48 protein-coding genes, 24 pseudogenes and 1 other annotated feature are annotated in these 57671 nt (G+C 40.2%); of the genes and pseudogenes, 31 read left to right on the forward strand and 41 right to left on the reverse strand.

Annotation, left to right across the window (positions count from 1 at the left end):
* Positions 1–438, forward strand: a pseudogene (locus tag HGD77_RS17275) (IS5 family transposase); the annotation flags it as partial.
* Between the two features lie 27 nt (positions 439–465).
* Here HGD77_RS17275 and HGD77_RS15430 read toward each other — a convergent pair.
* From HGD77_RS15430 to tnpA (HGD77_RS15440), 3 genes are all read right to left on the reverse strand, one after another.
* Positions 466–2049 carry an IS66-like element ISAba25 family transposase gene (locus HGD77_RS15430; protein ID WP_168730562.1) on the reverse strand — a complete coding sequence of 528 codons (1584 nt, stop codon included), beginning with the start codon at positions 2047–2049 and terminating at the stop codon, positions 466–468.
* A gap of 74 nt (positions 2050–2123) precedes the next feature.
* Positions 2124–2459: an IS66 family insertion sequence element accessory protein TnpB gene (gene tnpB / locus HGD77_RS15435; protein WP_005265675.1), complete on the reverse strand. Its 336-nt coding sequence runs from the start codon at positions 2457–2459 to the stop codon at positions 2124–2126.
* A complete protein-coding gene (gene tnpA, locus HGD77_RS15440; protein WP_004733109.1) occupies positions 2456–2839 on the reverse strand; it encodes an IS66-like element accessory protein TnpA in 384 nt (127 codons plus the stop codon). The genes tnpB (HGD77_RS15435) and tnpA (HGD77_RS15440) overlap by 4 nt, the downstream gene beginning before the upstream one ends.
* Positions 2840–2925: 86 nt before the next feature.
* Between tnpA (HGD77_RS15440) and HGD77_RS15445 the strand changes: the two are divergent.
* Positions 2926–3075: pseudogene (locus HGD77_RS15445) on the forward strand (IS5/IS1182 family transposase); the annotation flags it as partial.
* Positions 3076–3127: 52 nt separating this feature from the next.
* Here HGD77_RS15445 and HGD77_RS15450 read toward each other — a convergent pair.
* From HGD77_RS15450 to HGD77_RS15470, 5 genes and pseudogenes are all read right to left on the reverse strand, one after another.
* Positions 3128–3688, reverse strand: a pseudogene (locus HGD77_RS15450) (helix-turn-helix domain-containing protein); the annotation flags it as partial.
* Between the two features lie 222 nt (positions 3689–3910).
* Positions 3911–4939, reverse strand: a complete 1029-nt coding sequence (locus HGD77_RS15455) for a transposase (protein ID WP_079255106.1) — start codon at positions 4937–4939, stop codon at positions 3911–3913.
* Positions 4940–5233: 294 nt separating this feature from the next.
* Positions 5234–6173, reverse strand: a pseudogene (locus HGD77_RS15460) (IS5 family transposase).
* Between the two features lie 11 nt (positions 6174–6184).
* Positions 6185–6805, reverse strand: a pseudogene (locus HGD77_RS15465) (helix-turn-helix domain-containing protein); the annotation flags it as partial.
* Between the two features lie 80 nt (positions 6806–6885).
* Positions 6886–7587: an IS1 family transposase gene (locus HGD77_RS15470; protein WP_004282341.1), complete on the reverse strand. Its 702-nt coding sequence runs from the start codon at positions 7585–7587 to the stop codon at positions 6886–6888.
* A 137-nt stretch (positions 7588–7724) separates the two neighbouring features.
* Between HGD77_RS15470 and HGD77_RS17085 the strand changes: the two genes are divergently transcribed.
* The 5 genes from HGD77_RS17085 (at position 7725) to HGD77_RS15490 (ending at position 12089) form a co-directional block, all read left to right on the forward strand.
* On the forward strand, positions 7725–8330 hold the full coding sequence (locus HGD77_RS17085; RefSeq protein WP_228761482.1) for an AI-2E family transporter: 606 nt from the start codon (positions 7725–7727) through the stop codon (positions 8328–8330).
* The gene (locus tag HGD77_RS15475) at positions 8312–9691 is read left to right on the forward strand and encodes a GAF domain-containing protein (protein WP_228761483.1); all 1380 of its coding nucleotides are present in this window, start codon (positions 8312–8314) and stop codon (positions 9689–9691) included. Before HGD77_RS17085 ends, HGD77_RS15475 begins: the two co-directional genes overlap by 19 nt.
* Before the next feature lie 281 nt (positions 9692–9972).
* Positions 9973–11070, forward strand: coding sequence for a catalase family protein (locus tag HGD77_RS15480; protein ID WP_005100728.1), 1098 nt, complete (start codon positions 9973–9975; stop codon positions 11068–11070).
* A gap of 213 nt (positions 11071–11283) precedes the next feature.
* Positions 11284–11730, forward strand: coding sequence for an SRPBCC family protein (locus HGD77_RS15485; protein ID WP_004281784.1), 447 nt, complete (start codon positions 11284–11286; stop codon positions 11728–11730).
* An 11-nt stretch (positions 11731–11741) separates the two neighbouring features.
* On the forward strand, positions 11742–12089 hold the full coding sequence (locus tag HGD77_RS15490; RefSeq protein ID WP_004281785.1) for a DUF488 domain-containing protein: 348 nt from the start codon (positions 11742–11744) through the stop codon (positions 12087–12089).
* Between the two features lie 112 nt (positions 12090–12201).
* On the opposite strand, the gene HGD77_RS15495 is transcribed toward HGD77_RS15490, so the two are convergent.
* From HGD77_RS15495 to HGD77_RS15505, 3 genes are all read right to left on the reverse strand, one after another.
* Complete coding sequence (locus tag HGD77_RS15495) at positions 12202–12903, reverse strand: IS1 family transposase (RefSeq protein WP_004282344.1); 702 nt, start codon at positions 12901–12903, stop codon at positions 12202–12204.
* Between the two features lie 173 nt (positions 12904–13076).
* Complete coding sequence (locus HGD77_RS15500; RefSeq protein ID WP_004281786.1) at positions 13077–13391, reverse strand: putative quinol monooxygenase; 315 nt, start codon at positions 13389–13391, stop codon at positions 13077–13079.
* 9 nt (positions 13392–13400) lie between these two features.
* Positions 13401–13994: an NAD(P)H-dependent oxidoreductase gene (locus HGD77_RS15505; RefSeq protein WP_005100727.1), complete on the reverse strand. Its 594-nt coding sequence runs from the start codon at positions 13992–13994 to the stop codon at positions 13401–13403.
* 149 nt (positions 13995–14143) lie between these two features.
* On the opposite strand from HGD77_RS15505, the gene HGD77_RS15510 reads away from it, so the two are divergent.
* The 4 genes and pseudogenes from HGD77_RS15510 (at position 14144) to HGD77_RS15525 (ending at position 16557) form a co-directional block, all read left to right on the forward strand.
* On the forward strand, positions 14144–15034 hold the full coding sequence (locus HGD77_RS15510; protein WP_004281790.1) for a LysR family transcriptional regulator: 891 nt from the start codon (positions 14144–14146) through the stop codon (positions 15032–15034).
* 225 nt (positions 15035–15259) lie between these two features.
* A pseudogene (locus tag HGD77_RS15515) lies at positions 15260–15541 on the forward strand (helix-turn-helix domain-containing protein); the annotation flags it as partial.
* Positions 15535–15899 (forward strand): annotated as a pseudogene (locus HGD77_RS15520) (IS3 family transposase); the annotation flags it as partial. The pseudogenes HGD77_RS15515 and HGD77_RS15520, both read left to right, overlap by 7 nt.
* A gap of 196 nt (positions 15900–16095) precedes the next feature.
* Positions 16096–16557 (forward strand): DIP1984 family protein, encoded by a 462-nt coding sequence (locus tag HGD77_RS15525; protein WP_004281794.1) that lies wholly within the window; start codon positions 16096–16098, stop codon positions 16555–16557.
* 386 nt (positions 16558–16943) lie between these two features.
* Here the strand turns inward: HGD77_RS15525 and HGD77_RS15530 are convergent.
* From HGD77_RS15530 to HGD77_RS15555, 6 genes and pseudogenes are all read right to left on the reverse strand, one after another.
* A pseudogene (locus HGD77_RS15530) lies at positions 16944–18193 on the reverse strand (IS3 family transposase).
* Positions 17788–17904, reverse strand: a sequence feature (AL1L pseudoknot). (Overlaps the previous pseudogene by 117 nt.)
* Positions 18194–18276: 83 nt before the next feature.
* A pseudogene (locus HGD77_RS15535) lies at positions 18277–18807 on the reverse strand (sulfite exporter TauE/SafE family protein); the annotation flags it as partial.
* Positions 18808–18848: 41 nt separating this feature from the next.
* The gene (locus tag HGD77_RS15540; protein WP_005100646.1) at positions 18849–19343 is read right to left on the reverse strand and encodes a flavin reductase family protein; all 495 of its coding nucleotides are present in this window, start codon (positions 19341–19343) and stop codon (positions 18849–18851) included.
* A 97-nt stretch (positions 19344–19440) separates the two neighbouring features.
* Entirely contained in the window at positions 19441–20484 is a 1044-nt protein-coding gene (locus HGD77_RS15545) for a methionine synthase (RefSeq protein ID WP_004281804.1), read from the reverse strand.
* Positions 20485–20535: 51 nt separating this feature from the next.
* The gene (locus HGD77_RS15550; RefSeq protein ID WP_004281805.1) at positions 20536–21519 is read right to left on the reverse strand and encodes a putative oxygenase MesX; all 984 of its coding nucleotides are present in this window, start codon (positions 21517–21519) and stop codon (positions 20536–20538) included.
* Positions 21520–21825: 306 nt separating this feature from the next.
* Positions 21826–22496: pseudogene (locus HGD77_RS15555) on the reverse strand (IS5 family transposase); the annotation flags it as partial.
* 524 nt (positions 22497–23020) lie between these two features.
* On the opposite strand from HGD77_RS15555, the pseudogene ltrA reads away from it, so the two are divergent.
* Positions 23021–24261 (forward strand): annotated as a pseudogene (ltrA, locus tag HGD77_RS15560) (group II intron reverse transcriptase/maturase).
* Positions 24262–24358: 97 nt separating this feature from the next.
* Here the strand turns inward: ltrA and HGD77_RS15565 are convergent.
* Positions 24359–24615, reverse strand: a pseudogene (locus tag HGD77_RS15565) (transposase); the annotation flags it as partial.
* A gap of 177 nt (positions 24616–24792) precedes the next feature.
* On the opposite strand from HGD77_RS15565, the pseudogene HGD77_RS15570 reads away from it, so the two are divergent.
* Positions 24793–25460 (forward strand): annotated as a pseudogene (locus tag HGD77_RS15570) (epoxyqueuosine reductase QueH).
* Here HGD77_RS15570 and HGD77_RS15575 read toward each other — a convergent pair.
* The 4 genes and pseudogenes from HGD77_RS15575 to HGD77_RS15590 all read right to left on the reverse strand — a co-directional run bounded on the left by HGD77_RS15575 (position 25457) and on the right by HGD77_RS15590 (position 28534).
* Positions 25457–26847 (reverse strand): annotated as a pseudogene (locus tag HGD77_RS15575) (methylenetetrahydrofolate reductase C-terminal domain-containing protein). The pseudogenes HGD77_RS15570 and HGD77_RS15575 sit on opposite strands and share 4 nt — an antisense overlap.
* Before the next feature lie 188 nt (positions 26848–27035).
* Positions 27036–27137, reverse strand: a pseudogene (locus HGD77_RS15580) (putative oxygenase MesX); the annotation flags it as partial.
* 24 nt (positions 27138–27161) lie between these two features.
* Positions 27162–27278: pseudogene (locus tag HGD77_RS15585) on the reverse strand (transposase); the annotation flags it as partial.
* A gap of 50 nt (positions 27279–27328) precedes the next feature.
* A complete protein-coding gene (locus tag HGD77_RS15590) occupies positions 27329–28534 on the reverse strand; it encodes a tyrosine-type recombinase/integrase (RefSeq protein ID WP_004281814.1) in 1206 nt (401 codons plus the stop codon).
* A gap of 302 nt (positions 28535–28836) precedes the next feature.
* Between HGD77_RS15590 and HGD77_RS15595 the strand changes: the two genes are divergently transcribed.
* On the forward strand, positions 28837–29268 hold the full coding sequence (locus HGD77_RS15595; RefSeq protein ID WP_004281816.1) for a PPC domain-containing protein: 432 nt from the start codon (positions 28837–28839) through the stop codon (positions 29266–29268).
* Between the two features lie 118 nt (positions 29269–29386).
* On the opposite strand, the pseudogene HGD77_RS15600 reads toward HGD77_RS15595, so the two are convergent.
* The 10 genes and pseudogenes from HGD77_RS15600 to HGD77_RS15645 all read right to left on the reverse strand — a co-directional run.
* Positions 29387–30286: pseudogene (locus HGD77_RS15600) on the reverse strand (IS481 family transposase); the annotation flags it as partial.
* A gap of 53 nt (positions 30287–30339) precedes the next feature.
* A complete protein-coding gene (locus HGD77_RS15605; RefSeq protein ID WP_080631276.1) occupies positions 30340–31272 on the reverse strand; it encodes an IS5-like element IS17 family transposase in 933 nt (310 codons plus the stop codon).
* Positions 31273–31611: 339 nt separating this feature from the next.
* Positions 31612–31962, reverse strand: a complete 351-nt coding sequence (locus HGD77_RS15610) for a hypothetical protein (protein WP_004281821.1) — start codon at positions 31960–31962, stop codon at positions 31612–31614.
* Positions 31963–32111: 149 nt separating this feature from the next.
* Positions 32112–32237: pseudogene (locus HGD77_RS16925) on the reverse strand (IS3 family transposase); the annotation flags it as partial.
* 57 nt (positions 32238–32294) lie between these two features.
* Positions 32295–33017 carry an IS5-like element ISAba31 family transposase gene (locus tag HGD77_RS15620; protein WP_005264353.1) on the reverse strand — a complete coding sequence of 241 codons (723 nt, stop codon included), beginning with the start codon at positions 33015–33017 and terminating at the stop codon, positions 32295–32297.
* A 398-nt stretch (positions 33018–33415) separates the two neighbouring features.
* Complete coding sequence (locus HGD77_RS15625) at positions 33416–34999, reverse strand: IS66-like element ISAba25 family transposase (RefSeq protein ID WP_168730562.1); 1584 nt, start codon at positions 34997–34999, stop codon at positions 33416–33418.
* A 74-nt stretch (positions 35000–35073) separates the two neighbouring features.
* Positions 35074–35409, reverse strand: coding sequence for an IS66 family insertion sequence element accessory protein TnpB (gene tnpB / locus HGD77_RS15630; RefSeq protein ID WP_005265675.1), 336 nt, complete (start codon positions 35407–35409; stop codon positions 35074–35076).
* Complete coding sequence (gene tnpA / locus HGD77_RS15635) at positions 35406–35789, reverse strand: IS66-like element accessory protein TnpA (protein ID WP_004733109.1); 384 nt, start codon at positions 35787–35789, stop codon at positions 35406–35408. Before tnpA (HGD77_RS15635) ends, tnpB (HGD77_RS15630) begins: the two co-directional genes overlap by 4 nt.
* Positions 35790–35898: 109 nt before the next feature.
* The gene (locus tag HGD77_RS15640) at positions 35899–36537 is read right to left on the reverse strand and encodes a glutathione S-transferase family protein (protein WP_004281825.1); all 639 of its coding nucleotides are present in this window, start codon (positions 36535–36537) and stop codon (positions 35899–35901) included.
* A 16-nt stretch (positions 36538–36553) separates the two neighbouring features.
* Positions 36554–37572: pseudogene (locus HGD77_RS15645) on the reverse strand (NADP-dependent oxidoreductase).
* 143 nt (positions 37573–37715) lie between these two features.
* Here HGD77_RS15645 and HGD77_RS15650 point away from each other — a divergent pair.
* Together HGD77_RS15650 and HGD77_RS15655 are read left to right on the forward strand one after the other, a co-directional pair.
* Positions 37716–38324, forward strand: a complete 609-nt coding sequence (locus tag HGD77_RS15650; protein WP_004281836.1) for a TetR/AcrR family transcriptional regulator — start codon at positions 37716–37718, stop codon at positions 38322–38324.
* Between the two features lie 111 nt (positions 38325–38435).
* Positions 38436–38666, forward strand: coding sequence for a hypothetical protein (locus HGD77_RS15655; RefSeq protein ID WP_004281837.1), 231 nt, complete (start codon positions 38436–38438; stop codon positions 38664–38666).
* An 83-nt stretch (positions 38667–38749) separates the two neighbouring features.
* Here the strand turns inward: HGD77_RS15655 and HGD77_RS15660 are convergent, their stop codons facing one another.
* Positions 38750–39877, reverse strand: a complete 1128-nt coding sequence (locus tag HGD77_RS15660; protein WP_004281838.1) for an alkene reductase — start codon at positions 39875–39877, stop codon at positions 38750–38752.
* Between the two features lie 201 nt (positions 39878–40078).
* Between HGD77_RS15660 and tnpA (HGD77_RS15665) the strand changes: the two genes are divergently transcribed.
* From tnpA (HGD77_RS15665) to HGD77_RS15675, 3 genes and pseudogenes are all read left to right on the forward strand, one after another.
* On the forward strand, positions 40079–40462 hold the full coding sequence (gene tnpA / locus HGD77_RS15665; protein WP_004733109.1) for an IS66-like element accessory protein TnpA: 384 nt from the start codon (positions 40079–40081) through the stop codon (positions 40460–40462).
* A complete protein-coding gene (tnpB, locus tag HGD77_RS15670; RefSeq protein ID WP_005265675.1) occupies positions 40459–40794 on the forward strand; it encodes an IS66 family insertion sequence element accessory protein TnpB in 336 nt (111 codons plus the stop codon). Before tnpA (HGD77_RS15665) ends, tnpB (HGD77_RS15670) begins: the two co-directional genes overlap by 4 nt.
* A 74-nt stretch (positions 40795–40868) precedes the next feature.
* Positions 40869–42451: pseudogene (locus HGD77_RS15675) on the forward strand (IS66-like element ISAba25 family transposase).
* Positions 42452–42574: 123 nt separating this feature from the next.
* Here the strand turns inward: HGD77_RS15675 and HGD77_RS15680 are convergent.
* A complete protein-coding gene (locus HGD77_RS15680) occupies positions 42575–43252 on the reverse strand; it encodes a type 1 glutamine amidotransferase domain-containing protein (RefSeq protein WP_004647734.1) in 678 nt (225 codons plus the stop codon).
* A 75-nt stretch (positions 43253–43327) separates the two neighbouring features.
* Positions 43328–44485: an iron-containing alcohol dehydrogenase gene (locus HGD77_RS15685; RefSeq protein ID WP_004281840.1), complete on the reverse strand. Its 1158-nt coding sequence runs from the start codon at positions 44483–44485 to the stop codon at positions 43328–43330.
* A gap of 183 nt (positions 44486–44668) precedes the next feature.
* On the opposite strand from HGD77_RS15685, the pseudogene HGD77_RS17280 reads away from it, so the two are divergent.
* Positions 44669–44998 (forward strand): annotated as a pseudogene (locus tag HGD77_RS17280) (IS3 family transposase); the annotation flags it as partial.
* Between the two features lie 85 nt (positions 44999–45083).
* Here the strand turns inward: HGD77_RS17280 and HGD77_RS15695 are convergent.
* The 4 genes and pseudogenes from HGD77_RS15695 to HGD77_RS15710 all read right to left on the reverse strand — a co-directional run bounded on the left by HGD77_RS15695 (position 45084) and on the right by HGD77_RS15710 (position 48188).
* Positions 45084–45386 carry a putative quinol monooxygenase gene (locus tag HGD77_RS15695; RefSeq protein ID WP_000920558.1) on the reverse strand — a complete coding sequence of 101 codons (303 nt, stop codon included), beginning with the start codon at positions 45384–45386 and terminating at the stop codon, positions 45084–45086.
* A 334-nt stretch (positions 45387–45720) separates the two neighbouring features.
* Positions 45721–46551, reverse strand: coding sequence for an S-formylglutathione hydrolase (fghA, locus tag HGD77_RS15700; RefSeq protein ID WP_004281841.1), 831 nt, complete (start codon positions 46549–46551; stop codon positions 45721–45723).
* Between the two features lie 228 nt (positions 46552–46779).
* Positions 46780–47892: an S-(hydroxymethyl)glutathione dehydrogenase/class III alcohol dehydrogenase gene (locus HGD77_RS15705; protein WP_004281842.1), complete on the reverse strand. Its 1113-nt coding sequence runs from the start codon at positions 47890–47892 to the stop codon at positions 46780–46782.
* A 21-nt stretch (positions 47893–47913) separates the two neighbouring features.
* Positions 47914–48188, reverse strand: a pseudogene (locus HGD77_RS15710) (metal/formaldehyde-sensitive transcriptional repressor).
* A gap of 466 nt (positions 48189–48654) precedes the next feature.
* Here HGD77_RS15710 and HGD77_RS15715 point away from each other — a divergent pair.
* The gene (locus HGD77_RS15715; RefSeq protein WP_004281843.1) at positions 48655–49650 is read left to right on the forward strand and encodes a zinc-dependent alcohol dehydrogenase family protein; all 996 of its coding nucleotides are present in this window, start codon (positions 48655–48657) and stop codon (positions 49648–49650) included.
* Positions 49640–50656, forward strand: coding sequence for a zinc-dependent alcohol dehydrogenase family protein (locus tag HGD77_RS15720; RefSeq protein WP_004281844.1), 1017 nt, complete (start codon positions 49640–49642; stop codon positions 50654–50656). The genes HGD77_RS15715 and HGD77_RS15720 overlap by 11 nt, the downstream gene beginning before the upstream one ends.
* 14 nt (positions 50657–50670) lie before the next feature.
* On the opposite strand, the gene HGD77_RS15725 is transcribed toward HGD77_RS15720, so the two are convergent.
* Complete coding sequence (locus tag HGD77_RS15725; protein ID WP_004733180.1) at positions 50671–51570, reverse strand: LysR family transcriptional regulator; 900 nt, start codon at positions 51568–51570, stop codon at positions 50671–50673.
* A 135-nt stretch (positions 51571–51705) separates the two neighbouring features.
* On the opposite strand from HGD77_RS15725, the gene HGD77_RS15730 reads away from it, so the two are divergent.
* The 4 genes and pseudogenes from HGD77_RS15730 to HGD77_RS15745 all read left to right on the forward strand — a co-directional run.
* Complete coding sequence (locus tag HGD77_RS15730) at positions 51706–52446, forward strand: SDR family oxidoreductase (RefSeq protein ID WP_001059480.1); 741 nt, start codon at positions 51706–51708, stop codon at positions 52444–52446.
* Between the two features lie 73 nt (positions 52447–52519).
* The gene (locus HGD77_RS15735) at positions 52520–53518 is read left to right on the forward strand and encodes a zinc-binding alcohol dehydrogenase family protein (protein ID WP_004281847.1); all 999 of its coding nucleotides are present in this window, start codon (positions 52520–52522) and stop codon (positions 53516–53518) included.
* A gap of 20 nt (positions 53519–53538) precedes the next feature.
* The gene (locus HGD77_RS15740) at positions 53539–53823 is read left to right on the forward strand and encodes a putative quinol monooxygenase (protein ID WP_004281848.1); all 285 of its coding nucleotides are present in this window, start codon (positions 53539–53541) and stop codon (positions 53821–53823) included.
* A 174-nt stretch (positions 53824–53997) separates the two neighbouring features.
* Positions 53998–54126 (forward strand): annotated as a pseudogene (locus HGD77_RS15745) (IS3 family transposase); the annotation flags it as partial.
* 117 nt (positions 54127–54243) lie between these two features.
* Here HGD77_RS15745 and HGD77_RS15750 read toward each other — a convergent pair.
* On the reverse strand, positions 54244–54663 hold the full coding sequence (locus tag HGD77_RS15750) for a hypothetical protein (RefSeq protein WP_004281849.1): 420 nt from the start codon (positions 54661–54663) through the stop codon (positions 54244–54246).
* 259 nt (positions 54664–54922) lie between these two features.
* Between HGD77_RS15750 and HGD77_RS15755 the strand changes: the two genes are divergently transcribed.
* The 5 genes and pseudogenes from HGD77_RS15755 to HGD77_RS15775 all read left to right on the forward strand — a co-directional run bounded on the left by HGD77_RS15755 (position 54923) and on the right by HGD77_RS15775 (position 57490).
* Positions 54923–55132 carry a hypothetical protein gene (locus HGD77_RS15755; RefSeq protein WP_228127370.1) on the forward strand — a complete coding sequence of 70 codons (210 nt, stop codon included), beginning with the start codon at positions 54923–54925 and terminating at the stop codon, positions 55130–55132.
* A gap of 363 nt (positions 55133–55495) precedes the next feature.
* On the forward strand, positions 55496–55819 hold the full coding sequence (locus tag HGD77_RS15760; protein WP_032031561.1) for an IS5 family transposase: 324 nt from the start codon (positions 55496–55498) through the stop codon (positions 55817–55819).
* Positions 55820–55856: 37 nt separating this feature from the next.
* Positions 55857–56249, forward strand: a pseudogene (locus HGD77_RS15765) (transposase family protein); the annotation flags it as partial.
* Positions 56250–56478: 229 nt separating this feature from the next.
* Positions 56479–56934, forward strand: coding sequence for a helix-turn-helix domain-containing protein (locus HGD77_RS15770; RefSeq protein WP_004730277.1), 456 nt, complete (start codon positions 56479–56481; stop codon positions 56932–56934).
* Between the two features lie 16 nt (positions 56935–56950).
* Positions 56951–57490: an IS630 family transposase gene (locus HGD77_RS15775; RefSeq protein ID WP_225554437.1), complete on the forward strand. Its 540-nt coding sequence runs from the start codon at positions 56951–56953 to the stop codon at positions 57488–57490.
* Positions 57491–57671: the final 181 nt, after the last annotated feature.

The raw sequence follows: 57671 nt of genomic DNA on the forward strand, positions 1-57671 counted from the left end.
ATGGACTCTACAGGCATGAAGTTTCTAGGTGAGGGCGAATGGAAACGCAAGAAACATGGACCTGAATATCGTCGCCAATGGCGTAAACTTCATATTGGTATAGATGCTAAAACCCTACAAATACGAGCAGTTCAGCTTACAACCAATAATGTCAGTGATTCACAGGTGCTTGGTGATTTACTTAATCAGATTCCACAAGATGAGCAGATTAACTCTGTTTATACCGATGGAGCTTATGACACCAAGCAATGCCGTCAGGTCATTGCAGATCGGCAAGCGCATGCGGTGATTCCACCTAGAAAAAATGCGAAACCATGGAAAGATACAAAGAGTAGCTCGCTAGAGCGAAATGACTTACTTCGAACAATTAAACGTTTAGGCAGGACACTATGGAAAAAATGGTCAGGCTATCATCGGCGAAGTTTGGTTGAAACGTAAGCGTGCGCTGAACCCCATAGCTATTTTTTAATTTTGGTCGGGTTTCCAGCGGTGCGGCAGCAATTCTTCTATTTGGCTCACTTTATGTGTCGGTAACCTTTTCAGCACATCACTTAAATAGGCATACGGATCCAAGCCATTCAGCTTTGCTGACTGGATTAAAGTCATGATATTCGCCGCTCGCTGACCACTGCGCAGCGAGCCAGCAAACAGCCAGTTCTTGCGTCCTAAGGCCCAAGGTCGCATTTGATTCTCTACCCAATTATTGCAAATCGGTAGATTGCCATCATCCAAATAGCGGCTTAAAGCTGGCCAACGCTTCAGAGTGTAATTGATCGCCTTGGCGGTGGGAGAACTCGATGGCACCGTCAGATGATGTTGGTTGAGCCATTCATACAGTTGTTGCATCACCGGTTGACTATGCTGTTGCCGGTATTCGCGGCGGTCTTCCGCTGTACTATCGGTCTTTTTCCTGAGTTCTGCTTCTATCCCATACAGTTTCTGAATCAGCACTAATGCCTGTTCAGCGACCTGACTTTTCCCGGTCACATGCAGTTCATGGAATTTACGACGTGCATGGGCCATGCAGCCCACCTCAATCACCTGGCCTGATTTAAAACGTGCTTTATAACCACTGTAATCATCACAGACTAGATAGCCCTGCCAGCCTTTCAAGAACTCTTCAGCATGCTGGCCTGAACGACTATCCTGAAAGTCATAGATCACCGCCTGAACTGGATTATACTGTGTGGTGGCATAGGCCCAGACATAACCTTTCTTCGGTTTTTTATTATTCTCACCCATCCGCATGATGGTGACCGGTGTTTCATCTGCATGCAGCACCCGCTGTTGCAGCACCACCTCTTTTAAGGCATTGGCCAGAGGTTCCAGTTCTACACCGCAGCGACCTATCCAGTCAGATAAAGTGGATCTGGACAGATCAATGCCAGCCCGCTGATAGATCAGGCGCTGACGGTACAGCGGCAAATGATCGGCATACTTCGATACCAGCACATGGCTGAGCAATTCAGGTGAAGCAATGCCTTTATCAATCACATAGGCGGGCATCGCTTGCTGAGTTAGAGTGTCACACTGATCACAGACCCATTTACCACGCACATGCTGTTCCTTATAGAACTGTGCCGGTCTGAAATGCAGTTTTTCACTGACATCTTCGCCGATACGACGGAGTTGGCAGCCACAAGCACATTGGGTTGATGCAGGTTCATGCTCAATACGGATGGTGTGTAGATGATCTGGCAGTGGTCGACGTTTAGGTTTATTGGTTTTGGCTTTCTGTGTCGCTGCATTGGTTTTATCTGCATTTAGCCGTTCCAGTTCTAGATCAACCGCGGCAATATCTTCTTCAACCGCTTCATCCCACAGATGGATTTGTTTTGCCGTTAAGTGTTCATTCTTTTGGGCGAATTTGTGCTTTTTAAACAGCGCCAGTTCATGCTCGTATTTTTGATTGAGAATAGAAAGATGTTGAACTTTGGCATCCAATTGTTGGTTTGATTGTGCTAGAGACTGATGCTGCAGCGCCAACTGCCTGGTGAATTCCAGCAGTTGTTCATGGGTCAGTTGGCTTAAATCAGGCAGCGTATTCATGACCGCAGTATGCCTGAGGTCATGAGAAGAATGAAATAGAACGTTTGGAGAATAGCAGAATGGTCGAGCCTGGTTTAAAGCATCGTCACCACCTGCTGTCGTCCAATGCGCTGCCAGGGCAAACCTTGGATCAGTGCCTGTAACTGTTCCGGGCTGAGGGCCACGGTTTCACCTTGGTGAACTTGAGCCCAGTGAAATTTGCCCTGTTCCAGCCGCCGGGCACACAGCCAGATGCCCAATCCATCATGTACCAGCACTTTCATGCGATGGCCACGTTTATTACAGAACAGGTAAGCACAATGCGGTTTGATGTAGCCAAAGGCTCTCACCACCTGAGCCATGGTCGTATCCATACCTGCTCGCATATCCAGAGGTTGGGTAGAAAGCCAGATTTCATCAATGCGGATCATGTTGCAAGTGCCTTGAGTAATTCTGCTAAAGCAGATATTTCTGATACTTGCCATTTCAAGCCAATTTCTGCTTTTGAGTGGGGTAAAGTAATTTGAACCGTTAACATGTCAGTAGGAGTAGGATCTAATGGTGTAGAGCAAGATAAGGCAATAAATGCAGGTTTATTCGGTAGTGGTGAGCGATCATTCCCTGGCTTACCATCAATTAAGCGAATCCATTTGGATACAAGATTTGTATTCAATCCATGTTGCAAAGCGACCGAAGCAATTGAAACGTCCGGTGCTTTACAAGCCTGAACGATCTGCTGTTTAAATTCAGCACTGTATGTTCTTCGTTTTTTCGCAAGAGATGCGATGGATGTCTGGTGATTTGTAGTCATAAATTTTAGTCCCCACTTGTTTTTAAGTGGGGACTAAATTAAGGCTTATAGGATGAATTCATAAGGTGTGTTCAGCGGACGCTTACGTTGAAACTAAGATGCATTGCATCAAATTATTAGGAGATAAACTCAGTGCAAGGAGTTTTGATAGCCAAGTGAATGAGATCCATGCACGTGTAGCAGTCCTTAACAGATTTACGGAATTAGGTCGACCACTTACCCAAGTTACGCCTTAAATTTGGCTCAATTAGGGGCGCTTTGCATTTCAAATCTTTGTGCAACAAAGCCATAATCAAAGGTCGTTTCAGCCTCACAAAAGCGCAGATGCAACAGCTTTCCAGTGGCGTCATCGATATAAACCAGCAAGCAGCATTTGGAAGCTCGACCTTCAAACCAGTCATGATATGAGCCATCGATCTGGATCAGCTCACCGAAGCAATCACGGTTATATCTAGGCTGATACGGACGTTTCAGGCGCTTGGATCGAGGAATCCAGAGGTCATTTGCAGTCATCCAGCGACGAACCGTTTCTACCGGGATATGCAGGCCAAACATGCTGCTGAGCTTCTCATGAGCCAATGTAGGACCAAAGCCAAGTAAATGTTCAGAAATAATGGAAAGACATTCTGATTTTAACAGGACGTCATGGCGACGATGACCCGGTTGACCACGACTGGCATGTGCCATACCTGAGACACCATCTTGATTGAGCTTCTGCAATAACCGGGTAATTTGACGGGTGGAAAGATTCAGGATTTCAGCAGCACGGACCTGGGTAATACGATGATCTCTAACGTCTTGCAGAACTGCAAGACGTTGAATTTCTTTATCAGACATAGTGATCAGCATCTATATTTTATATCCAGTCCATGGTGATAAAAACCATCATAAACCAGACATTTTTATTGGTGAGAATATAGACACTTTAAATGGGTTCTAACAAACTGATTTCGTATAATATTGATTATGTTAAGCGAAGTATACCAAACAATAACTTCATATATCCCTTACACTCACCTGATTTCAATAAGTTAAAGTACTATCCTTTAATTAGATAGGACTTACGCACTATTATTTATAGATTCTCTGTGGTAGCAGATGATTTTTATCGAGAATAAAGTCATCAATGAAGTTTTTGATAACTGGTCTAAATAATTTCTTCTGCCAACGATATACATTTTCAAAGATCCGCTCAAACTGGTTCTTTTGTATCTCAACGTAGGCCATCAAGGCTGAAAAAATATGATTCAAAATCAGTTTAGATCGTCTTACTTGAAACTTTTCAATATGACAAACCTGTTTAATCACCCGGTGATATTGCTCTATTTTCCAATGACTTGAATGCAATTCATGAAAACCCTCAAAGGACAATAAATCATCTTCATCTTGATGCACAATATAAAACCTCTGCTGTTCTTTTAACTGAGTCTTAAATAATTGTACAAAGCCAAAATCTTTGAGCCAGACCACTTGACCCTGATGGAAATCTGGCAATAAACGCAGTTGAAACCATTGTCCTTTTTCTGGGGAAACCTTACGGTTACAGTCGATACCAAACATAAATCGAATACCATATTTTCTTATGGTTTTTAGATTTCCAGTCGATGAATACCAACTATCACCTGTAATAAATTGAATCTTTGCCCCCCAACTGAGTACTTCACTTAACATATCCATAAAGTAATCATTCTTGGTTTTACTTTCAGATTTGTCATAAATTCGGAAATTAATTGGAATATTTTGACCATTTTGATCTGTCGCATACAAGGTAATGAGATTAATACCCTTGACGGATCGATGGTGTTTGCCTGACCAAAAATAGCTAACCAAGTCCATATGTTGACTATATGGTTTATCTAAAACAGTATCATCAATGCTGACTATAAGTTTATTATTATCAATATGTTGAATTGATTCTTGATATAGGTCGTGAGGTGTGTAGTCTTCACGCTCTAGAAAGCGATTTACACTATCATGCGAGATATTATAAGTCTCGGCAAGTTGTGTGCAGCTAATAGAGTTCGGTTCTGTCATGAGAAAGCCCATATAAATGGGTAATGTACAAGTTGCTGTAGAAGCATGTTTAATTCGTCTGATCACAGATACTTTATAAAGTATTTTAATACTTTTTTGAATCCGTCAATGCGTAAGTCCTATTAGATAAATATGATATGTTGAATTAAATTTTAATTCATAAACTTCATCATGTTTGAACTAAAAACAATTCGATTGACAAAAAAAGGTTCAACTAAAAAACAACTAATATTATTGTTTCACCTCAACTCGTACTGTCCCTGTCTATACCCATTGTTGTTCTCAATGAAAGTTTTACGCTTTCAAAGGGCTTTGTTGCACAAAGATTTGAAATGCAAAGCGCCCCTAATTGAGCCAAATTTAAGGCGTAACTTGGGTAAATGGTCGACCTGATTCCGTAAATCTGTTGAGGACTGCTACACGTGCATGAATTTCATTCACTTGGCTATCAAAACTCCTTGCGCTGAGTTTATCTCCTAATAATTTAATGCAGTGCATCTTAGTTTCAACCAACTTCGCCGATGATAGCCTGACCATTTTTTCCATAGTGTCCTGCCTAAACGTTTAACTGTTCGAAGTAATTCATTTCGTTCTAGCGAGCTACTCTTTGTATCTTTCCATGGTTTCGCATTTTTTCTAGGTGGAATCACCGCATGCCCTTGCCGATCTGCAATGACCTGACGGCATTGCTTGGTGTCATAAGCTCCATCGGTATAAACAGAGTCAATCCGCTCATCTTGTGGAATCTGATTAAGTAAATCACCAAGCACCTGTGAATCACTGACATTATTGGTTGTAAGCTGAACTGCTCGTATTTGCAGGGTTTTGGCATCTATACCAATATGTAGTTTACGCCATTGGCGACGATATTCAGGTCCATGTTTCTTGCGCTTCCATTCGACCTCACCTAGAAACTTCATGCCTGTAGAGTCCATGAGTAGATGCAGCCCATCGCTACTTTTTTGGTAGCTGATTGCAATATCAATATGCTTTTGTCTTCTACAAAGCGTACTGTACGAATATCACTGATATTCGGGGCTGCTCAGCCGCAAAGTTTAATCAGACTTTGCACAAAGCCAGTAACCATACGTAAAGACAGACGGAATAAGGATTTAATCATTAAGCAGCATTGGATGGCTGCGTCGGAGTAGGTTTGATTTCGCCCTTGTTTGCCTTTTGATGGCGCATACCATTGCGTAGCAGGATCAAACCAAATGGCAATATTTCCGCGACTCATGAGTGCTCGGTTATATGCGGGCCAATTGGTTGTGCGGTAGATTTTGTGTGTAGGCTTCTTCATTTGAAAATTATATCGCTATAAAAGGCCAGAGGCTTACCGTATTGTTCAATGTAGGCTCGGGTTGAAAGCATATAGTCGAAGGTCGTTTCCGCCTCACAGAAGCGCAGATGCAACAGCTTTCCAGTGGCATCATCGATATAAACCAGCAAGCAGCACTTAGCAGCGCGTCCTTCGAACCAGTCATGATATGAGCCATCAATCTGGATTAGCTCACCGAAGCAATCCCGGTTATAACGTGGCTGATATGGACGTTTAAGGCGCTTGGATCGTGGAATCCAGAGGTCATTTGCAGTCATCCAGCGCCGAAGCGTTTCTACCGGGATATTCAGGTCAAACATGCTGCTGAGCTTCTCATGGGCCAAGGTAGGTCCAAATCCCAGCAGATGTTCAGAAATAATGGAAAGACATTTTGATTTTAATAAATCGTCATGGCGATGATGGCCCGGTTGACCACGACTGGCATGCGCCATACTTGAAACACCATCTTGATTGAGCTTCTGTAATAACCGGGTAATTTGACGGGTTGAAAGATTAAGGATTTCAGCAGCACGGACTTGTGTAATACGATGATCTCGAACGTCTTGCAGAACTGCAAGACGTTGAATTTCTTTGTCAGACATAGTGATCAGCATCTATATTTATATCCAGTCCATGATGGTGAAAACCATCATAAACTAGACATTTTGGTGGTGTTTCAAAAAGTATGCTGGCATTAAACGAATCCATTATTGATATAAAAGAACACTAAATCAAAGGCTTTGAAATGATTTTCAAGCTTTTTGGAGAAGTTGCAGCTTCTCCTAAAGCCTCGCCTGATTCGATGCCGTAATCGACAATTATTGCCTTCTATACCCACAGTGAAAAATTTACCAATCAACTGTTTGCATTCTTTAAAGGTCGTAACAAAGCTATCCCAATGGTCACTTGATATACATGTATAGCTTACACCTAACTGCTTCAATTTTAATTTAAGTCGTTTTGCAGTGGCTAAATCTCGGTTACCCCATACATAAGCAACAATTTCACCTGTTTCTCGATGATAGGCATAAATTAGCCATTGTTTATTTTGCTTATGACCAACAAAAGTCCAAAACTCATCTACTTCAAGGGTTTCATAATGACTTTGCTGTGCTCGAAGTTGATATTTTGATTGGCTAAGTGTCCGTAGAACTTTACCGATACTTACTCTTTCAATTTCTGCTATATCCCTGACACCACTGCCTCGCACCATGAGGTGTAATATTTTGGTTTTGATACCTGAGTGACAGCCTTGATAACTGAGAGCATGATCACCAATAAATTGACGTCTGCATATTTTACATTGGTAATTTTGCTTACCATCTACTTTTGTGCCATTTTTCTTTATACTGTCACTTAGGCAGGCTGGACACTTGATTTCTAGAGTTATTCGCATTTCTCTATTTTATCAAAATCCAACCTGCTTTTTTTCAGCATACTTTTTGAAACACCACCAAAAGTTTTACTTCTGGGCCGAGTGTATGGGACGGCGCCATCACGACCATTGATACGGTAGAAAGTTCGATATAGGACGTGACTCCAGTTGAACAAACCCAGGGGGTGCAGCAGGTGCAGGTGGTTGGGCAGCAAGCCAGTACCACTGAAACGGCAATGCAGTGGGGCGCGAGGATCTTTCATCCCTTGGCCACAGTCGGGATTGTTTTTCTGTTTGTGGTACTGATTTTACTCAGTCGCAAAGACTTGCATGACCGTTTGTTGAAATTGCTGGGCGGCAATTTAAACGTCGGTACAGATGCACTGGATGATGCCGCAGACCGGATTGGAACCTATTTGCGGATGCAGTTGTTGGTGAATGTCACTTTCGGTATTCCCATGGCGGTGGGCTTATGGCTGATTGGTGTGCCTGCTGCGATTATGTGGGGAATTGTCGCGATCGGAATGCGCTTTTTACCCTATGTCGGGCCCATGATCTCGGCCTTATTTCCCATTACCTTGGCATTTGCGGTTGATCCGGGCTGGAATATGGTGCTCTGGACCATTGGGCTGATTCTGTTACTCGAGCTGATTAGTAACAATGTGATTGAACCGTGGTTGTATGGCGAAAGTACCGGTCTTTCCACTTTGGCGATTATTCTTGCGGCGACATTCTGGACTACGCTATGGGGGCTGCTGGACTGATTCTCTCGACGCCATTGACGGCGTGTTTATTGGTATTGGCTCACTATATTCCGGCATTGGGATTTATCAAAACCCTGATTGGTAGCGAACCGGTACTGACGCCACCGGAACGCTTTTACCAGCGCCTGGTTGCCGATGAAGTAGAGGATGCCCTTGAAGTTGCCCAGGATTATATTCAACAGAAATTGCCGAAAAAGCCCAGTGAGGAAGTCGTCGTTCGTAAGGTCAATGCCTTTTATGACGACGTTGCCATTCCCGCCATTCGTTTGTTTTCGCAAGGACATAGTACCGAAGCCAGTGCCGAGCACCGTTTAAGAATGCATCAGGGCTTAAAGTTGTTTAATCATGATTTCCAGCAAAAGTACCCAGCTCCAAATACAGCTGGTCCTGCGCAAGTGGTGTGCTTGGGGGCGCGTTGGGAAATTGATGTATGGGCATCTTCCATGTTGGCCCATGGTTTAAACTTAAGAAAAATTGCCGCGCAAAGCCATAATGAAGTACTGATTCAATCAAAAATGGATGTGCTTGAATCCTTGCCAGAAAATACTCAGATGCTTTGCATTTCCATGTTTTATCGGCAGCCTTTGGCACAAATTCGCTTGTTGAATCATCGCATCCGTAAACGTCTGCCGAATATTAAAATTATTTTTGCCACCTGGGGCAATGTCAGCGATGAATTGCGGGACGAGATTCAAAACCGTTTTCAACCGGATGCCGTGGTATCCACGGTGAATGAATTGATGCTGAGCATTGATGCGCTGATGCTACAACAAGGTAAAAATCCTGCACGTGAATTGCTTGCGGAAAATGAACCGGAACGTTTGGCGGCCTTGCATGAACTGCAATTGCTTCAACCTGAAACTTTACTGATTTATCAGCAGTATATTGAAGAAGCCTGCCAGGCATTTAACGTGAAATATGCGCAAATTTCCCTGGTTGATGAAAAATGGGTGAATACCCCAGCCAGCCCGCTGGCAGATGAAAATCAAAATCCGATAGAGGCACGCATTCCCCGGGAAGAATCCATTTGTACCCATCTGGTTCATCAGAATGAAGCACTGATTATTGAGGATATAGACCGAGATCCGCGTTTTACCCATAACCCGGAGTTAAACAGAAATAAAATCAAATTTTATGCCGGTGTACCTTTACGTACTAAACAAGGTCTGGTGTTAGGCAGCTTTTGTGTTCTGGATAAGCAAATTCGGCAGATGAGCGAAGATGATCTGGTGTTATTAAACCAGCTTGCAGACGATTTAATTCAGACACTGACGAGTGACAAGGCGCAAACCCAAAAGCTAGAGGAAATTGCCAAGTTACAACAAGCCAAGGGTGGCTCTCTTCAGGATTTTTTAAGCTAAAAAAAGGCTAAAAGCGAAAACAAAACTCATCTTCCTGGAAAATGAGCTGGATCTCCCGACGAAGCATAAGCATGAAACTTGCAAAGTTAAATCACTTTTCAATTTTTGACGTGCTCTATTTTTTCACCTCATCGGTCTTTGACTCGGTCTGCATGTCGTATTTACCAAAGACCCTCAAAGCATTAACCAATGAATTAACTTGTAAAGCGAACTCCTTGTTAGATTAATACAAAAAATTCAGTGCAATTGATCCATATTCAAAAAATCAAAAGGAAGCAAGTATGAGTGCGAATTATGTGAACTATCGTCCCGAAGTAGAGCAAAAACAGGAAAATGAAGAAGAGGATATTCTGCATATTACAGAACAGATGGCACAGACCAATAACCAGGTTTTTGACCGGCACCGTCATGCGGTTCGTGATGCACATGCAAAATCCCATGGTTTCTTAAAAGGCATTTTGACCGTTCCTGAAAATTTGCCGGCTCATTTGGCTCAAGGGATTTTTGCTCATCCGGGCTATTATGACGTGATGGTACGTCTATCGGCTGCGCCCGGCGATCTGCATAGCGATAAAACTCCGGCTCCGCATGGTTTCGCCCTTAAAATTTTAAATGTGCCGGGACAGCGCTTATTGCCGAATGATCCAAGCGATGGTCATCATCAGGATTTTCTGATGGTCAATATTCCGGTGCTGACTTTTGGAACAGTGCGTAAATATAAGCAAATGCTGCCTTTTATTACGGAAGCAGAACAGGCGCCTGAACCGGTTATGCGTAGCTTGCGTCAGGTGATGCGCGGCGTAGATTATCTGGTAAATCGCGCAGGCTTTCCCGCACCTGCAAGCTTAAAAGGTCTGGCGCGTAGCCAGCATCATGTATTGGGCGAAACCTATCATAGTATGGCAGCGCTTCGTTATGGCGATTATATTGCCAAAATCAGTGTCGCACCCGAATCTGACTCGGTGAAGAAACTCACCGGTATCCAGATGCAAATCAATGATGATTCCGCTATTCGTGACATCGTCCGGGATTTCTTTCAGAAGTATACGGCAGATTATGTGATTCGTGCGCAGCTATGTACCGATTTGAGGACTATGCCCGTCGAGGATGCGGCTGTGCTGTGGAAAGAACAGGAATCACCGCATCAGGTCATTGGTCATTTGCACTTTCCCCAACAGGATACTTTCAGTCCGGCACGTCGGGTGTATTCCGATGACGTGCTGTCTTTTAACCCTTGGCATGGCGTGACAGAACATCAGCCATTGGGTTCCATTATGCGGGTGCGTATGCAGGCATATGAACGTTCATCGTCTTTTAGGCATCGCATGAATACCCAGCCGCGTACAGAACCGCATCAGATTGATGACATGCCGGATTAAGGGGTTTATGTTCGGATGCCAGAATTAAATTAAAGCTATCTGCTTGAGCACAGCTGTTTTTAATGTAGAAATATTCTGGAAGCTGTTGAGCATTTTTCAGTAGAGCTAAATGCAGTGAAAATCCACTCTGAATGTCATACCAAAGCCATACAGAGCCAGGAATCAACAGCAGTAGACTTAAGCACACAAAACAACAAAAAGTGAGAAAAACAAATGCCCAGTACAGTCAAACTTCACCGTGTATTCACTGCACCCCCAGAACGGGTGTTTAGAGCCTTTACAGATCCTGATGCCTTGGTGAAATGGATGGCGCCGCATGGTTTTACCGCCAAAGTCCATCATCTTGATGCGAAAGTGGGAGGCAGCTATAAAATGTCCTTTAGCAATTTTACCACCGGTACCAGCCAGTCTTTTGGCGGAACCTATCATGAAATTATGCCTAACCAGTTGTTGCGCTATACCGACCAGTTCGACGACCCAAACTTACCCGGTCAAATTGACGTCACGATTCAGCTCCACCCGGTTTTTGTGGGCACGGAAGTGCATATCACCCAATCGGGTATTCCAGATGTGATTCCGGCAGAGGCCTGTTATCTGGGATGGCAGGAATCCTTGCAATTGCTGACTTTATTGGTCAATGCCGAAATTCCAGATCAATAAATAGATGACCCATGCAAATTCAAATCAAGCGTGCCTATGCCGAAGTTTTAGCGTCAGATGGTAAACGGATTCTGGTCGATCGACTTTGGCCCAGAGGCATCAAAAAGCAGGATGCTCAAATTGATATGTGGCCCAAGGAAATCACGCCCTCGACTGAACTGCGCAAATGGTACGCGCAGGATCCTGAACATTGGGAGATATTTCAACAGCGCTATACAGCGGAACTTGTTCAGCAAGCCAAGACATTGCAGCAAATTCGGAAGATCGCTGAGCAGGAACAAGTCACTTTAATTACTGCAGCCAAGAGCATAGATTATAACCATGTGATTGTACTGAAACAGCTTTTGGAACAAGGCTGATCTTTATCTTGTCTGCTTTTATTCCATGGAATAAGTAGGGTTTTAAGCAAGAGATTGACTTGTAAAATGCTATAGTAGAGTTTTTGGTGGTGTTTTAAAAAGTATGCTGACATTAAATGAAGCCATTATTGATGTAAAAGAAGGTTAAGTCGAAGGCTTTAAAATGGTTTTCAAGCTTTTTGGAGAAATTACAACTTCTTCTAAAACCACGCCTTATTCGATGCCTTATTTTGCAATTATTACCTTCAATTCCTACAGTAAAAAACTTACCAATACTTTGCTTGCAGTTTTTAAAAGCAGTGATGAAACTATCCCAATGATCACTTGCAATTCGGGTGTAGTGAATACCTAATTGTTTAAGCTTTGTCTTCAACCTTTGGACTGTAGCTAAATCTCTCTTACCCCAAACATAAGCAACAATCTCACCTGTTTCTCGATGGTAGGCGTAAATAAGCCATTGTTTATTATTTTTATTTCCAACAAAAGTCCAGAATTCATCTACTTCGAGAGATTCATAATGACTTTGTTTAGGCTGAATTTGATAGGCCGATTCAGTTAAAGTCCGTAAGACTTTACCGATACTAATGCGCTCAACTTCAGCGATATCTCGTATACCGCTGCCTCTGACCATTAACTGTAATATTTTACGAGTAATGCCAGAATTACATCCTAGATAGCTCAGAGCATGGTCACCAATAAACTGACGTTTGCAGTCTTTGCATTGGTAGTTTTGTTTCCCATCTACTTTGATGCCATTTTTCTTTATACTGTCACTGAGGCAGGTTGGACATTTGATTTCTAGAGTTATTTGCATTTCTCTATTTTATCAAAATTCAACCTGCTTTTTTTTAGCATACTTTTTGATACACCACCGACATTTTTATTGGTGAGAATATAGACACTTTAAATGGGTTCTAACATTTTAGATTCGTATAACGTGTATTATGTTAATTTTAGAGAAACTCATAAATGAATATAATAATTTGATTAAAATCCATTCTCTAAAATTCGGATATCAACACCAAGAACATCATCTTTTATCTTAAAGTGATGTTCTTGCATATGTACGGTTGCAAGGTGGGAATCTAAATGCTTGATACTTTTCCATTTTTCCAACATAACGACTGTATTTTTCAATGGCGCCTGATAAGACGCATGACTCTCATGATTAATAAGTAATTCGTAACCAAAACAACCATCTTCTTCAAGCACTGTTGGTGTGATCTCCTTGAATGAATTGATTACATGTTGCAGATGCTCTGAACCGGGTTCTATTTTAATTTCAGCAATAATTGTTAACATCATTTACCTCTATATCACTGATGCAGGAAAATTACGGATCAAATGTTGGCGATAGTCATCTTTTATTTGTGGTACGTTTGGTGCTTTGATGACGTCATGAGCAATAAATGTTGACATGCTTTGCATACCAAGAAACTCATTGGCTTTTCGAAAAGGCAAATAAACCCCATCTACACCTCTCCCCTCAAAAAATTGTTTTGGATCAGTGAATGCTTCAGCAGGTGCATTCCAAGTTAATGACAGCATAAATTTTTTGCCATGCATTAAACCTCCCGAACCATATTTTTTAGAAGTATCCGAACGTGAACGACCATCATTTGCGTATATATGACCATGACCTTCAGTAAATACATCATCAATATATTTTTTTACTGTCCATGGTGCACCCATCCACCAGCCTGGCATTTGATAAATAATAGCATCAGCCCAAAGATATTTTTTTACCTCCTCTTTTGGATCAAAAGCACTATCAGCACGCGTAACTTTAACTTTATGACCTAATTCGGTTAATACTTCTTCTGCTAAAATTGTCAAGGTATCATTCAATTCACCATTAGAATGGGCAAAAGTTTTAGCACCATTGATAATTAAAATATTATTCATCTTCATCCCAAATTAAATAGAGAAGTACAATATAAATTTAAGATCCATCAACATAAATGCAATTATTAACAAAACATTATTGATTAATTGTTAATAATTAAAATTGATATATAATTAAAAATTATTTTTTATTAATGATTTACTTAGATATGAAATCTACATTTGATGAACTTTTAGTATTTGTTACGATCGCTGATTGTGGCTCTATAGTGAAAACAGCAGAACAATTAAATCAAACAACATCTGCTATCAGTCGCACATTACAACGCCTCGAAAAAAAATTAAATGTTAAATTAATCGAACGTACAACCCGTAGCCTTAACCTTACCTATGATGGAAAAATTTTTTTAGAAAGAGCAAGAAAATTACTTTCTGATTTGAATGAAGCTGAAGAGTTGTTAATTAATCCAGGTACTGAACCTACAGGCTTAATTAAAATAGATTCAGCAACACCGTTTGTATTGCATGTAATTATTCCATTAATACCAGAGTTTATAGAACGATATCCAAAGATCAGTATTGAACTAACTAGTCATGATCATGTAATTGATTTATTAGAGCATAAAATAGATGTTGCTATACGATTTGGTGATCTAGAAGATTCAAGTCTCTATGCAAAATTATTATATAAAAGTCGTTTGTATATCGTTGCTAGCGCTGAATATCTCAAAAAAAATAACTTACCAAAATCTATTATTGAGTTAAATCAACATAGATTATTAGGATTTAGCCATCCTTTGCATTTAAATAATTGGCCAATTTATATAAATGATCAACTATATAAAACTTCACCATCTATTACAGCTTCTAATGGCGAAAGTGTTCGTCAACTTGCTTTACAAGGCGTAGGAATCGCTTGTCTCTCTGAATTTTTAATTTTAAAGGATATAAACGAAGGTAAATTAATTGCTTTATTTGAAGATGAAATAAAAATTCATGAGCAAAAAATCCATGCTGTCTATTACAAAAAAAATTATATACCTAAGAGAGTTAGATTATTTATTGATTATTTATATGAAAAATTACAACAGCTTAATTAATTTTAAATGGATTTTTCAAACCAAAGTTTGAAAAATATCTAATTTTTTAGGCATATTTTAGTTGAATAATGTTTGAAATAAATCTCCATTTAACATAATGGTTGTTATGCGAAGTCGACTTGTTAGAACCCATTTAAAGTGTCTATATTCTCACCAATAAAAATGTCTGGTTTATGATGGTTTTTATCACCATGGACGGGATATAAAATATAGATGCTGATCACTATGTCGGATAAAGAACTTAAACGATTGTCGGTTTTGCAGGAAATCTGCGATCAACGCATAACTCAATCCCAGGCTGCTCAGCTACTTCTACTTCATATTTCAGAATGTCAGGTCAGACGCTTACTGCAGAAATACAAAGTTCAAGGTCCAGCTGCATTAGCCCATACGGGTCGTGGCCAAACCAGCAATTCCAGGCTTTCTGAAGAACTCAGACTCAAGTGCCTCAATATTGTTTCTGATCAACTGCATGGTTTCGGACCAACCTTGGCGCATGAAAAGCTTATTCAACAGGAGTTATGGTTCATTCTGACCAAGGCAGTCAGTACTGTAGTCGTGCTTTTAGAGCGCTATTATTGACGAATAACTGTATTCAAAGTATGTCACGCAGTCTTGCGCAGTACACTGCTCATGTTGGGACAATGCAGTGACTGAAAGCTTCTTTCATACATTGAAAGGTCATGTAATCCATGGCAGTGTGTTTGCCACTCGAAAAGAAGCGAATGCTGTCTTGTTTGACTATATCGAGATTTATTACAATCGAATCAGAATACATTCTGCAAATGGCTGGTTAAGTCCTGAAGCCTTTGAACAAAAATATTGTAAGAATTTAGAGGGATCGAATGTCCACAATACTGTCTAGGATCAGATAAAGGATTCTGCATCTGAAAAAAGGCCTTTAGCTTAATTCTGAGCTTCGACTAATGACAAAATATAAGACTTCTACCTCTGAAAATTATAAAAAATCAATTTTTTTGATTTTTAAAGAATGAGGATATAGTATTTGTAAAATTACTTAGCTGCTTAAAACTTAATTCTAATTGGTTAATAGGTGAAAAATGAAATTAGCAGAAGCTCTCTTACTTCGAAGTGATCAACAAAAAAAAATTATTTCACTAAAACAACGTATCAATGCAAATGTATTGGTACAAGATGGTGATAAACCATCTGAAGATCCAAATGAACTACTAAAACAAGTATTTGCTTTAATTCAAGAATTTCAAAAATTAAGTTATGCAATTCATGAAACTAATGCTTTAACAAAATTAAATGATGGTCGTTCTTTACTTGCTTTATTGACTTTGCGTGATGAATTTGTAGAACAGCACAAAACCCTAACTGCAGCAATAAGTAATACATCTCGTGAATCTGATCGTTATAGTACGCGGGAAATAAAGTGGCATAAAGTTATTCCAGTTTCATCACTACAAAAACAAGCTGATGATATTAGTCTTAAATTACGTGATTTAAATGTGGTGATTCAGTCGAGTAATTGGAAAATTGATTTGATTGATGCCTAATAGTCCTTTAGATATAATCAAGTTGAACATACTGGGCGAGTACAAGATCCCTTACTTCCACAACATAGGATTGTAAATAAAGTGTAGTGGCTTGCAAAGCAAGTGGATAAGCTTAAAATTTTAAGTACAAATCAATCCATCACTTGGCATAACTCAAATCTTTGTGCGAACAAAGTTACATGTTACTTATAACTACCATGTACTGACAGTATGTTCACCTCAATTACTAAAAATAAAGAAATGAGCAAGCACCAGCTCAACTACATTTCTATTTTTAATTCGGTTCGGCTTTGTTGCATAACGAGCTGAAAGACAGATTTTGAAAACAGCAGATTCAAATCACAAGTTGAACCGTACCGGGTTCGTCGGAGACTTTTTTATTTAAGTTAGGCCACTTGACCTAACGGGTTAATCTTATCATAGTACATTGCTTCAAACTCAAAAGGCGATACATAACCCAGTGCACTGTGTACACGCTTTTTATTGAACCAATCTACCCAGTTTAGTGTCGCAAGTTGTACATCTGCTAAACCTTGCCAATCTGCTTTTAAATATTCAATCACCTCTGTTTTGTATAAGCCATTCACCGTTTCAGCCAAAGCATTATCGTATGAATCACCTGTCGTACCGACTGATGCTCGTAAATTCGCTGCTTCTAAACGATTGGTATAGCGAATGGAAAGATATTGCACACCTCTGTCGGAATGATGAATCACATTCTTTGGCATGCCTCGATCATGCAATGCTTGCTCTAATGCATCGAGCACCCTATCTGTATTCATTCGTGTAGATACTTTCCAGCCAACAATTGCTCGTGAGAACACATCAATAATAAAGGCGGTATATACCCAGCCTGAATGAGTTTGAATATACGTAAAGTCACTGACCCACAGTTGGTCAGGATGATCAGCAGTAAAATTACGTTTCACTAAATCATCTGCCCGTTTTTGGTCATCTCGGTTACGGGTGGTTTGTTTGTTCTTACCTCGCCAAACACCTTGTATACCTAGCTTTTTCATTAATCGAGCAACAGTACAGCGTGCAATAATATAGCCTTCACGTTTCAGTTTTTGCCAGACTTTACGTACACCGTATCGACCTGAACTTTCTTTCCAAATTCGTTTAATCTCCTCAGCATGATGCAAGTCATGTAAATCTCGCTTTGCTCGATGTTCCCCTTGCGAAGCAATGCTTCTCATCGCAGAGATCTAGAGTCCGGTAATAGGTTGAAGCTGCGATCGGTAAAATCCTACAAATCGCATCAACACCATATAAGTCTTTATTGTTATGGATGAAATCCACCATTATTTGTGTGGGCGGTCGAGCTCCGCCTGGGCGAGAAAAGCGGCTGCTTTACGTAGAATTTCATTCGCACGTTGCAGTTCTTTATTTTCGCGTTCCAGTTGTTTGATACGTTCTTGGTCTGAAAGCTGCTGTACTTTAACTGGATTTTGTTTATCTAAATATTTTTGATACCAAACACGTAGTGTTTCAGGAGTACAACCCTTGCGCAGTATACTGCTCAGGGAGCAATAGCTGTGATCGCAGCCCAAGTAGAAGGATAATCTTTTTCAGATTCAATCAATAATTGAACCGCTCTTTCTCTGATTTCAGGGGTATATTTTAATTTTGTCATCGGGACACTACGCTTCGCTACGTCTTGCGAAGCAATGCTTCTCATCTCAGAATATTGACTCTCCGACAAACCCGGTACGGTTCAGCCTTCTGCATGACCACACCATAGCGATTCAGATATGGAACCGTCAGACTTCCACCACCAATACCAAAGATTGCTGATGCAACCCCAATCACACTACCTGCAGCAACTTGTTGACCTGATGAGGGTAACGTTTTCGTTGGGTCAATTGCTTTTTTGGCACCTGTAAACATCGTATATGCGACCCAAATCAGAAATAAGCCAACAATGATTTGTAGATGTAATCCTGATATCAAACCAGCAATACCTGCCCCAAAAAAACAACCAATCGCCATAGGTGGCGCTAGATTTTTAAAAACAGGCCAAATCACAGCACCAGTTTTATGATGCGCCATCAATGAGCTAATCGAGGTTACAACAATGGTTGCCAAAGACGTGCCTAATGCGAGGTGCATAACCACATCGGGGTCATAGCCCATTTGGGTAAAGACAATAAAAAGCAGTGGTACAATAATCGTACCACCGCCGACACCAAACAGCCCTGCTGCAAAACCAGCAAAAGCACCGATGACTAAAAAGGTTATAAGTTCCACAATAGACTAACTTTAAAAAATGAAAGAATTAAGGTATTGAGTTAAGCGTGTTCTAACTGCCCTACTTGATGATAAGCACGGTTAAAATAGACCAAGCTTTCTTCTTGATCGCTTTGTTGAACTTGAAGCACACGACACATGAAAATACTGTGTGTACCCACTTGCTGAATATTCTCAATCTGACAGTCAAAACTGACCAAAGCATTTTGCAGAATCGGCGAGCCTGTCTCTAAACCGCCCCACTCGCCCAGTTGAAAACGCTGTTCAGAACTGAATTTACTTGAAGCAAAGGCATTTGAAAGCTGTTCATGCTGAGTACTTAGTACGTTTACAGCCAAGACTTTATTTTCAACAAAATGGGCATGTGAACGGGAGGATTGATTCATACAGACTAATAACATTGGCGGTGTATCCGTCACGCTACATACGGCAGATGCAGTAAATCCATGCATACCTGTTTCACCCGAAGTCGTAATAACATTCACTGCTGTGGTGAGTAAGGACATTGCATTTCTAAAGTCTGTTGCTTCAATCATCTCTTTCATCTCAAATGTACATATCACGTGCTCGCGCATAAAGCTGGACAAATGACCTTGCGATGATTTGTTCTGCTTCGCACGAGACTACGTTTGATTAAGCTTCTAGCTCTTTACGAACAATGGCAGCACCTGCGCTTAAAGCTTCAAGTTTGCCACGTGCCACTTGGCGAGATAGCGGTGTCATACCACAGTTAGTTGAAGGATACAGTTTATCTGCATCAACAAATTGCAATGCTTTGCGTAGCGTATTTGCTACTTCCTCTGCAGTTTCCACTTGAGTGGTTGCCACATCAATTGCACCCACCATCACTTTCTTACCACGGATCAATTCGATTAAATCCATTGGTACACGTGAGTTTTGGCATTCAAGTGAAATAATATCGAGCTTAGATTGTTGTAGTTTCGGGAATGACTCTTCGTATTGACGCCATTCATTACCTAAAGTTTGTTTCCAATCTGTATTGGCTTTAATGCCGTAACCATAGCAAATATGAACTGCAGTTTCACACTTTAGACCTTCAAGTGCACGTTCTAAGGTTGGTACACCCCAGTCATTCACTTCATCAAAGAATACGTTAAACGCAGGTTCATCAAATTGAATAATGTCTACGCCTGCTGCTTCAAGTTCTAAAGCTTCTTGGTTCAAAATTTTGGCAAATTCCCAAGCCAGTTTTTCACGACTCTTGTAGTGTCCGTCAAAAAGTGTATCAATCATGGTCATTGGACCAGGCAACGCCCATTTAATTGGCTGACTGGTTTGGCTGCGTAAAAATTTCGCATCGTCTACAAACACTGCTTTTTTACGAGAAACTTCACCCACAACTGAAGGTACACTTGCATCATAACGATTACGAATACGCATGGTTTCACGCTTTTCGAAATCTACACCTTCAAGATGTTCAATAAACGTGGTTACAAAGTGCTGACGGGTTTGCTCACCATCACTCACGATATCGATACCTGCAGTGACTTGCTCATGTAATGATAATTTCAAAGCATCACGTTTAGCTTCTAATAATTCTTCGCCTTCAAGCTTCCATGCAGACCATAATTTTTCAGGTTCAGCTAACCAAGACGGTTTTGGCAAGCTACCCGCAGTTGAAGTTGGGAGTAAAAGTTTCGGTTGTGTAAGCGCCATGTCTAATCTTCTTTCTCTAAAATTCGTCAGTCTGTGTGTCAATTCGATGTCTTAAGCAGCTGTTTCGACCTTAAAGTTTGCTGCCCATTCATTTAAAATATCTTGATATGGTTTGATGAAGTTTTCTTCTGTCCATTTACCTTGCTTAACCGCTAACTCAGCACGTTCAACACGGTCATAAACGATACGTGTCAGTGAGTAATCGCCATAGCTCAAGCTTGGTTGATATTCCACACCTGCCGGAGAGTTGGTGTTGTAAATTTCAGGACGATAAATTTTTTGGAAGCTTTCCATGGTTGCAATCGCGCTGATCAATTCAAAATCAGTATAATCACGGACTAAGTCGCCAGCGAAATAGAATGCTAATGGTGCATTACCACCTTCTGGTTTGAAGTAACGTACACGTAAGCCCATTTTGGCGAAATATTCATCGGTACGTGAATATTCATCATTGGTATATTCCTCACCTAAAATAGGATGTACGTTTGCCGTACGGTAATAGGTTTTAGAGGTTGAAACACTTAAACAAATCACAGGTGGCTTGGTAAATTCTGCCTTAAATACATCTGAATTCACCAAATGTTGATACAATTTACCATGTAGATCTCCAAAATCTTCAGGTTTTTCACCTACACCACAACCCAATTGAGGCAATACTACGCTGAAGTCGTAATCACGCACATAAGATGAGAAGCTATTGCCGATCATGCCTTCAATACGCTCCCCTGTTTTATGGTCAATCACTACACTTTTCAGTGTTTCAATAAATGGGAAAGTTTGACCATTACCTTCGATATCAATTTCAGCAGAAATGATGTCAATCTCAAGTGAATAGCGATCACCTTTCGGGTTATCAACGGTTGCCAAGCTATTAAAACGGTTGTTGATCATCGCAAGGGTACGACGCAAGTTTTCTTCACGGCTTTCCCCACGTGCCAAATTGGCAAAGTTTGTGGTTAAACGTGTGCTTTCTGCTGGTGTATAATTCTCATCAAAACGGATACGTTTAATTGAACACTCAAATGCTGTACTCATGGAGATTGCCACCTAAAAATTTTATAAAAAGCTAAATTTCTGAATGGCTGTATTTAAACGTGAATAAGAAAGTGAGTAAAACGATATAAATTCAGCTTAAGATGAGAAATACTCATCTTAATAAATTAAAGATTCTGAGGATTTTTAGTTATTCAGTAAGTTAAGTGGCTATCTAAAATCTTTATCTGAAATTGATAATGTTTTTTGCAACTCTACTAAAGATAATAAATCTCCAACTATCAAGTATGTGTAAAGGCTTTGTTGCACAAAGATTTGAAATGCAAAGCGCCCCTAATTGAGCCAAATTTAAGGCGTAACTTGGGTAAGTGGTCGACCTAATTCCGTAAATCTGTTGAGGACTGCTACACGTGCATGAATCTCATTCACTTGGCTATCAAAGCTCCTTGCACTGAGTTTATCTGCTAATAATTTAATGCAGTGCATCTTGGTTTCAACCAAACTTCGCCGATGATAGCCTGACCATTTTTTCCATAGTGTCCTACCTGAGAAGCACTGCTTCGCAAGATTAACTGTTCGAAGTAATTTATTTCGTTCTAGCGAGCTACTCTTTGTATCTTTCCGTGGTTTCGCATTTTTTCTAGGTGGAATCACCATATGCGCTTGCCGATCTGCAATGACCTGACGGCATTGCTTGGTGTCATAAACTCTATGGGTATAAACAGAGTCAATCCGCTCATCTTGTGGAATTTGATCAAGTAAATCACCAAGCACCTGTGAATCACTGACATTATTGGTTGTGAGCTCAATAGCGCGTATTTGAGGGGTTTTAGCATCTATACCAATTGTAGTTTACGCCATTGGCGACGACATTCAGGTCCATGTTTCTTGCGCTTACACTCGCCCTCACCTAGAAACTTCATGCCTGTAGAGTCCATGAGTAGATGTAGCCCATCGCTACTTTTTTGGTAGCTGATTGCAATATCAATATGCTTTTATCTTCTACAAAGCGTGGTGTACGAATATCAGTGTGCCGCAGCAAGCGGCGTAAGAGATGAGGGTATGGCCCCTCGCTATCGGCTTGCAGGAGCAGGTAGCAAACCACCATAAGCGGCTTGGATCAAAAGTCCCGGTCGTGAGCGTTATGGAAAAGGCGTTGTAAAGGCGTCAGGTAAGAATTAGGAAGGCGAACACCAGTGAACTGCCGTTCAAGTGTCGAAAGTACTCAAATGACATCAAAACCGGGGATGGATGTTGCCCCGCGATCAGTTTGGCCGTTACCTGCTTACGGGCCATTCGGTGTCCGGCGTAGAGGCAGCGCGATCCTAATTCAGGCTTTTACGTTGAACTGCGGGAACCTTCGGTGGCGATGTCAAGCGAAAGGTACAAGCTCAAAAGGCAAGGCCGATAATAGCAATGCGTCACCAAGGGGCGGAGCAGCTCGTAGTAGTGTTGAAGTTACTGTAATGGTAATGGAGCGAAGGGGCTGCATTATCCAGGTCTGCGGTCTTGTCAACTGCACAAGCAGGAGGAACAAGGCTTTATGACCAAACCATTTAACATTCCTAAAGCGTTAATTTGGGAGGCATTCAAGAAAGTCAAAGAGAATGGCGGTGCTGCAGGCATCGATCATGAATCTATTGAGCAATTCGAACACCACTTAAAAGGCAACCTGTATAAACTATGGAATCGACTTTGTTCAGGCAGTTATTTTCCACCGCCAGTCAAAGGTGTTCCGATTCCAAAGAAATCAGGTGGGGTACGTATGTTAGGCATTCCAACAGTAGCGGATCGAGTAGCACAAACAGCTGTCAAGCTTATATTGGAGCCACAGATTGATCCTCTATTTCATCCAACTCTTATGGATATCGTCCAGGGCGTTCTGCCCATGATGCGATAGCTGTGGTGAGACGACGAAGTTGGGAGTATGACTGGGTTGTGGAATTTGATATCAAAGGTCTATTTGATAACATTGACCATAATCTACTCATGCGTGCACTTAAGAAACACTGCGAAATTCCATGGATTCTTCTCTATGTAGAACGCTGGTTAAAAGCACCTATGCAAAATGTAGATGGTCAAGTTTTAGAAAGGAATCACGGCACACCGCAAGGTGGAGTTATCAGTCCTCTATTGGCTAATTTATTTATGCATTATGCTTTTGACATGTGGATTACCAAGAATCTTGCGAGTGTAAGATTCTGCCGCTATGCGGATGATGGAGTAATTCATTGCCGAAGTTTATCTCAAGCCAAACTTGTTTTACAAAAGATTGGTGCACGATTTCGTGAATGTGGACTCGAATTGCATCCAGATAAGACAAAGATTGTTTATTGCCAAGATGTGAATCGTCGCCAAGCATATCCCGATGTTCAATTTACTTTTCTCGGGTACACGTTTAGGCCCCGTAAGGCTGTGGACAAGTATAAAAGAGTTTATGTAAATTTCTCTCCTGCAGTCAGTCGTGATGCACTTAAAGCAATGCGACAGACTATTCGGAAATGGCATCTACATCTGATGTGTAATCGCGAATTAAGTGATTTATCTGCAATATTCAATCCAATTCTTCAAGGTTGGCAGCAATACTATGGTCGATTCCATGGTTCAGCAATGTCAGCGATCTGGCAACACATGAATGCTTATCTTATACGCTGGATGAGGCGTAAGTATAAAAACTTGGCCCGTCATAAAAGACGGGCTAGATATGCCTTAGGGCGACTTGCGCGTGATTTTCCAAATGCCTTTGTGCACTGGAAAATGGGATGTTTACCATCGGTTGGATAATGGGAGCCGGATGAGCTGAGAGGTTCACGTCCGGTTCTGCGAGGGGCTAAGGGTGAGATTCCCTTGGTCTACTCACCCTGATATTCGGGGCTGCTCATCCGCAAAGTTTAATCAGACTTTGCACAAAGCCAGTGACTATACGTAAAGACAGACGGAATAAGGATTTAATCATTAAGCAGCATTGGATGGCTGCGTCGGAGTAGGTTTGATTTCGCCCTTGTTTGCCTTTTGATAGCGCATACCATTGCGTAGCAGGATCAAACCAAATGGCAATATTTCCGCGACTCATGAGTGCTCGGTTATATATGCGGACCAATTGGTTGTGCGGTAGATTTTATGTGTAGGCTTATTCATTTGAAAATTATATCGCTGAAAAGCCTTTACAGATAGGTTTGTGCAACAAAGCCGTTCTTATTAAATTTCAATTAGTGAATTTCTTTCATCTTAACCTTAGAAAATATCAGTATATCAAATCCTTACTATCTAATTAAATCGTTAAAATATAGGGTTTAGATTTAAACCCATATAACTATGTCAAACAAACTTGAACGTCAGAAATTGACTCTCCCAGCAGGTCATGACAAGCTTCTGCTTCACTCCTGCTGTGCACCATGCTCGGGTGAAGTGATGGAAACCCTAATTGAATCAGGCATCGACTTTTCGATCTTTTTTATAATCCCAATATTCACCCTGTCAAGGAATATGAAATCCGTAAGGAAGAAAATATTCGCTTTGCAGAAAAACATAATATTCCTTTTATTGACTGTGATTACGATACAGACAATTGGTTTGCACGTGCCAAAGGCATGGAAAATGAGCCAGAGAAAGGTATTCGCTGTATCATGTGTTTTGATATGCGCTTTGAACGGACTGCCCTTTATGCAGCTGAAAATGGCTTCAGCCTAATTAGTAGCTCATTGGGTATTTCTCGTTGGAAAGATATGAAGCAGATCAATGATTGTGGGCATCGTTCTGCTTCACATTATGAAGGTATCACCTATTGGGACTACAACTGGCGTAAAAATGGTGGTGCTGTTCGTATGCTTGAAATCAGCAAGAAGGAAGAATTCTACCAACAAGAATATTGTGGCTGTGTATACTCCTTACGTGATACCAACCGTTGGCGTATGAGCCAAGGTCGTGATCGCATCAAATTGGGCGTGAAATTTTATTCGAATGCCATGGATGATGAAAGCTAAGCTTCAGTCGCCAGATACCAATTTTTCCAGGAACTGGTTCCACGGACTTCAATGGGTACAGTTGGAATCAGTTTTTCTTTTAGAACGTCAGTCTGTCCCACGGCTTTGGCAAGTCGGGCTTTCACAGAATGAATGCATTCACGATCTCCAAACTCACAGAGATCCAATGTCGTACCACCACAAGGACCATTCGCCAATCCTTTGGGACAAGTTTCAGGGCAAATATATAAAGTATCTCCTAACCTACATTGACCACAACTTTCACAACCCACGACCCCTTGCTTAGAGATAAATTCAGTTTTTAACAATGCTTTTGCTGCAGGAGTATTTTCCCAGAGTGAGGCTTTAAAAATAAAATGCCCCACACCTTTGGCAATTTTGGACTCAAATAGAGCCTTGTGCATGAAATGCAATTGCTGATATTTAATAAGCTGGCTAGAGGATGGTTGGCGGGAATAATAAGCTAATTCTGGCACGAGTTCATTTTTAGTCTTCACTTGCCACAGTGCATTCCAGAGTGCTTCGAGTTCCTGTAAACCATAATGTCGATATTGTTCAATATATTTTTCTAAAAGCTTTTGCTCTTCAGGCTTATGGCATGCTGAAAGATGCACACCTGCAAAACCCAAATATTTACACATCAATATTTGTATAGCACAACGTTTATAAGCATTCTCAGTTCGTCCATCCTGTTCTTCCTGAGCCAACGCTCGTAACATGTGTGGTGTAATCACAATTCCTGCGACATTATGTTTCACCATAAAATTGGCACGTGCCAAACTAAGTGGCATAACACAAGCAAGTATATTTTGTCGGTATCGATGACGATTTAAAAAAGCCTTGGCTTGTTTTAAAGCCTCCATATCGTAACCCAACTGGGTAACGATAAAGTCTGCTCCTGCTTTAATCTTTTTGTGAAGTTTTAAATATTGTGCATCACGTTCAGCTTCAGCATATTTAAAGGGATTAAAAGCTACACCAATATGAAATCCACCATAACACTTTGCGGCCATGACCGCATTTACAGACTCTAAATATCGGGTGCGATTCGTTCCATCTTGACCATTTGTATGCCCTTTTAACTTATCACCTGTGAGAAGCAGTAAATTTTTTGTCCCGAAGCTTGAGTTAATTTTAAGAAGGTCTCAAAATCAGTAATATCCCGACCTTTCCCTGAATAATGGATGATTTTTTCCACTGATGAAGGAAATGTCTTCGCACATTCAAGTGGTGGCAAATCACTATCGGCATGCACTCGATCTGCCAAAGTGATCGCACATGGAAATTCTGCTAAAGACATTGGTACTGCAATGCCCTTAGCAGAACTTAAATATTCCAACAAAATACAAAACTGATTGTGCTTAAAATGGGAAGCAAGCTGTGACATAAAATAAAGTTCAAATAAAAATGATTAAAGCAGGTCGCTATTATATTCGACCTAACAGAATCAGCCCGATTAATCTTAAACAGGCTGATATAGAAAATTTTAGTCAACAATTATGCAATGAATCTATTCAATACATTCAATCAGGCAACTTTCTCATGAGATTCTCGCTCTAATGCGAAATGAAATGCCTATTTTTCAAGAATATTTTGATACGACTTAATGAAGTTCTCTTCTATCCATTTACCTTGCTTAAGATTCAATTGAACACGTTCAACACCGTCATAAACTTTACGAGTTAAGAGAAATCATTATTGTGAACAGACTATTTCTCTAAGTTGATTCATCACAACATGTAATTTATAGCCATAGAACCGGCCCATTGAGCTTTTACCACGAGATGCAATTTTAGATAATGATTTATGGCGGTGAATAGGTTTGTGCAACAAAGCCTATTCTAATTAAAACTTAGATTTCATAACCATTAATTTACAGTACAACTATCAATAAAATCGCCCCACCATTGCATCATTTCCATACGCTGATTAAAATATTCTGCATGATTATAACTTGCACGGGTTTTATTTTTATCAGTATGAGATAGCTGTGCTTCAATCCAATTTGATTGAAATAAACCGGATTCATTTAATATGGTACTAAATGTCGATCGTAACCCATGAGAAGTTAATTCATTTTTAGTATATCCCATTTTTCTGATAATCAAGTTCAGGGTATTAAAATGAATAGGTTTATTATTATTTCGGGGGCTAGAAAACACATATTTCTCGCCATGAGACCAAACGAGTGCTGATTTCACAACTTCAAGTGCTTGATCAGATAGTGGAACAAAAAAATCAGGGATATCATGACCTAAAATAACCTTTCTTCTATATTGTTTAATATGTAAGGCTGGTATTTTCCATATTTTTTTATCTAGATCGAAGTGATGTGGTTCACAAAGCAATAATTCTCCACCACGGACGCCTGTATATAATTTAAATAACAGGGCTTTTTTAATAATAGGATCTGTATTAATCTGATTTAATTTAGCTAAGAAATTAGATAGTTCATCTGAATTCAAATGAGGATAGTTTTTCTTAATCTTATTGTTGACTAATATTTTATGAAGTCCATGTGCAATATTATATTCACAATACCCCATCGCTACCGCATAATCATAAATCTGATTTAAATAACTATAGGCTTTCTTTACAGGTTCTTTTACATTTCTAGATTCTATCTTTTTAATAATCTTAACTAGATCATATCTTTTAATTTCAATAAATGGCATTAGTCCAATATTTGGATAAACATCCTGATCTAAACATTTTTTTGCGAGCTGAATTACACCGCATCGTGGTTCATCTTCAAAGGAATTTTTAATTTTAAATTCTAACCACTCTTCACAAATATCCTGAAAAGTTTTGATGTATTTTTTATGCAGTGGTTTATTTTCATAATTATTAAATTTATATTCATCCCGGACTGATCTGGCCTCTTTCAAGGACATTACAGGATATTCACCCAACTTCATGCGAGGACGTTTATTTGTCCCTGCAAGTGAATAGCGGTAACTCCAAGATTTACGTCCGTTTGGTTCTACCTTCAAACTTAAGCCGTCATCATCTGCCAGAAAATAGATTTTTTCCTTTGATTTAGCTTGACGTACCTTAATTTCAGTAAGACTCATGAATTTTTAACCTAACCACAAATGGCACTGCTCAATTGAATTATAACAAATTTAAGCGATATTCATATGATGCGTATCATACGCATCACATATTTTTATAAGTAATTGTTAAATAAAATTTATATTTAGATTGGTTATTCCCTAGTAACCAATTAATTAACCATTGATTTTGCAAGTCTTAAATTGGCATTTGAAGTGCAGCCCCATGTTATGACTATTCACATTTCTGCTCTATGATTCATGGTTACTTATTAGTTATGTTATTACGTCAGGAGCGATACAAGAATTAGGGTAACCTTATTATGGAAATAGCGAATACGAAATTACTAGCTGGCGCTTTGATAGCCCTAACTTTAACTATAGTTAGCCCTGTCGTACTTGCAAATGATAACAATGATATACGAAAGACTATTGTAGTTAAATTTGCTAAAAAAGCTCACTCTGCAAATTATTACGGAAGGATAGATGGATACAAGTATGATTCCTACAAATTTTATGCTAAAAAAGGGCAAAAGTTAAAAGTGAAGTTGACTGGAGGAAATGTTGAAGCTTACTTATGGGGTAATCAATTAAAAGACTCCATCAATCTTGGAGAATATTCTCCAGAGCTTGATGATAAGGGTATTTATATTTTACCTGCTTCAGGTGAGTATGAAATTAGAGTATTACAACCTAGATCACAGGCAAGAAAAGATAAAAAACCTCAATACTGGATGAGTATTAACATTAAATAAAGACTTGCTAGATTTTTTTAAGCTTTTATACCAGGGTTCAAAAACTATTGCCAGTTAAACGGGGCGTGATTTTTACGTATATGTTTTTATATTAGTAAAAATGATATAGATACGTAATTCATAGAGATCGTTTCAATTTAGCAATCTCTAAATACATCTTGTAACTGGCATGTTGAATCCGTTCATTTGAGGGGGCGTATTGCTTCTGGACTTCATCTAAGAAAGGAGTTTCTTCACATAATTCAAAGTACCTTTCCATCGGTGTTTTACCTTGCAAAGCTGAATGTGGTCTCATCCAGTTACAGTAATGCTGCCATTCTGCCATTCTGCCAGTTTGCTCTGAATTTCCTCTGAATCGATATCTACAGTAGCGTAGAACTCAGATTTATCAGTCTTTTGTGAGCGCTACCTTGCCATTCAGATGAGGTGAACCCGGTTTATTCGGCCTAAATTTGATCCCATACTGCATCATTTTTTCTGTATTTTTTCAACAAAGAATTCTCGTTCACGATCGGTCTGTATTCGCTGTATGGGAAAAGGCATTTCTTCAATTACACAGTTAAAAAGTCGAGTGTATTCGCAGCTGTTCGGCGTTTATATATCCTTAAAACGCGATATCGTGTGCAGTCATCGATAGATGTGTACTGATATAGTCCAGGACCCAGTTTACAGGTATCCATTTGAATTCTATCGCCTGGTAATGGACGTTCATAACAAATGTAATCTACTTTACGACGGAATTTTTTAATCGGTTTGACTTAATGGGTGGATAGTACTTTATGGATAGTCGCCAAGGACAACGAGACTCCGTGCAGCTCATTAATTCGGTTTGCAAACGTCGAGCACCAAGATTTCTAGCTGAGCGCATTTCCAATATTAAAGCTTCTAGCTCAGCATTGATTTTAGTATTTGGCGATTTTAAGGGACATTTACTATGACTACTTAATCCATCAATACCTTGTTCAGAATATCGTTTCCACCACTTGCGTAAAGTTGGTCTAGAAATGCCACATCTCCGAGGCTTTGTTGCACAAAGATTTGAAATACAAAGCGCCCCTAATTGAGCCAAATTTAAGGCGTAACTTGGGTAAGTGGTCGACCTAATTCCGTAAATCTGTTGAGGACTGCTACACGTGCATGAATTTCATTCACCTGACTAGGAAAGCTTCTTGCCATTAATTTATCGCCTAATAATTTGATGCAATGCATCTTGGTTTCCACCAAACTGCGGCGATGATAGCCTGACCATTTTTTCCATAATGTCCTGCCTAAACGTTTAACTGTTCGAAGTAATTCATTTCGCTCTAGCGAGCTACTCTTTGTATCTTTCCATGGTTTCGCATTTTTTCTAGGTGGAATCACCGCATGTGCTTGCCGATCTGCAATGACCTGACGGCATTGCTTGGTGTCATAAGCTCCATCGGTATAAACAGAGTCAATCTGCTCATCTTGTGGAATCTGATTAAGTAAATCACCAAGCACCTGTGAATCACTGACATTATTGGTTGTGAGCTGAATAGCGCGTATTTGTAGGGTTTTGGCATCTATACCAATATGTAGTTTACGCCATTGGCGACGATATTCAGCTCCATGTTTCTTGCGTTTCCATTCGCCCTCACCTAGAAACTTCATGCCTGTAGAGTCTACGAGTAGATGCAGCCCATCGCTACTTTTTTGGTAGCTGATTGCAATATCAATATGCTGTTGTCGTCTACAAATTGTAGTGTAGTCTGGCGCTATCCAATTTAATCCGCAAAGTTTAATCAGACTTTGCACAAAGCCAGTGACCATACGTAAAGACAGACGGAATAAGGATTTAATCATTAAGCAGCATTGGATGGCTGCGTCGGAGTAGGTTTGATTTCGCCCTTGTTTGCCTTTTGATGGCGCATACCATTGCGTAGCAGGATCAAACCAAATGGCAATATTTCCGCGACTCATGAGTGCTCGGTTATATGCGGGCCAATTGGTTGTGCGGTAGATTTTGTGTGTAGGCTTCTTCATTTGAAAATTATATCGCTGAAAAAGCCTTTACAGATAGGTTTGTGCAACAAAGCCCATCTCCGACAAACCAGGCCAGTATTATTGGTCTCTTCAAATAATTTAACCCATACGAGTCTTTGTTGAATTTCTCTGTTCATAGACACCCATTATATTGAAGTGATGTCTATGAATCACACAGATTATCATAAGGCTTTTGAAACTGTCGCACCTCATGTTTGAATTCACCCATTAACAGAGTGCGAATTAGTCCTTGATCATGTTTGACCACATTTCAAGGAATAGTGTCCAACTTTCGGTATGCAGATTATGGTGTGGGGTTCTCTTAAAGTTTAAACCTTATTATTTTACTTCAGTAATGCTGATTGGCTGGTCTTTTACAAATTCAACAACCCCTTCACCACGTTTAAAGTGAATTGAAACTCCATTATTATTAGCTAAACGAATACCACTACCAGCAACTGTTTGCTTTAAACGATATACCATGCCTGAGTTATCAGTCATTAAAGCAGTTTCAAAGTTATCCGATGATTTCAGAAAAATTAATAAACCATTCGGACCAGAAAATTTAAGGACCTGCGTATCAGCTGAAGTATTGCTTGTAGCCTTATCTTGTAAAGTTTCAGTCTTTGGACTCGAAGTACACCCAGTCATTGCTAAAACTAACAAAGTTAAACTTAAAAAATATTTCATTTAACTACCTTTTTATCTGTAAATCATAGGTGTATTTATACTAATTGTTATAATTTAACAATAAAACAAATATTACTTTTTTTTACATAAAAAAGCCATAAATCGCATTTTGAACCTTACCGGATTTATCGGAGATTTTTTTATTTAAGTTAGGCCACCTGACCTAACGGGTTAATCTTATCATAGTACATTGCCTCAAACTCAAAAGGCGATACATATCCCAGTGCACTGTGTACATACTTTTTATTGAACCAATCTACCCAATTTAATGTCGCTTGAGAAGCAATGCTTCTCATCTCAGGAAAGTTGGTCTCCGACAAACCCGGTACGGTTCAGGCTAAAGCAACAGAACTTTGATAATTTCTTTTGAGCTTGTCATATCGAGTAGCTATTCCTCTAAATTGCTTTAATCTACAAAACATATTTTCAACTAAATGCCTGATTTTATATAAATACCAGTCCATATGGTCATTGTTCGATTGGCTATTCGTTTTCTTTGGTATATTCGCTTTAGTCCCTGTGTTCCTGATCTGTTCACGCAGTGGTTCTGAATCATAGCCTTTATCTGCACATACCACTTTTGTCTCTTTTAAATCTAATGTTGATATTAAATCAGGTGCAACTTTAACATCATGTGTGGTTCCATCGGTAATCATGAAATCAATAGGATTGCCATGTGCATCAACAATCAAATGTATTTTTGAGGAGTTTCCTCCTACACTTTTAGAAATAGATTGATTCGCTATGCCGGCAGAATGTTGATGAGCACGTACATGAGAGCCATCAATAAAAATCCACTCCATATCGGGGCATGAGGCTAGTAATTTGAATAATCTAAGTAACTTACCGCTGCTTGACCAACGATTAAAACGTTTGAAAATAGAGTTTGAATGACCAAAACAGCAAGGAATATCTCGCCACGGACAGCCTGTTCTAATTCTATAGAGAATAGCTTCAATAAAATTGCGTAAATTTGAGTTGTGGTGAATGGATAAATTACGCAGAATAACTTTCAACTTTTGCCAGTGTTGATCTGTCAGCATGGTACGAGGCATAGCGAATAGTAAAATTGGGTTTGGCGATTTGATTTTACTACTTCGCTATTTTTTTAAGCTAAAAGTGTCAACACACCCTACTTGTTTAATACCCCGAGGAATAATTTAATCTTGCTGTGCGTTAGTCACGTTTCTTTCTTTCAAAAGTTGATTATATCTTTCAACGTAACCGTCGTGATATTCAAGCCCTTTTGATAGGAATTTGCAGTGAAAGAATAGGCGAAACTTGTCTTAAATAATGGTAATTCCTTATCTTTAAAATAGAGAACGCCCGATGAAATTCATTAGGCGTTTACTTTAAATAAGTGTCAGCTTATTTTATAACCAGATGTACTTGTCAATCATGATTCTTTTTCTCAATTGCCTTGTAAGCGTGCGCTGAACCCCATAGCTATTTTTTAATTTTGGTCGGGTTTCCAGCGGTGCGGCAGCAATTCTTCTATTTGGCTCACTTTATGTGTCGGTAACCTTTTCAGCACATCACTTAAATAGGCATACGGATCCAAGCCATTCAGCTTTGCTGACTGGATTAAAGTCATGATATTCGCCGCTCGCTGACCACTGCGCAGCGAGCCAGCAAACAGCCAGTTCTTGCGTCCTAAGGCCCAAGGTCGCATTTGATTCTCTACCCAATTATTGCAAATCGGTAGATTGCCATCATCCAAATAGCGGCTTAAAGCTGGCCAACGCTTCAGAGTGTAATTGATCGCCTTGGCGGTGGGAGAACTCGATGGCACCGTCAGATGATGTTGGTTGAGCCATTCATACAGTTGTTGCATCACCGGTTGACTATGCTGTTGCCGGTATTCGCGGCGGTCTTCCGCTGTACTATCGGTCTTTTTCCTGAGTTCTGCTTCTATCCCATACAGTTTCTGAATCAGCACTAATGCCTGTTCAGCGACCTGACTTTTCCCGGTCACATGCAGTTCATGGAATTTACGACGTGCATGGGCCATGCAGCCCACCTCAATCACCTGGCCTGATTTAAAACGTGCTTTATAACCACTGTAATCATCACAGACTAGATAGCCCTGCCAGCCTTTCAAGAACTCTTCAGCATGCTGGCCTGAACGACTATCCTGAAAGTCATAGATCACCGCCTGAACTGGATTATACTGTGTGGTGGCATAGGCCCAGACATAACCTTTCTTCGGTTTTTTATTATTCTCACCCATCCGCATGATGGTGACCGGTGTTTCATCTGCATGCAGCACCCGCTGTTGCAGCACCACCTCTTTTAAGGCATTGGCCAGAGGTTCCAGTTCTACACCGCAGCGACCTATCCAGTCAGATAAAGTGGATCTGGACAGATCAATGCCAGCCCGCTGATAGATCAGGCGCTGACGGTACAGCGGCAAATGATCGGCATACTTCGATACCAGCACATGGCTGAGCAATTCAGGTGAAGCAATGCCTTTATCAATCACATAGGCGGGCATCGCTTGCTGAGTTAGAGTGTCACACTGATCACAGACCCATTTACCACGCACATGCTGTTCCTTATAGAACTGTGCCGGTCTGAAATGCAGTTTTTCACTGACATCTTCGCCGATACGACGGAGTTGGCAGCCACAAGCACATTGGGTTGATGCAGGTTCATGCTCAATACGGATGGTGTGTAGATGATCTGGCAGTGGTCGACGTTTAGGTTTATTGGTTTTGGCTTTCTGTGTCGCTGCATTGGTTTTATCTGCATTTAGCCGTTCCAGTTCTAGATCAACCGCGGCAATATCTTCTTCAACCGCTTCATCCCACAGATGGATTTGTTTTGCCGTTAAGTGTTCATTCTTTTGGGCGAATTTGTGCTTTTTAAACAGCGCCAGTTCATGCTCGTATTTTTGATTGAGAATAGAAAGATGTTGAACTTTGGCATCCAATTGTTGGTTTGATTGTGCTAGAGACTGATGCTGCAGCGCCAACTGCCTGGTGAATTCCAGCAGTTGTTCATGGGTCAGTTGGCTTAAATCAGGCAGCGTATTCATGACCGCAGTATGCCTGAGGTCATGAGAAGAATGAAATAGAACGTTTGGAGAATAGCAGAATGGTCGAGCCTGGTTTAAAGCATCGTCACCACCTGCTGTCGTCCAATGCGCTGCCAGGGCAAACCTTGGATCAGTGCCTGTAACTGTTCCGGGCTGAGGGCCACGGTTTCACCTTGGTGAACTTGAGCCCAGTGAAATTTGCCCTGTTCCAGCCGCCGGGCACACAGCCAGATGCCCAATCCATCATGTACCAGCACTTTCATGCGATGGCCACGTTTATTACAGAACAGGTAAGCACAATGCGGTTTGATGTAGCCAAAGGCTCTCACCACCTGAGCCATGGTCGTATCCATACCTGCTCGCATATCCAGAGGTTGGGTAGAAAGCCAGATTTCATCAATGCGGATCATGTTGCAAGTGCCTTGAGTAATTCTGCTAAAGCAGATATTTCTGATACTTGCCATTTCAAGCCAATTTCTGCTTTTGAGTGGGGTAAAGTAATTTGAACCGTTAACATGTCAGTAGGAGTAGGATCTAATGGTGTAGAGCAAGATAAGGCAATAAATGCAGGTTTATTCGGTAGTGGTGAGCGATCATTCCCTGGCTTACCATCAATTAAGCGAATCCATTTGGATACAAGATTTGTATTCAATCCATGTTGCAAAGCGACCGAAGCAATTGAAACGTCCGGTGCTTTACAAGCCTGAACGATCTGCTGTTTAAATTCAGCACTGTATGTTCTTCGTTTTTTCGCAAGAGATGCGATGGATGTCTGGTGATTTGTAGTCATAAATTTTAGTCCCCACTTGTTTTTAAGTGGGGACTAAATTAAGGCTTATAGGATGAATTCATAAGGTGTGTTCAGCGGACGCTTACATTGCCTTAAAAAAACAATCTTGCTATTTTTGACTTTTCACACCATTTTGTTCAATTTGTACTGCGGCTTGCCAGCTAGGTAGTTGGCTTAAACCTGCTACGTAACGTTGGATATGGGGATAATTTTCACCTTGTCCCATATGATAAACTAAAGCATGTAGTCCAAAGCCCATCATAAAGTCAGCACCGGTTAAACGGTCTGCCACTAGAAATTCTTTATCTTTTAAATATTCATTTAAATGGCCAAATACTTTATCGAACTCAACTTGAGTATAATTTTCTAGAAATACCAACTTCGTGCCCTGCTTGGTTTCTATCGTATTAAACGTTTTTAACAAAAATGGCAGCATGGCAGAGCTTTCTGAGAAATGAATCCACTGTAAATAATCGACATAGGTAGATTCATCCATATCTGGTGCTAAATGCGGCGCAAGTTTCTGAATTAATAACTCAACGATTGCGCCTGACTCTGCAATAACTTTGCCATCCCATTCCAATACTGGAGATTTCCCTAAAGGGTGAATGGTTTTTAAAGAGTCAGGGGCCAAATGCGTGCTTGAGTCACGATAATAGCGTTTCAGCTCATAGGGCTGCTTGATTTCTTCAAGTAACCACAAAATGCGAAAAGAACGTGATTGATCTAAATGATGTAGTGTGATCATGATAATTCCTATTTTTTTAAATTTTTACAACCACTTTGCCAAAGTTTTCGCCTTTCAACATACCATTGAAAGCATTGATCGTGTTATCTAAACCTTGCACCATATACTCTTTATATTTGATTTTTCCGTCTTTCAACCATTCAGACATTTGCTGATAGAATTCCGGATACTGACTGCCATAATCATCAAAATAATAAAGCCTTGCATGCGAATACGCTTTTTTAAAAGGGTGGAAATAAAGCCCGGTAAACGGTCTGGCCCTTGTGCTTGCTCGGTAGCGTTATACTGGGAAACCACACCACACACCGGTACACGTGCCGCAGAGTTAAGCAATGGCCATACCGCATCAAACACTTTACCCCCGACATTCTCATAATAAATATCAATACCGTTGGGAGCTGCTTGTTGTAATTGTTCTGCAAAATTTTCATCATGATGATTAATACAAGCATCGAAGCCGAGTTCTTCTACTGCATAACGACATTTTTCAGGCCCACCTGCGATGCCAACCACGCGACAACCTTTAATTTTGCCAATCTGTCCAACCGTAGCACCAACAGGTCCTGTTGCAGCTGCAACGACCAAAGTTTCACCAGCTTTAGGCTGACCAATGTCCAACAACCCCATATAAGCAGTAAATCCTGGCATTCCCAAAATACCCAATGCCCAAGATGGATGTTCAGGTTGCATACCTAAGCTTTGACATGCAGTCCCATTAGAAATTGCGTAGCCCTGCCAGCCATTTCCGAAAAGAACCCACTCGCCTTCTTTGAATTTTGGGTTTTTAGAGGCCACCACTTGACTGACTGTTCCACCGACCATCACTTCGCCGATTTCAACCGGTGCTGCATATGAAGGAGCATCACTCATGCGACCACGCATATAAGGATCGAGTGACAAGTAAATGGTTTTTAACAATATCTCGCCTTGTTTAAGTTCATTGAGTTCAACTTGTTCAATACGAAAATCGCTGTGTTTTGGCTCACCGACTGGCCGTTGAGCTAAAACGATACGTTGATTAATAACTGTTTTCACACATATAACTCCATGTTTTATTTAGAAGTATTTCTATTCACAATCAAAAATTATGATTAAAATTTCTTTACATCCATTGTAGATGAGTTATAATAAAAAACAATACGACTGGTCTATTTTTTACAATAGAGTAAATAATTAATATGAAGCCTACTCCTATTAAAAAGTCTGAAGCGAAGCGCTTACACATTCTTAACACCAGTTCAGACCTGATTTTGCATAAAGGTTTTACTGGCGTAGGATTACAGGAAATTTTACAGAGCTGTGAAATCCCTAAAGGCTCGTTTTATCATTATTTCCAATCCAAGGAAGCTTTCGGGTGTGAATTGGTACAGCATTATGTAGATAATTACCAAGTCCGTTTAAATGATGTATGGCGTAGCGATAAATCCCCTTATCAAAAGCTGATTGAGTATTTTAATTTATGGATAGAAGATCCTGAAACACAGTGTGGTTGGGCGGATAGCTGTTTAATTGTGAAACTTGCCGCAGAAGTTGCCGATCTATCTGAAGATATGCGCTCCATTATGTCCGCTGGCGTCGATGATGTAATCCAACGTATTGCTGCTTTAATTGATTTGGGAAAACAGGATCAGTCTATCCAAGCAGATACTGAGGCCTCAACGTTGGCACAAGTACTTTACCAAATGTGGTTAGGTGCAGCATTACTGAGTAAGTTGCAAAAAGATAAAACGCCATTACATCAAGCTCTGAGAGCAACTAAATTTCTATTAAAAAGTGAAGATTCATAAAAATTAGATTAAATATCAATTACATAATTAATAATTCATGATAGCAGTCCAATGATTACTTATTAATGTGTTGCTATTAGATCAATTTACAATCCATGAGTATAGCGCACAATGAATTCTCCTTCTAAAGCCCTCATGACTCGTATTTTAGTTGGTTATTTAGGCTTATATCCCACACTATTACTGGTTCTCACTTTATTAAAGCCAATTACTGAGCATCAAAGTTTCCCGATGATGGTGTTGATTGAAGTCATAGTATTAGTGCCAGTAACGCAACTGATTTCTTTCCCACTGGCAGGTTGGCTCATTACACAGCTAAAAAATTTTAAGAACTTGTTTTAAGAAGAAATTGTGCTAGCAACAGCAATCTTAAGTCGTTATTTTGCCAACCACAAAGGTTGGCAAAATAACTCATTAAGTCAATATTAATCTGCGTAAGCTGGATAATCAATATAGCCTTTTTCCGTCCCACCATACATAGTGCTTGCATCTACTGCATTCAATGGCCAGCCATTGGCGATGCGATCGGGTAAATCTGGATTCGCAATAAATGGGCGTCCAAATGCAATTAAATCGGCCAGCCCTGCCTCTAAAATTCGAGTTCCTCTTTCTGCCGTATATCGACCTGCATAAATAATCCGACCACTGAAAGTGTCTCTGACATCTTTACGAAAATCATGAGGAAGTTCTGGTGCATTATCCCAATCAGCTTCTGCAATAGATAGATAGGCAATCCCAACTTCTTCAAGTATTTTTATGGCTTCAATATAAGTCACATGTGGATCATCTTCAACCAACCCCATGTAAACACGATCTTCCTCTGTACTTTCAAATAGCGGGGCAAAACGCACTCCTAAACGATCTGCACCAACCACCTCAGCAACGGCCTGTACTACTTCACGTAAAAAACGCAAACGATTGTTTAGTGATCCACCATATTCATCTTCACGGTGGTTACTATGTGCAGAGATAAATTGATTCACCAAATAACCATTTGCACAATGAATTTCAACCCCATCAAAACCAGCAGCCAAGGCATTGCGTGCTGCTTGAGCATAGAGTTGCACTAATTCTTTAACTTCTGCATTGCTTAAAGCACGTGGCATTGAAGGATCAGCCAAGGTCCCTGCATTGGGCCCGGTCTCAATAAACACTTTAACATTACTATCAGCCCTAATAGCCGAGGGTGCGACCGGTGATGCATGATCGGGTTGCAAAGATGTATGTGAAACACGCCCAACATGCCAAAGTTGTGCAAAAATAATGCCTCCTTTAGCATGCACTGCTTCCGTCACTTTACGCCATCCAGCAATCTGTTCAGGGCTGTAAATACCGGGAGTCCAAGCATAGCCTTGACCACGTGGCTCGATTTGCGTACCTTCGGTGACCATAAACCCTGCCCCGGCACGCTGTTGATAATAGGTTGCCATCAGTTCATTTGGAATATTCTCTGGCTGAGTACTGCGCGACCGCGTTAATGGTGGCAATACAATACGGTTTTGCAAAACATAAGGGCCTAAGCTTAAGTTTTGAAAAAGTTTGCTGTCTTTCATTTCATTGTATCCAAGTAACCATGACTTAATTGATCTAAATTAAAAAAAATATCCTTCCTGTATATAGAAAAATAAATAAAGGAAAGCTATTAACTCAGGCCCTTCACCATTAAGTGTAAGCGTCCGCTGAACACACCTTATGAATTCATCCTATAAGCCTTAATTTAGTCCCCACTTAAAAACAAGTGGGGACTAAAATTTATGACTACAAATCACCAGACATCCATCGCATCTCTTGCGAAAAAACGAAGAACATACAGTGCTGAATTTAAACAGCAGATCGTTCAGGCTTGTAAAGCACCGGACGTTTCAATTGCTTCGGTCGCTTTGCAACATGGATTGAATACAAATCTTGTATCCAAATGGATTCGCTTAATTGATGGTAAGCCAGGGAATGATCGCTCACCACTACCGAATAAACCTGCATTTATTGCCTTATCTTGCTCTACACCATTAGATCCTACTCCTACTGACATGTTAACGGTTCAAATTACTTTACCCCACTCAAAAGCAGAAATTGGCTTGAAATGGCAAGTATCAGAAATATCTGCTTTAGCAGAATTACTCAAGGCACTTGCAACATGATCCGCATTGATGAAATCTGGCTTTCTACCCAACCTCTGGATATGCGAGCAGGTATGGATACGACCATGGCTCAGGTGGTGAGAGCCTTTGGCTACATCAAACCGCATTGTGCTTACCTGTTCTGTAATAAACGTGGCCATCGCATGAAAGTGCTGGTACATGATGGATTGGGCATCTGGCTGTGTGCCCGGCGGCTGGAACAGGGCAAATTTCACTGGGCTCAAGTTCACCAAGGTGAAACCGTGGCCCTCAGCCCGGAACAGTTACAGGCACTGATCCAAGGTTTGCCCTGGCAGCGCATTGGACGACAGCAGGTGGTGACGATGCTTTAAACCAGGCTCGACCATTCTGCTATTCTCCAAACGTTCTATTTCATTCTTCTCATGACCTCAGGCATACTGCGGTCATGAATACGCTGCCTGATTTAAGCCAACTGACCCATGAACAACTGCTGGAATTCACCAGGCAGTTGGCGCTGCAGCATCAGTCTCTAGCACAATCAAACCAACAATTGGATGCCAAAGTTCAACATCTTTCTATTCTCAATCAAAAATACGAGCATGAACTGGCGCTGTTTAAAAAGCACAAATTCGCCCAAAGAATGAACACTTAACGGCAAAACAAATCCATCTGTGGGATGAAGCGGTTGAAGAAGATATTGCCGCGGTTGATCTAGAACTGGAACGGCTAAATGCAGATAAAACCAATGCAGCGACACAGAAAGCCAAAACCAATAAACCTAAACGTCGACCACTGCCAGATCATCTACACACCATCCGTATTGAGCATGAACCTGCATCAACCCAATGTGCTTGTGGCTGCCAACTCCGTCGTATCGGCGAAGATGTCAGTGAAAAACTGCATTTCAGACCGGCACAGTTCTATAAGGAACAGCATGTGCGTGGTAAATGGGTCTGTGATCAGTGTGACACTCTAACTCAGCAAGCGATGCCCGCCTATGTGATTGATAAAGGCATTGCTTCACCTGAATTGCTCAGCCATGTGCTGGTATCGAAGTATGCCGATCATTTGCCGCTGTACCGTCAGCGCCTGATCTATCAGCGGGCTGGCATTGATCTGTCCAGATCCACTTTATCTGACTGGATAGGTCGCTGCGGTGTAGAACTGGAACCTCTGGCCAATGCCTTAAAAGAGGTGGTGCTGCAACAGCGGGTGCTGCATGCAGATGAAACACCGGTCACCATCATGCGGATGGGTGAGAATAATAAAAAACCGAAGAAAGGTTATGTCTGGGCCTATGCCACCACACAGTATAATCCAGTTCAGGCGGTGATCTATGACTTTCAGGATAGTCGTTCAGGCCAGCATGCTGAAGAGTTCTTGAAAGGCTGGCAGGGCTATCTAGTCTGTGATGATTACAGTGGTTATAAAGCACGTTTTAAATCAGGCCAGGTGATTGAGGTGGGCTGCATGGCCCATGCACGTCGTAAATTCCATGAACTGCATGTGACCGGGAAAAGTCAGGTCGCTGAACAGGCATTAGTGCTGATTCAGAAACTGTATGGGATAGAAGCAGAACTCAGGAAAAAGACCGATAGTACAGCGGAAGACCGCCGCGAATACCGGCAACAGCATAGTCAACCGGTGATGCAACAACTGTATGAATGGCTCAACCAACATCATCTGACGGTGCCATCGAGTTCTCCCACCGCCAAGGCGATCAATTACACTCTGAAGCGTTGGCCAGCTTTAAGCCGCTATTTGGATGATGGCAATCTACCGATTTGCAATAATTGGGTAGAGAATCAAATGCGACCTTGGGCCTTAGGACGCAAGAACTGGCTGTTTGCTGGCTCGCTGCGCAGTGGTCAGCGAGCGGCGAATATCATGACTTTAATCCAGTCAGCAAAGCTGAATGGCTTGGATCCGTATGCCTATTTAAGTGATGTGCTGAAAAGGTTACCGACACATAAAGTGAGCCAAATAGAAGAATTGCTGCCGCACCGCTGGAAACCCGACCAAAATTAAAAAATAGCTATGGGGTTCAGCGCACGCTTACCATTAAGTGAGGGTTATTTTGCTTATTGCGCCAGTTGCTCAGAGTCAGAAGTTTATTCACTGCTAAGCACCACAACAGACACTAGCTACTCTTTATTTCAACAATTGAAGTAATGCTGAGGCAGTTGCAGCAGAAGATGCTGGATTTTGTCCAGTAACCAGCAAGCCATCTACTTGAACATGTACTTGCCAATCATCAACTTTAGAATAATGACCACCGTTTTGTTTAAGCATGTCTTCGACTAAAAATGGTACAATTTCAGTCAAACCTACAGCGGCCTCCTCAGTATTGGTGAAACCAGTCACTAATTTACCGCTAACTAAGGGCGCTCCATTACTCGCTTTCACATGACGAAGAACACCCGGGGCATGACACACTGCTGCAACAGGTTTGCCAGACTGAATCGCCTGTTCAATCAGAGAAATTGAAATCGGATCTTCTGCTAAATCCCACAATGGGCCATGCCCGCCTGGATAAAACACTGCATCATAATCAGCTACAGAAATTTCGCTAAGTTTATGTGTCTGTGCCAATGCTTGCATTGCAGTTGGATCTGCTTCAAAACGATGAGTGGTTTCAGTTTGAGCATCGGCTAAATTACTTTTCGGATCTAGTGGTGGCTGCCCACCTTGAGGCGACGCCAGCGTAACTTCAGCACCAGAGTCAATAAAGGTGTAATACGGTGCAGCAAGTTCTTCTAGCCAGAAACCTGTTTTCTTACCAGTATTGCCAAGTTGATCATGTGAAGTTAAAACGATTAAAATTTTCATGTTATTTCTCCGATAATTTTCATGATTGAGGAGCATTGTTACAGGGTCAGAGCATGCCAGATACGCGCATTTAGCTTAGATGCTCATCTCGAGAATTTGGCGACTGATCTCTAATGAAACATTTTTATGTTCGCCTAGCTGTGTAAGATTATGTGATTTAAGTTGCGTAATGATGATCTCAATATCTGTCTCCCCCAGTCCATAATCGCTAAGACGAGTCGGCAATCCAAGTTGCTCAAAGAAGGCTCGAGTACGAGCAATAGCAGTATCAATACGTTGTTCTTCATCACCTTCGACAATCTGCCAGACACGAGCTGCATACTGTAGTAATTTTTCTCGCTTCTCTTGACGACGCACTTGTAGATTGGACGGCAACACAATGGCCAAGGTACGAGCATGATCAATACCATATAAAGCCGTGAGCTCATGTCCAATCAAATGGGTTGACCAATCTTGTGGTACACCAGCTCCAATTAGCCCATTCAGTGCCATGCTAGCAGCCCACATCAAATTCGCACGCGTGTCATAATCTGCTGAATCTTCCAAGATTTTCGGTCCAATCTCAATCAAAGTTTGCAATAGACCTTCGGCAAAACGATCTTGTACGTGTGCATTCACAGGGTGAGTTAAGTACTGTTCCATGACATGAATAAATGCATCGACCACGCCATTAGCCAACTGGCGCGTCGGCAAGCTAAAAGTTTTATTCGGATCAAGTACGGAAAATTGCGGAAAAACATAGGGACTGCTAAATGACAATTTGGCTTGGGTCGATTTTCTGGTTACTACCCCACCGCTATTCATTTCTGAACCAGTTGCCGGAAGGGTGAGTACACTCGCAAAAGGCAAAGCTTGGGTAATTTTATTACCATGGGTTTCTAAAATCTCCCATGTATCCCCTGTATAATTGACTGCTGCTGCAATAAATTTAGTACCGTCGATTACCGATCCACCACCGACAGCCATCAAGAAATCAATCTTTTGTTCACGAATCAGCTCTACAGCTTTCATGAGGGTTTCATAACTCGGATTCGGCTCAATTCCGCCAAATTCATGAATTTCTCTTGCACCTAATGCTTCACGCACTTCAGCTAAAGTACCATTCTTACGTGCACTTTCACCACCAAACAACATTAATACTTTTGCTTCTGTAGGCACATAGTCATTGATTTTAGCTATTGTATCGCCACCAAAAATAATGCGGGTCGGATTATAAAAGTTAAAATTCAGCATATTTTTATCCTAGAATGATCAGTTAATTGATTTGAAAAACCACCGTTATTCATCAAATAAACTTTTAAAAAATCGGACAACACTACGGCTTTTGCCTACACCATGTGCTAACTATACATAAAAATAGACCAGTCGTCTATTTTTATAAAAATTATTTCAGCTTGCAACTTTAGTGATGGTTAAACAAATTCAGGCTTGTTCTATACCGCTTTTATTATTAATGTATTTTCACGAGCGATTGTTGGATGAAAGGTATCAACACGTATGACTACTGACATGGTTGTGAACGCATTGGCTGAAACAGTGAATGGCTCATACAAAATAGCAATGATTAAATATTTTAAAAGCAGATTGGCACGGTTTAGCAGATGTACAAATGTGACAGTAAATTAGATAGATTGGTTCAATATAAAGCATGTAAATAGTTGCATTCGTTTATTTACCCTGTTTTGGATATTGCCCCATTTAAATGATGAGATTAAGCCAATAAATAAAGTAGCCCAACTTGAATAAAAAGCCTATGACAAACCTCAAAGCGTTAAAGTGCTGCCTTTCATTCAAAATTTCAGACAGCACCCTCATACATTTAAGCATCGGTTTAAGCTGGTAGTTTACTCGCCAAAACATCTACTTTTTCAATAGATGGTGGCTCTGAAAATAGCTCTTCGGCCTGAGCCATCAAAGCAGCTGCAACCTTGCCAGATAAATGCGCTTGGCGACCCGCCTCATCAGGAAATGCATCAAAAATACCAAATGTTGTAGGTCCAAGACGTAGGCCAAACCACGCAACTGTCGCAGGTTCTTCCATGACAATAGGTAAACCGGCTTTAAGAAAAGCTTCCACTTCGTCTTCTTTACCCGGTTTAGCTTCAAGACGGACATATAAAGCTGTTTTAAGCATGACTAAAACTCCATAATTGATTATAATTCAAACTGATTCTGACATTGCTAATGTATGCATGTCAGAAAGTTTTGTTGTATAAAAGTTAAAAAAAATTCCCATAGCTGAGCCAAAATTTAGGTTTTTATTTCGACATAATGCTATGAATTTATTCAAGTTAATATCATTAACATTTGAATCAAAAAATCAAGATATGAGATGATTAAATTCAATCTTATTTATATAAGGATCAATTGACTCTACCTTAGATTTATAAGCTGACCTCTTCATCTGGAAATTATATTGCTCAAGAAGCATTCAAGAACAATATTGTACATCCTCATATCTATGAAAGTTATTTAGCTAGGAATTTGCTGTGAAACTCTATATGTTTCTCTATAAAGCTCGCAATAAAGTAATAGCTATGGTCATACCCTTCTCTTAGGTTAAGTGTCAGAGGATATTCTTGTTCCAAACAAATATCACTAAGAAGCTTAGGCCTTAACTGTTCTTCAAGAAAATCATCAGCTGTTCCTTGATCGACTAAAATAGGTAAATGAACTTCAGCGTTTTTGATTAATTCAATCGCATCATAGCTTTTCCATAAAGTTTCGGTTTCACCAAGGTAGTGTGTGAAAGCCTTTTTCCCCCAAGGTACTTGGCTAGGTGCAACAATCGGTGCAAAAGCAGAAATACTTTTATACAGCTCAGGATTTTTTAACCCAATTACTAATGCACCATGACCACCCATGCTATGACCCATAATACTTTGGACTTGATTGGTCGGAAAATTCAGGTCTATCAGATTTCTGAGCTCTTCCACAATATAATCATACATTTTGAAATGCTTTGACCAGGGTGCTTGTGTTGCATTCACATAGAATCCTGCACCTTGGCCTAAATCGTAATCTGCATGATCTGGTACATCTTCTCCACGTGGGCTGGTATCTGGTGCAACAATAATGACTTTATGTTCAGCCGCATACTTTTGTGCTCCGGCTTTAGTAATAAAGTTCTGTTCGTTGCAAGTCAGTCCTGATAACCAATATAAAACTGGCAACTTCTCATCTTTGTCATGAGGTGGCAGATATATTGAGAATTTCATTGAACAGTTTAGTGCTATTGACTGATGGCGATACACTTCTTGCGATCCACCAAAAGAAGCATGTTTCTCAATTATTTCCATAATCAATTACCTATGTTGAGCAAGACTTCATGAGAAATCGAGTAAACAAAGAGTCTGACATTCTCTACAGAGAATAGTCATAAAGATTTAAAATGTAGGCAGGTTTATTGAACCTATACACGATGCCTACACAGATAGATCTGTTTTACAGATGATGTGCCGTTTTAGAGGATTCCATGCATGTCAATCATGATTCACATGCATGGAAAAGTATAAGGTCTGACGGAATTATTCGTAATGAATTACAGTACGAATCGACTTTCCTTCATGCATTAGATCAAAGGCTTCATTGATCTGATCCAAACCCATCGTGTGTGTCACAAATGGTTCTAATTGAATTTTACCTTTCATTGCATCTTCAACCATTCCTGGAAGTTGCGAGCGACCTTTTACGCCACCAAAGGCAGAACCTAGCCATTTACGACCAGTAACCAGTTGGAATGGACGGGTAGAGATTTCCTGACCTGCGCCAGCTACACCAATAATTACGGATTGTCCCCAGCCACGGTGTGCACTTTCAAGGGCTGAACGCATCACATTCACGTTACCAATACATTCAAATGAATGATCTACACCCCAGCCAGTCATTTCGACAATGACTTGCTGGATTGGTTTGTCGTAGTCTTTAGGGTTCAAGAAGTCCGTTGCACCAAACTCTTTTGCCAGCGCAAATTTATCTGGATTCATGTCAACCACAATAATACGTCCTGCTTTAGCTTGACGTGCGGCTTGTACGACTGCCAGACCAATACCACCTAAACCAAAGACCGCAACACTATCACCTTCTTGTACTTTAGCCGTGTTGTGTACTGCACCGATACCCGTTGTGACACCACAACCCAGTAAGCAGACATGTTCGTGATTGGCTTCAGGATTGATTTTAGCCAATGATACTTCTGCCACTACCGTGTATTCACTGAACGTTGAGCAGCCCATATAGTGGTAAATCGGTTGACCATTGTAGGAAAAACGAGTGGTACCATCTGGCATTACGCCTCTACCTTGAGTTTCGCGAACGGAAATACACAAGTTCGATTTTCCAGATTTACAGAATACGCACTCGCCACATTCAGCGGTGTAAAGTGGAATTACATGATCACCTGGTTTGACGCTAGTCACGCCTTCACCAACCTCAACTACAACGCCAGCACCTTCATGCCCGAGAATAGCCGGAAAAACGCCTTCAGGATCATCGCCAGATAAAGTAAATGCGTCTGTATGACACACACCGGTATGGGAAATCTTGATTAATACTTCACCTTTCTTCGGTGGTGCAACATCGACCTCAACAATTTGAAGAGGTTGACCAGGACCAAACGCAACAGCAGCACGTGACTTCATGGAATAATTCCTTATACAGATCTATTTTAAATATGATTTTAGAATCTTGGCGATTTCAGCCAATTCTTCTTTTCGTTGTTGTTCTGTGGTTTCACCTGATACTAAAGTGTCCTTTAAATGAACCTCCAGCATTTCATTCATTAAACCATTAATAGCACCACGCACAGAGCATATTTGTTGCAGAATTGCACCACATTCCACATTGTCTTCTAACGCTTTTTCAATCGCTTGCGTCTGACCTTTGATCCTTCTGACGCGTAGAAGAATCTTTTTTTGTCTTCAACCTGATTAGGCATCAGACCTCCTTATTTGCTAGCTTTTATACTATAGTACCCCATAGTATAAAAAAAGCAATATTTTTTATAAATCGAAAATCAAAAAGCTCTTTAGCGAAAATTTTCTATCCCTGTTTTTAGTTTTTTTTAAATTAACATCGTAGAGCTGATGCTAAAGTCACAAAGAATGGGACTTTTAGCTCCCATTTTTTATTTTGGCTCATGTTCTTTGTGATGCTGTGACCTTTTAGAATTATGTTTCAAATTTTAGCCACTTTGTAGATATTTTGAACGTTTCAAGCCTTGAAAATACTACCGACAGTTTAGATTAAACTGCCTTTACAGACTGTACTAGAATATTTTTAGTGAGCGGATAATATTTATTATTCATTATTTAGGAATTATCAAATCCTATAAATATCATTTATTGGATTAATTTACTTTGGTACTGTGCATATCATCCCCCAGTTAAGAATAAGGAATAACTATGAATAAGATGATGAATGCTCTTATCTTAGAAAATTTTGGTGATCATGAATTTAAACGTGTAGAACTCCCTATACCTCAACCTGAGGCTGGGCAAGTTCTAGTACGTATTCATGCTAGTGGTGTAAACCCTATTGATTATAAAATTCGTCTTGGTGAAGCACCATATGCTATGCCAGAGCTTCCTGCCGTGTTGGGAACAGATATGGCTGGGGTTGTAACTGCTATTGGTGAAGGTGTCACTCACTTCAACGTCGGAGATGAAGTTTACGGTCTGATTGGTGGCGTTCGTGGTCTTCAAGGATCTTTAGCAGAATATGTTGTAGCAGATGCTGATCTGATCGCATTAAAGCCACGGAATATCTCTATGCGCGAGGCAGCAGTACTACCATTGACGTTCCTCACCGCTTGGGAAGGTTTAGTGGATAATGCTAAGGTCCAACCAGGGCAAACTGTACTGGTTCAGGGTGGTGCTGGTGGCGTTGGTTATATGGTGGTTCAGCTTGCAAAAGCACTTGATGCAAATGTTTGGGCGACTGGTCGTACAGCTGATCAATCACTGATTTCAGAACTCGGTGCAACACCTCTCGATTACACAACAGCATCTTCCGATGACATTATTGCTGCAAGCCCTGAGGGTCAAGGTTTTAACATTGTTTACGACACTGTGGGTGGTCCAGTACTAGAAGCTTCACTTTCAATGACAACTCACTATGGCCACATTACCAGCTGTGCTGCATTTGGTAATCATAATTTAGCGAGTTCATCTCTACGGTGTGCCACACTGTCTGGCGTATTCGTCCTATTGCCGATGTTAACAGGTAATCGCCGTTCTCATCATGGTGATGTCCTTAAGATCGCGACTCGTCTCGTTGAGGAAGGTAAACTGCGTCCTATTGTTGATCCTCGTCATTTTACTCTAGATCAAGCGATTGAGGCTCATGATGCTGTTCAAGATCGCTCTGCCAATATTAAGGTCGTGATTGATGTCATTTAACGCACTTCAGGCCAAGACTTGGCGCTTCAATTCTATTGGAGATACAGATGTTCTGACATTAGAAACACTTCCTGTGGCTTTACCAGCCGCAGGAGAAGTTCTAATCCAGATGAAAACGATCGGACTCAACCGGGCTGATGTGATGTTTCGGCGTGGTACTTATATTCAAAAGGCAGTATTCCCCTCTCGTCTGGGATATGAGGGAGCAGGCGTAGTTCTGGCGATAGGTGAAGGTGTACGCCAATTTTCTCCAGGAGATGCAGTATCGATTCTTCCGACTGACAATCTAGCCAAATATGGGACATATGCGGACAAGCTTCTGATTCCAGAAACTTTTTTAGTTCACAAACCCGATAGTTTAAGCTGGGAAGAAGCTTCCTCAATCTGGATGCAGTATTTGACGGCTTGGGGTGGTGTAATCCATGCTGGTGGAGTTTCGAAAGGAAAAACAATCTTGATCACAGCAGCTTCAAGTAGCGTAGGACTAGCTGCGATACAGATAGCTGAAGCAGCGGGTGCTAAGGTCATTGCAAGTACACAGACGATAGAGAAAAAGCAACGTTTACTGGATCTCGGTGTTAAAAATGTTATAGCCAGTGAAGATGAACCAGATTTGTATGAGGCGCTTGTTTTACGTTTAGGTGGAGAACATCTTGATGTCGCCTTCGATGCTGTAGGAGGGCCACATATTGAACAGATTGCAAAAGCGATGTCTGTAGGAGGAACTATGGTTATGCATGGTGCACTTAGCCCTGAGATCACACCATTTCCTCTTAAAGTTGCATTACGCAAGAGCTTAACCATGCGAGGTTTTTTGTTCCTTGAGGTTCTCCATGACCCTGTTTTAAGGGAGCAAGCCAGACGATTTATTCTTAGCAGTATAGGTGCAGGATATCTTCGCCCAGTGATCGACCGTTGCTTTGACTTTGAGGACATGCATGACGCTCAGCGCTATCTTGAATCAAATCAGCAAATAGGAAAAATTGTAGTTACTCTAGATACATGATGGTCTTATCTGATTCAGGTTTCTATATGGCCCAGCACTTCCACTAAGTAATCAAACAATGCTCGGATTCGCAAAGGTGTCGGGCCCCGCTGTGGACGATATAAATACAGGCGCCAAACGGGAGAGGTTTCCTCATGAAGTATCTGAATGAGCTTACCACTCCTAAGCCACGGCAAAACTAGAAATCCAGGCATGTGTCCGAATCCAACTCCAGCGAGAATAGCTTGAAATTCAGCTTCTAGATCATCTGTAATAAAACGAGGCTTTGATGGCGTGAAGCTTCGACTTTCGGTGAATGTCCATGGCCAGTAACGCCCTGTTTTATGATCGAATAGTGCTGTTAGAGGGTATTTATCTAAGTCAATAATTTTTTTAGGCATTCCAACCTTATCAATTAACTCTGGCGTACCCACAGAATAAAAGTTCACTTTAGCCAATTCCCTTGCCACATATCGATTGTCCGGCAAAAATCCAAATCTGATCCCGATATCTATCCGCTCATCGATCACATCCGAGTGTGAATCTGTTAGCACACAATCCACGACAATATCTGGATAACGTGTGGCAAATTCTGCTAGTGCGGGTACTACCAATTTGCGCCCTAACACAGACGACACAGTAAGACGGACGGTCCCACGCATTTCATCTCGTTTTTCCTTGGTGTCTTTTACAAACAGAGCATCAATGGATCCTACCGCAAAATGTGCTTGCTTTGCCAGACGCTCACCATCAGCGGTAATTTTAATTTGTCGAGTACTCCTGTAAAACAGAATCTCTCCGCGCTGCTCTTCTAGCTCTTTTATTGCCCGTGTCACTACCTGCGGGGAAATACCCAGCTGAGTGGCTGCCTCTTTAAAATTTCGAGACTCTGCTGCGACACAAAAGATACGCATCATTTCCAATTTGTTCTGCATGTCCAATCCTGTGTTATGGTAATTATTCCGTAAATAGGAATTCTGAAAGATAATATTATTCATTTATTATACCTAACAAGGCTGTAATACTTAATCCATCAAATATGATTGACAGATAAGTTGAAGGTTACTTGTATGAATAATATAGAAAATAAAGTTATTGTTATCACAGGTGCAAGTAGTGGTTTAGGTGAAGCTACTGCTCGCTTACTTGCTAAAAAAGGTGCAAAGGTTGTACTTGGTGCTAGACGTACTGAAAAATTACAGGCTATTGTTCACGACATTCGTGCTGAAGGTGGTCAAGCTGAATTTATTGGTATGGATATAACCAAACCACATGAAGTACAAGCACTTATTGAAAAGGCATTAAGCGCATTTGGTCAAATCGATGTATTGGTAAACAATGCTGGATTAATGTCTATTGCACCATTAAGTGAGCTAAAAGTTGATGAATGGGATCGTATGATCGACATTAATATTAAAGGTGTTCTTTATGGTATAGCAGCTACACTGCCTGTTTTCCAAAAACAAAACTTTGGACACTTTATTAATCTCGCATCTGTTGCAGGGTTAAAAGTATTTAGTCCAGGAGGTACTGTTTATAGCGGTACTAAGTTTGCTGTAAGAGCCATCTCTGAAGGCCTTCGTCATGAAGTTGGGGGAACAATTAGAACGACGACTATTGAGCCTGGTGCAATTGAGTCAGAACTAAAATTCGGTTCTTCTCATAAAGAAAGTTCAGAGTTTGTTACTGATTTCTACAAACAAGCCATACCAGCTGACTCAGTCGCTCGAGCAATTGCTTATGCAATTGAACAGCCTGCGGATGTAGATATTAATGAAATTGTTTTGCGCCCAACGAGCCAAGAGTTTTAATGATTGAATAACATAAAATGGGAGCACTTCGCTCCTATTTTTACTATATTTTTTTAAAGTTAAGGACAAATCTATGAAAGCCGTATCGTATGTTATCAATAACCATGATGATTTTAAAAATTCATTGGTAGATATTGAAAAAGCGAAGCCTACGCTTAAGGAGCGTGATGTACTGGTAAAAGTTCAGGCAATCTCTGTGAATCCAGTTGATACCAAAGTGAGAAAAAATTCGTCTGAAGCAAATAATCGTATTTTAGGTTGGGATGCCGTTGGGGAAATTATTGAAGTTGGCTCAAAAGTTACCGCGTTTAAAGTAGGAGATTCTGTTTGGTATGCTGGCGATTTAACCCGAGATGGTAGTAATGCTGAGTTTCAAGCAGTCGATGAACGAATTATCAGTCTTAAACCAATTACAGTATCTAATGCAGAAGCAGCAGCATTGCCATTAACTGCAATAACGGCATGGGAAATGCTGTTTGATCGATTTCAAATTTCAGAAACAGAAGTTGGCAGTATTTTAATTATTGGTGGTGCAGGCGGTGTAGGATCAATTGCTATCCAACTCCTAAAAGCAAAAACAAATCTGACCGTTATAGCAACAGCTTCACGGGAAGAAACGAAATCTTGGGTGGAATCACTTGGTGCCGACCATGTCATTGATCATAGCAAAGATTTAAATGCACAAATCGAGACACTAGGCATTGAAAAACCAAAATATGTATTCTCTACAAATCATACAGAAACGTATATCAAGCAAATAGTTTCTCTGATTGCACCACAAGCCAAGCTTGGATTGATCGATGATCCACAAACATTTGATATTATGCCATTTAAGACTAAATCTATTTCTATCCATTGGGAGTTGATGTTCACCCGTTCAATGTATGAAACCGATGATATTGAAAAGCAAGGTGATCTATTGCAACAGGTTGCTCAATTAGTTGACCAGCAAAAAATTAGAAGTACCCTCAACCAAAATCTAGGCAAAATTAACGCTGCAAACTTGGAGAAGGCGCATAAGTTACTTGAATCAGGTAAGTCAAAAGGCAAAATTGTACTAGAAAACTTCTAAAACAAATTAAAGGTGAAATAATGACTATTTCAGTAATTGCGAACTTTAAGGCAAAGTCAGATCAAAAAGAGACGTTAGAAGCGCTTTTAAAAAGTGTAATAGAGCCTACGCTTCACGAAGAAGGATGCTTGAAATATGAGCTTTATATTAGCGAAAATGACTCGAGTAGATATTTCTTCTTAGAAGAATGGCGTAGCAGGGAGGATTTAGATATCCATATAGCGTCTGATTATATTCAAAGTTTATTTGGTAATATCCAATCGCTCATTGAATCCAGTGATATTGTAGAAATCAAAAAAATATAGCTGTATTCGGACATTATGATGAAGTATTCTTCAAAGTAACATAGGGACTTAGAAAGTTAATATAAAAATGGGAGCTCTAAGCTCCTATTTTTTAATTTTTTAGTAGTAACCTAGGCTTCAACAAATTATGCCCCTAAGGGGAGCCACCAATACCCTGCATTTTGACAACAATGTCATCGTTTAGAGGCAGCAAATTTACGAGCATCAGTCGGTACAACTGGTGATTCATATGATATTGCTTTGGCTGAAACGGTGAATGGCTTATACAAAACAGAGGTTATTGAATATTTAAAAGCAGATTGGCTTACTCTCAAGCCTTTGATTTTATGTGAAAGCATATAAACTGAAAAAACAATAAATGTTCATACTGGAACTTTAGATATGAATCCATGAAACATTTATGAGTAATAAAGTTTCATACTAGCTTATGACCCTTACACGTTTGCCATAGGTACGCCTACCTGTACCAGAACAAACTGGACACCATGAGTTATTGTGAAATAAGTTTTGAAAAGTAGGATTCCATTTATGCTTCTTTTCACATTGCACATCAAGCTTCTGACGTACATTGATGTATTCTGTAGAAAATAAAACACCGCCTTTACTTTCTATAAATTCCTTAACAAATTCATAGGTATGCGCAACATCTCTATTGCTACATTCATTACACCAAGATTTTTTATGTATATGAACGGCAGGAGTGGCATAAAATTCATGGCCTTTTTCACATCTATATAGGAGTTTAACAGTCCTACCTAGATATTCTTTTGAAAGACATTCTCCTTTATGCTGTTTCGCATAGTTTTGACACCATTCAAGATTGTATTTAGGTAAGGCCATAGATAAATCCTTTGAGCAATCTAGTATGAGAATTTATTGCTCAGTATGATACTTTAATACTTAGTATGAAACTTTTTTACTGCCCCACATAGGCTTTTTGATGTGGAAAGGTGCAGGCACAACTGGCTTAGACTTTGCAAGCTTTACTAAATCCTTTTTAGGCATTATTGGTGTAGGTGCGGCTTTATAATTCGCAATAAAATTTAGTCTGCCTAAAGCATTTGTGTTTCCCGCAATCGCTATTTTATTGGTTGCTTGCTTGTTCCCCGCATTAAATTATTATGCTCTTGAAGCATCTGAAAAGTCATTTAACCAAACAACCAATTTTTTAAGTCAGCCAGTACATAAGTTTTCAGCAAATAAAATAACTGTACTTTGGGGCATGTGGTACATGAAAGCCCTATATTTAGCCATAGCAGGTTTAATTGGCTTTGGCATAGCTAAAGCTTTATATCCTGAAGTGATTTAAAAAAATTGGATATTTTTATTTAGAAATTACATTGTATGTTTACAACATAAATTGAGATATATAAAGATGACCCATTGAAATGGGATTAAAAAAAATACTTTATTTTTAATATTATAATTATATGTAGTTCAACTAATGGTGTGATAGGTTTTAGTTATAAACTTATTCATTCAGGAATTATATTGCTGAATGAATAGACTTCCGTCATAAATCAAAAAACGTACAATTTATTTGATCTTAAATTAATCAGCAAAATTATTTAATTCAAGAGATAATCCTTGGATGAAATTCAAAGATATTCAAAAATTATCAAACGTTAAGTTTCGTAGGCTTACCGGTGTTAGTTGGGCTACATTTAACCTCATGTTGGCCGAGCTAAATAAGCATTTACCTCGTCATATTGGTAAAGGACGACCGCATAAATTACCGTTGGAAGATCGTTTGCTCTTATGTATAGAATATTGGAGAGAATATCGAACATTTTTCCATCTTGGTATGAGTTACGGTGTATCTGAAACGAGTGCAATTCGTATCACACGTGTTATTGAAGATACCTTAATCCGTTCTGGAAAATTTAACTTGCCAAAACAACTTCCTAATCGAGATGAAGTGGATTGGGAAGTTGTTGTGATTGATGCAACTGAAATATTAGTTCAACGTCCAAAAAAAACAGAAGAAATGGTATAGCGGTAAAAAAAAGCGACATACCTTTAAATTTCAGCTATCTATGCACTATACAACAGGTGAAATACTGAGTGTATGTGGAAGTCATGGAAGCATGCATGATTTTAAAATATTTAAAAAAAGTATGAGGAAATTAAAATTTAAGCCCTTTTTTATCGTTGATAAGGGGTATTTAGGGATAAAAAAATTGGGTTTTGGATACCTCATGCCATCTAAAGCAAAGAAAACTGAAAAATTAGATTCTGAATTAAAAAAGTTAAATACAGAGATTGGTCGTAGACGAATTCAAGTAGAGCATGTATTTGGAAGGATGAAATGTTTTAAGATTTTATCTTGTGTATATAGAAATCGTCGTAAAAGATTAAACCTGCGGTTTAATTTACTTGCTGGCATATACAATTTAGATTGGGTGAAAGATAAACAATTAAATTGATTGAAAAATGATTTATGAAGGAAGTCTAATAAGTCTAATTGATTTATTTATGCAACCCAACTATTCATTTGATTCATTTGATTCATTATTTTTAACTTGTTTTTGTTTAGAATTTTCAACTTTAGAAGCTTTTAAATTCTTTTCAAGAAATAACAAGCCGCCATCTGCATAAGTTGACAAAAATAACTAATGATGCGAAAAGGTTTTTTTAGTTAACAGATGTTCACACATGCCTAGAATTGTTTCTGTACCACTTAGTTTAGAACAGCGAGAACGACTCATTTTTCTGGTCAAGCATGCAAAACATTGGCGTGAAAGGCAACGTGCCCAAACTATTCTCTGGCTTTCCGAAGGTAAAAGTGTTGCGGAAGTTGCCACTCTACAAGAACGTATCCCAGAAACCATAAGGCTACAACGCCGACGTTGGGAATTGTATGAGCTTGAATCGATTAAAGAAGGTCATCGCTCAGGTCGACCCAATACATTGATCTCAGACTATCAGGCGAAAATCCTAGATTGGGTCAATACAAGTCCACTCAATGCAGAACAAATCCGAGTCAAACTACATGAAGAATACGAAGTGTCCGTGTCTGTTGAAACCATTCGTAAGTTTTTACGTGATTCAGGTATGGTCTTCAAGCGTACCCGTCATAGCTTGAAAAAAAAGAGATCCGATTGCATTTGAACAAGCAACACAGCAGATTGAAGAATTACGAGAGCAAGCGGCACGTGGTGAAATTATATTAGGTTATGTTGATGAAACAGGATTTTCATCTACACCTGATAACCGCTATGCGTGGACAAAGATAGGTGATGTTCATGCGGTTGATGCAATAAGATTAAAACGAGTTAATGTCATGGGGTGTTTGCTTTCAACGGGGAAACTGGTGACAAGCTGTTTACAAGAGTCAGTGACAAGTACTTGGTTTTATGCCTATTTAACTGGAATAGCTCAACAAGTAAAACAGACATATAACCTTCCATTGGTTCTTATTGTTGATAATGCCTCGATTCATAGAAGTAAAAAGATGGCTGATTACAGAGAGCTACTTAAAACTAACTTTTCGACGAATCTGTATTTTATTCCAGCTTATAGCCCTGAGTTAAATCGAATCGAGATGGTATGGAAGCAGATGAAATATTATTGGCGAGATTTTCAAGTCATGACAGCTGACAAAATAGAGCAATGGGTGGAGAAAGTATCAAACCAATTCGGAAAAGAATACATGTTTACTTTTTAATGGATACTTAACTAAAACTTGCGATACTAAAGAATGCACTAATTAACAGTAATTTAGTACAAAATTTATTTTTGAATAGCATGTTTATTTACTCTCATTTAATACTTGTTAGATATTCTAACTTTAAAGAATTAACACCCAGAGGACTCATAAATTACATTCTTGTAATTTTAAAATGTCT

The sequence above is a fragment of the Acinetobacter sp. NEB149 genome (assembly GCF_012516415.1).
Classification (GTDB): Bacteria; Pseudomonadota; Gammaproteobacteria; order Pseudomonadales; family Moraxellaceae; genus Acinetobacter; species Acinetobacter lwoffii_V.

What these genes read in the sequence shown, in the direction of transcription:
- tnpB (WP_005265675.1), top strand. Translation starts at nt 40,459, where the DNA reads ATGATCCGCATTGATGAAATCTGGCTTTCTACCCAACCTCTGGATATG.
- HGD77_RS15610 (WP_004281821.1), bottom strand. Translation starts at nt 31,962, where the DNA reads ATGAAATATTTTTTAAGTTTAACTTTGTTAGTTTTAGCAATGACTGGG.
- HGD77_RS15470 (WP_004282341.1), bottom strand. Translation starts at nt 7,587, where the DNA reads ATGCGAATAACTCTAGAAATCAAGTGTCCAGCCTGCCTAAGTGACAGT.
- tnpA (WP_004733109.1), bottom strand. Translation starts at nt 2,839, where the DNA reads ATGACTACAAATCACCAGACATCCATCGCATCTCTTGCGAAAAAACGA.
- HGD77_RS15685 (WP_004281840.1), bottom strand. Translation starts at nt 44,485, where the DNA reads ATGCTGAATTTTAACTTTTATAATCCGACCCGCATTATTTTTGGTGGC.
- tnpA (WP_004733109.1), bottom strand. Translation starts at nt 35,789, where the DNA reads ATGACTACAAATCACCAGACATCCATCGCATCTCTTGCGAAAAAACGA.
- HGD77_RS15640 (WP_004281825.1), bottom strand. Translation starts at nt 36,537, where the DNA reads ATGATCACACTACATCATTTAGATCAATCACGTTCTTTTCGCATTTTG.
- HGD77_RS15540 (WP_005100646.1), bottom strand. Translation starts at nt 19,343, where the DNA reads ATGATTGAAGCAACAGACTTTAGAAATGCAATGTCCTTACTCACCACA.
- HGD77_RS15770 (WP_004730277.1), top strand. Translation starts at nt 56,479, where the DNA reads ATGCCTAGAATTGTTTCTGTACCACTTAGTTTAGAACAGCGAGAACGA.
- HGD77_RS15595 (WP_004281816.1), top strand. Translation starts at nt 28,837, where the DNA reads ATGGAAATAGCGAATACGAAATTACTAGCTGGCGCTTTGATAGCCCTA.
- HGD77_RS15740 (WP_004281848.1), top strand. Translation starts at nt 53,539, where the DNA reads ATGACTATTTCAGTAATTGCGAACTTTAAGGCAAAGTCAGATCAAAAA.
- HGD77_RS15495 (WP_004282344.1), bottom strand. Translation starts at nt 12,903, where the DNA reads ATGCAAATAACTCTAGAAATCAAATGTCCAACCTGCCTCAGTGACAGT.
- HGD77_RS15625 (WP_168730562.1), bottom strand. Translation starts at nt 34,999, where the DNA reads ATGAATACGCTGCCTGATTTAAGCCAACTGACCCATGAACAACTGCTG.
- HGD77_RS15715 (WP_004281843.1), top strand. Translation starts at nt 48,655, where the DNA reads ATGAATAAGATGATGAATGCTCTTATCTTAGAAAATTTTGGTGATCAT.
- HGD77_RS15660 (WP_004281838.1), bottom strand. Translation starts at nt 39,877, where the DNA reads ATGAAAGACAGCAAACTTTTTCAAAACTTAAGCTTAGGCCCTTATGTT.
- HGD77_RS15490 (WP_004281785.1), top strand. Translation starts at nt 11,742, where the DNA reads ATGCAAATTCAAATCAAGCGTGCCTATGCCGAAGTTTTAGCGTCAGAT.
- HGD77_RS15620 (WP_005264353.1), bottom strand. Translation starts at nt 33,017, where the DNA reads ATGCCTCGTACCATGCTGACAGATCAACACTGGCAAAAGTTGAAAGTT.
- HGD77_RS15680 (WP_004647734.1), bottom strand. Translation starts at nt 43,252, where the DNA reads ATGAAAATTTTAATCGTTTTAACTTCACATGATCAACTTGGCAATACT.
- HGD77_RS15550 (WP_004281805.1), bottom strand. Translation starts at nt 21,519, where the DNA reads ATGAGTACAGCATTTGAGTGTTCAATTAAACGTATCCGTTTTGATGAG.
- HGD77_RS15590 (WP_004281814.1), bottom strand. Translation starts at nt 28,534, where the DNA reads ATGAGTCTTACTGAAATTAAGGTACGTCAAGCTAAATCAAAGGAAAAA.
- fghA (WP_004281841.1), bottom strand. Translation starts at nt 46,551, where the DNA reads ATGGAAATAATTGAGAAACATGCTTCTTTTGGTGGATCGCAAGAAGTG.
- HGD77_RS15650 (WP_004281836.1), top strand. Translation starts at nt 37,716, where the DNA reads ATGAAGCCTACTCCTATTAAAAAGTCTGAAGCGAAGCGCTTACACATT.
- tnpB (WP_005265675.1), bottom strand. Translation starts at nt 35,409, where the DNA reads ATGATCCGCATTGATGAAATCTGGCTTTCTACCCAACCTCTGGATATG.
- HGD77_RS15480 (WP_005100728.1), top strand. Translation starts at nt 9,973, where the DNA reads ATGAGTGCGAATTATGTGAACTATCGTCCCGAAGTAGAGCAAAAACAG.
- HGD77_RS15545 (WP_004281804.1), bottom strand. Translation starts at nt 20,484, where the DNA reads ATGGCGCTTACACAACCGAAACTTTTACTCCCAACTTCAACTGCGGGT.
- HGD77_RS15695 (WP_000920558.1), bottom strand. Translation starts at nt 45,386, where the DNA reads ATGCTTAAAACAGCTTTATATGTCCGTCTTGAAGCTAAACCGGGTAAA.
- HGD77_RS15430 (WP_168730562.1), bottom strand. Translation starts at nt 2,049, where the DNA reads ATGAATACGCTGCCTGATTTAAGCCAACTGACCCATGAACAACTGCTG.
- HGD77_RS15510 (WP_004281790.1), top strand. Translation starts at nt 14,144, where the DNA reads ATGAAATCTACATTTGATGAACTTTTAGTATTTGTTACGATCGCTGAT.
- HGD77_RS15730 (WP_001059480.1), top strand. Translation starts at nt 51,706, where the DNA reads ATGAATAATATAGAAAATAAAGTTATTGTTATCACAGGTGCAAGTAGT.
- HGD77_RS15485 (WP_004281784.1), top strand. Translation starts at nt 11,284, where the DNA reads ATGCCCAGTACAGTCAAACTTCACCGTGTATTCACTGCACCCCCAGAA.
- tnpA (WP_004733109.1), top strand. Translation starts at nt 40,079, where the DNA reads ATGACTACAAATCACCAGACATCCATCGCATCTCTTGCGAAAAAACGA.
- HGD77_RS15720 (WP_004281844.1), top strand. Translation starts at nt 49,640, where the DNA reads ATGTCATTTAACGCACTTCAGGCCAAGACTTGGCGCTTCAATTCTATT.
- HGD77_RS15760 (WP_032031561.1), top strand. Translation starts at nt 55,496, where the DNA reads ATGTTGGCCGAGCTAAATAAGCATTTACCTCGTCATATTGGTAAAGGA.
- HGD77_RS15655 (WP_004281837.1), top strand. Translation starts at nt 38,436, where the DNA reads ATGAATTCTCCTTCTAAAGCCCTCATGACTCGTATTTTAGTTGGTTAT.
- HGD77_RS15725 (WP_004733180.1), bottom strand. Translation starts at nt 51,570, where the DNA reads ATGCAGAACAAATTGGAAATGATGCGTATCTTTTGTGTCGCAGCAGAG.
- HGD77_RS15475 (WP_228761483.1), top strand. Translation starts at nt 8,312, where the DNA reads ATGGGGGCTGCTGGACTGATTCTCTCGACGCCATTGACGGCGTGTTTA.
- HGD77_RS15525 (WP_004281794.1), top strand. Translation starts at nt 16,096, where the DNA reads ATGAAATTAGCAGAAGCTCTCTTACTTCGAAGTGATCAACAAAAAAAA.
- HGD77_RS15605 (WP_080631276.1), bottom strand. Translation starts at nt 31,272, where the DNA reads ATGAAGAAGCCTACACACAAAATCTACCGCACAACCAATTGGCCCGCA.
- HGD77_RS15735 (WP_004281847.1), top strand. Translation starts at nt 52,520, where the DNA reads ATGAAAGCCGTATCGTATGTTATCAATAACCATGATGATTTTAAAAAT.
- HGD77_RS15705 (WP_004281842.1), bottom strand. Translation starts at nt 47,892, where the DNA reads ATGAAGTCACGTGCTGCTGTTGCGTTTGGTCCTGGTCAACCTCTTCAA.
- HGD77_RS15750 (WP_004281849.1), bottom strand. Translation starts at nt 54,663, where the DNA reads ATGGCCTTACCTAAATACAATCTTGAATGGTGTCAAAACTATGCGAAA.
- HGD77_RS15505 (WP_005100727.1), bottom strand. Translation starts at nt 13,994, where the DNA reads ATGAATAATATTTTAATTATCAATGGTGCTAAAACTTTTGCCCATTCT.
- tnpB (WP_005265675.1), bottom strand. Translation starts at nt 2,459, where the DNA reads ATGATCCGCATTGATGAAATCTGGCTTTCTACCCAACCTCTGGATATG.
- HGD77_RS15500 (WP_004281786.1), bottom strand. Translation starts at nt 13,391, where the DNA reads ATGTTAACAATTATTGCTGAAATTAAAATAGAACCCGGTTCAGAGCAT.